The following is a 57,671-nucleotide window of genomic DNA, read 5'->3' on the forward strand; positions in this document are numbered from 1 at the left end:
GTAGCTAAATACAAGACACTCAAGGCAAACATAGCCCAGTTGACGATGCGGAATACCGGTTTTGACCTCGTCACAGAGCGAGCATTTTCCCCCGTATACAAACATTAGACCGTCCCCTCCTCTACCACCCTTGATTTCCAGTTCCGTTTTTATCCTGAGCCCTCCACCTTGGTCGTGTGTCCGGGGATTAAGGCTCCCCGGCGGCCTGTAGTTTTTCACTCAACTTCCACTTTGAACTTGATCTCGCCAGGCGTGACCATGACGCCTTCCACCCGTTCCCCGTCTTCGGTGTAGACCCAGCCATCTTTCACCTGGGCTTTCTTTTTCAGATTCCGTTTGTTCGGCTCTTCCTTCACCCGGACCAGATCCGGCCGATTTTCTTTCATCCAGCGGAGAAGATCGTCTTCACGATAGTCCCATTTGTCCGGAGACTTGCGAGCCATCAGCTTTCCAAAAGGTCGTTTAACCGTCTTCTCTCTCGGGTTCTCTTTTAGTCGGCATTCATGATACTCCCGGAGAAGGCCCTCGAGGCGATCAATTTCCTCACGATCCTCTTTTGTGACCTCAGCCAGCCATAGGTGGATCTCTTCAATCAACCGGTCCCGCTCCTGCTCTTTCGCTTCGATCTGACTTTTCCGGTGCTGAATCTGCTTCAATGCGCAATCAATGTCCATCGAGGTCGTGATCCGTTCCACCGGTTTTTTCAGGAACAAATCCTCCACTTTTGGAGCTTGAGTATTTCCGGTCGGTGCATCCAGAATCCGTTTGTAATCCACGGCCATGTGGCATTCCTCCTTGGAGATTTGATTTACGCGGCGGGTTGGGGCGGAATCGGCGGGAGAGGACGGGGGGTTTCGATTACCGGCTTTCATCCTGACCCGGCTCCTTCCCCTCGCTTGCAGTGCGGACAGGTGGTGCTGAAATCCATCTCAGATCCCCCCGGTGGTTTTGGATAAGTGACGGTCGATCTGGTGCCCGACCTCGTTCCCTTTGATGTTTTTCTCAGGTGTGCTAAACTTGGGTGTAAGGTTTTTCTTCTCTCCCCACCACTCTGAGGGTGGGCTTTTTCTCTACAATCGGACTGTAGTATCCGACTCGAAGCAGTGCCGCCATAGTCGGCATCATGTCACCGACAATCACACTACCGTCGTTGAACACCACCCGGACCATCGGACCATCATCGTCGTAAAACCCCGTGACCCGCTTCACACCGTGGAGCATGGTTTTCACCTCCTTTCGCCTCCAAAGCGGACTTCCAAGATCCAGTGACGAAGTTCTTTTGGGAAAGAGAGCCATTCCCGCGGCTTGATTCGCATGGATTTCACCTCCTTTTCGTGGTATAATGAAGTTGGTTGATTACCTAGCGCCCTGCGGGGCGCTTTTCTTTTTGATATAACCCCGCTCTTCCATCTTCCGCCGGTGCTCCCTCCACATGTCGGTCCAGGATAGACCGTATTCCTGACAGTAGACGGCGACCAAATGGCTAAGACACACGATAACGTCGATCGATTCGATCAGCGTATCCTTGATATCATCGTGCCGGCCACGGTCCGGTCGGTTCACCGAGCTCGTCGCTGAGATTTGTTCCATCGCTTCCTGCAGCTCCTCCAGCGCTTTCTCCCGGACGGCGGACCGGTGGAGATCGACGTTGTCGAGCCATCCCATCCAAGCACCGCCGGTGTACTCGCTGGCTACCTCGAAGGCAAACCGCGGATCATCCTTGATTTGCATCACCCTGGATGCCACATCCCGGGGAATAGAAGCCCTTCCTGTTTCATAGGCACTGATCGCTTCCCGTGAGACATTCATTGCCTGGGAAAACTTCAGCTGTGACTCCCCCTCACGAACATTCCTCAGAACATTACCAACTGCCACTCTTTTTCAGCTCCTTCCTTACCATTCAGAGATTATTTAGTCTGTTACGTTTTTGTTGATCCCAAATTACCCAGTTGATTTTTTGGATCTCATCCAGTCGGCGCTTTTTCTCCTGCTCCGTAATTTGAGGAGCAACCACATGAACCGTGGTGTTACCGATGAAATAGGTAGCGTCATATTTATCTGGCTTGGCTCTGGACATTGGGATCACGCTCCTATTCGCCTGCTCCGGCGAGAATTAGTTCACCGTCTGCGCTATCAAGAAGAATCTTACGGGGGACGATCGACACGAGTTCACGACATTTAGCGATAGCCAAAAACCACTTCTCTCCATCCGTCGCTTTGTCAAATTCCTCAAGCTCATCCAAGGCGTCTCTTGCGGCTTCGTAATCGCGACATTTGGTAATGAGATACAAAGTTGACTCTTCAAGGTGTCGGTAAACGGCTTGGATGATGCGATCTTTGGTCAATGGGTTTTCACCCCTTTCTTGTAGATTCTAATGCCCTTTTTACGTGCAATCTCGTGAAACTGCTTTAAGGCTGATTCGTTATATAGCCAGTTGGGAACCATCTTGGAACTATGGGCGGATTTATCGAGTACCTGTTCTGCGTATTCATCCGATTTCAGACCGAACTCGTTTGCCAACCGTCCAACCATGTTGCCTGTGATCCCGAGGATTTTGCCAATTTCGCCAGCCTTGTACTTGGCTTCGGTCTTTGGTAGTTCGATCAGGCGCTGACCGGTTACAAACTCCGTTGCAACGGAGGCAAGGACTTGCTTAGCGCTTCCGGAGATCTCCGGGAAATGCTTCCCAATCTCAACCAACACTTTGGCCTTATCTACATTCAGACGCTCGTGATCAAGTGTGGGATCAGGTTGCGGATTTTGTTGAACTTGAAAGTAGGATTCGATCAAGATGTCTTGAATGTCCCAAGCCAGGTCATCACCGAAGGTTTTGACCAGGCGGAGGTATCCGGATTGAGTAAGAACAATGGTTCCTCGGTTGTTGATTTCGGATGTCCGTATTCCGGACATCTGAAGATCACCTGGTTTTACAACGAAATAGTGTTTGCCTTCAACAAAGCGGTCCTTGTTATCGTTGAAACGCTTTCGGGCATGTCCTTCGGGGCGATTGTGGACACTATCCACATCCTTGAAGGTGATCACTCGGTGCCTGCGATACTCCTTCACGGTCATCTCGTGCTGTCGATCAGAAACTGTCAGATGAATCACGTTGCTCATGTTTCAAGCTTCCTCCTTTTTCACTTCGATCACTTGATTCACGATCCGGTGGTTGAGGTAATGCCCCGGGAAGTCCGTGGCCCACTCCCAGAACTCACTTTCGATCTCGCCTTTCTTTTGTAACTCGTCGTCGTACAGGAAAGTCATGAGTCGGTCGGTCAACTCTTCGACCAACTCCCAATCGTTGTCCTGAGCGCGATCTGCAATGGTAAGGATTTGGGACCGGATGTAAAATTGCTCGATCTCTTTTGTCAGCTGCCAGTTGCATCTAACCTTAACCAGATGCCCGTTCCACTGCTCGGTTTTGAAGCTCATCTGGATCGCCTCCTTATCCGGTTTGAGTTTGGAAACACCCGTTACGATCGGGATCATATCAGTCGACCCCCACAGACAGACATGTCTGTCTTGTTAGAGGGCGAAAAAATCTCGTTTGGATCAACTTTGAGTATTCTGGCAAGCTCAAGTAAATTATCCGAGGATGGTCTCACTATACCCCTTTCCCACCTTGAAATGATTGTTGGATCTTTAGCTTTTGGGAATTTTTGACCCAATTCGTATTGGGTGAGATCCAATGAAATCCGTAATTCCTTGATGCGGTTGGGATGTCTTTTAAGTTTCATTACTGTCACCTCACAATCAAGACTGTTTTGTCTAACGACAGTTTATTATGCGTTCAATCTCATTGTCAAGACTTTTTTGTCTAAATCGGTGCAGCACGGTCTAAATATTGACTTGTTTGTCTAGACTCGAATAAAATGAAGTGTGATGAAAGGCGGTCTGGATAATGAGTTACGCATATTTGCTAAAGAAATACATTAAAAAGTCCGGTAAGACCCTTGAACAAATTTCAAAAGAGTGCTCAGTAAAAGGTGTTGCCGTGCACCCAACTTACATTAGTAAGCTACGCTTGGGTCAACGTCCTGCACCTTCCGAAGAAATCACAAAAACTTTAGCCGAAGTAACAGGCGGGGATCCACAAAGACTTATTATTGAAGGATATATGGATAAAACCCCGCCGGCAGTCAGGAGTTTAATAAAAGATGTAAACGACATAGATGCCATTTTTAATGAATTTGAAAGTGTTGAGGAAGCTTTAAATCGGTCTATAGAAGCTTATATAGATTTAAGCACTGATATTGGCGATGAGATCAATGTAAATGATCATATCTATAGATTGGTAGCAGATCTAGCTAAAGAAGATAAAATGAAAATCGAAAAAAACAACTATACGCCGCAAGAATTTAAGAAAATCACACTAGAAAATTTGAGCGCAAAAAACAAATTCTTAATTTTTATATACATGGCTCGCCTCGCCGAGATGCAAGGTGAAAATCTTTATGATCTTGTGAAGAGGGTTGAGGATACAAAAAACACTGGATCCCAAGATCTTATACTTCAAAAATACAAGAACGCGCCTCCTGTATTAAATTACTCAAATGACAGAGCAGACAACCCCAAACTGGAAACGAAGCAAAATGTATTTGGAGAAAAAATAAAACGGCTGCGACTTGAGCGCAACCTCACCATAAACGAACTTGCAGACATGACAGACTTAGATCCGCAGCATCTTGCTGATCTTGAAGAAGGTAAACATGAACCCGAATGGAACGCAATTAGTGAACTCGCTGAACCATTAAACATCTCTGAGTTTGAGTTGGCCAAAGGAACACCTTATGAAATCTCTCAAGAAACCTTGGAGAAAATGAGAAAACAAGCGTTAGCAGCATCGGAAATGATTGCTCAGATTTCCAAATCACTTGAACCTACCATGAAGGTGTACCAAACTGTATTTAAGGCCTTCCAAGAAAGCATCGATAATATTTTAGACTCAGCTGAATTTAAACGATTCATGGAAAGTATCCAAGAAATAACTAAAGCAGCTCGTGAAGTTCAGAAAGAAAATGAATCCATCAACGCTATGCTTCCAGAGAAAAACGAAAATGAGGAGAAGAAGGAGGACCCGGAATGAGTGATGAAATCAAGGACATGCTGCAGGCGATTCTAGGACGTTTGGACGAGCAGGGAGCAGAAATGAAGGCTATACGAGAGGATGTCCAATCCATCCGCAAAGAAATGTCCACAAAGGTAGATGTGGAAGAGCTCCGAGAAGATATCCACACCTTAATCGAGCTGTACGGAGAACAACAACATGAAGTCAGGAAATTAAAACGAAAAGTCAAGGAAGATCAATAGTACAGTTCCCTCCAAATGATCCAGATCACCTGCTTTACTTCCTCCAGCCTGGCCTGCCTTTCCTCTTCCGTAATTTTCGGTGCCACGACAAAGATCGTGGTATTTCCAATCTTGAAGGTGGCATCATGTTCTTTCCCATCCCGCATGGTTTCTCACCTCGATAAACTATATGCGGGATTGTTGTATGGACGGACATCCGAATATAATGATCGCAGGAGGTTGATCATGGAAAGGGTTTGTATGTATCTCAGGAAGTCGAGAGCAGATGTGGAAGCGGAAGCCAGAGGTGAAGGAGAAACCTTGGCGAAGCATAAAAAAGCTTTGCTTGCCGTAGCCAAACAACAGGATTTGAACGTTATCCAGATCAGGCAGGAAATTGTATCCGGGGAAAGTCTCATCCACCGCTCTGAGATGATGGAACTACTCAAAGAAGTGGAAGCAGGACGATATGACGCTGTTCTCGTCATGGATATGGATCGTTTGGGACGGGGAAACATGCGAGAACAAGGGATCATCCTGGAGACCTTCCAAAAATCCGGAACGAAGATTATCACCCCCCGAAAAGTATACAATCTTCGGGATGAATGGGATGAGGAGTATTCCGAGTTTGAAGCATTCATGGCCAGAAAGGAACTCAAAGTGATCACGCGCCGGTTGCAGGGTGGGCGGGTTCGATCGGTTGAAGAGGGAAATTATATCGCAACCCGGCCACCCTATGGATACCAAATCATCGAGGACAATAAAGGCCGGTACTTAGTACCCGATCCCGACCAAGGACCCGTTGTGAAAATGATTTTCCAATGGTACACCCATGAGGATCCCGGAGAACGGATGGGGGCCAACAAGATTGCGAACGAGTTAAACCGGCTCGGATACCGAAGTTACACGGGAAAATTGTGGACCGCCCCTTCCGTCTTGACGATCATCAAAAATGCGGTCTATGCCGGCCGCATTCAATGGAAAAAGAAGGAGTACAGCAAATCCTCAACTCCTCTTAAGCGACGGGAGTCAAAAACACGATCCCAAGATGAGTGGATTGATGTAAAAGGAAAACACGAACCTCTTGTCACGATGGACATGTACCTAAAAGCACAAGACATTCTCAAACGCAAATATCATATCCCTTATCAGCTGGAAAACGGAGTAACCAACCCCCTTGCCGGATTGATTCGTTGCAATATGTGTGGATCATCCATGGTATATCGTCCTTATACGAAACAACCCGCTCACTTGAAATGCTATAATCGCCATTGCGAAAATCGGAGTACCCGTTTTTCATATGTTGAGGAGCGATTAATTGACGTCTTGGATCAATGGCTCCGTGAATACCGGTTAGAGTGGGATACCAACCAACGCCCCGATCAGTCCATGGACACGATTGAATTAAAAGAGGCTGCTTTGAGAACCCAAAAACAAGAACTCAAAAATTTGGAGACCCAACGAGGGCGGCTGCACGACCTGCTGGAACGTGGAATTTATGACGAAGAAACCTTCTTGGAACGTTCACAACAAATCGCCAACCGGATCCACGAAGTTCGAGAAGCCCTCAAAACCACAAATCAAGAGTTAGAAAAGGAAAAAGCCCGAGCTAAAGCCCAGGTGGACATCATCCCAAAAGTAGAACATGTCTTAGGGCTTTATCCTCAGCTGCAAGATCCCAAACAAAAAAACACTCTTCTCAAGAGTGTTCTGGACTATGCTGTATATCGGAAAGAGAAGCATCAACGTGGGGATGAGTTTACATTGACAGTTCATCCTAAACTTTAACTTTACACGGATAAACCCTTATGGTAAACTCATTCCCTTCCTTATCTGTCCCGATGGGATCATGCAACGAAACATCCTTACGCGCTTTCTTGAGAGAACGAAGGTGCATTAGAATCTCATTCTCAATACAACGGGCTGCGTACGTCGCCAGCTTCGTGCCCTTGTTGGGCCGGTAAGACTCAATGGCTTTGATCAGGCCGATGGTTCCGATAGAGATCAGATCTTCGGTATCTTCGTTGGTGTTCTCAAACTTCTTGACAATGTGGGCTACCAGGCGCAGGTTGTGTTCGATCAGGGCATTGCGGGCTGTGGCACTTCCCTCCGCCATCTGCTTGAGGTACTTTTCTTCTTCCTTTTCACTCAGGGGTTGGGGAAAAGCATTGTTCTTGATGTAGGCAACAAAAAACATCACTTCTCGGAACATCAAAGCAAGGGTCGTGAACAAACCGGGCACGCCGCCGTCACCTCCGCTCTTGCTCTGCCGAAAAACAGGTGTTATCAACATATGCGTTCGGATAAGGGCGCGTGCCTGTACGGGAAATTTAATCGATTGGTCCGCCCTCTCTTTATAATTGTCTGAAACTTTTATATACTGAAAAGATCAATCTTACATGCCCCGGGGTTGACGAAGGGACGGCCCGGGAGCTGGTGGAGGCGGCCCATCAGGTCTGCCCCTACTCGAAGGCCACTCGTGGTAACATTGACGTGACCCTCAAAGTTTTGGATACGGCTTAAGATCGATCCCGCAGGGCTCGGCTTCGATGGTGGTCCCTGATTTTATAGGATTTAAGTGATTGTTTCCAAGGATATGATGCCGCCTTATCCTTCGTCCGTTTGTATTCTTGCCCCGTCTTAATCATGGAGCTGGAGTATTGCAATCCATCGCTTCACATTCAAACCGTTTTTTATTTAAGAGATACAAACCTGAGAACAGAAGCCTATCGGAAGAATCCGTTGGCTTCTTTTTTCTGTAAACGTTATTTCTAGAAATCACATAAGCCATTTTTGGTTTCCAAAATAAAGTGTATCGACAAACTCCGTACCAAGCCAAGGGTTTTTCTTTAGTTTTTTCTCCCGTCTCCTTATTTTTTAAAGAGGGACAATGCTGTTTTAAACCGTTGAATCCCTTCCTCCATTTGATCGGCTGGAACTCTGGCATACGTAAAACGTACAAATCCTTCTGGTGATCCATAAATGCTACCGGGAATAAACAAAACTCCCTGTTGGATTCCTGCTTCTAGTAACTTTCGATCCTGAATGGGGAATTTTAATTGGCACCAGAGATGGATCTCGCCTTGAGGTAGAATAAACTCCAATTCCTTATCCAGGTATTTGTTTAAAATGGAAACAAAGAATCTCTGCCTTTCCCACAGTTCGTATTTAAGTTTGCTTAAATGTTCCATAAATTCGGGTGAGGAGAGAAATTGATGTGCGATCCACTGGAGAAAAACGGTGAGTCTATCACGATTGGAATTCCCAACTTGGCACAAGCAAAAAGCCGCCTCTTCGCTTGCTTCCGTCATGTATGACGGCCAACACTTGCTGGCTCGGAGCGATGCTCGGACGATCCTTCCATGTTAACTTTCGTTTTTCCTGTTCCTGCAATCATTTCAAATAGACTTTAATATCATCCAGAGATCAAAACAGAGGTTCCATCTCCTTCTTGTTATCAATCAAACCTCGAATCACCAGTTTCAATTCCTCATAGGTAGATCGATAACCCCGGGAAAAGCCCATGATGACGCCATTTCCCTCTATCCATAAGATACACGAAAAAACGGCCTCTTCACAACTCCATTCTCCCACTTCCCTCGCCATAACAAGGATTCCGCAAAGTATAAAAATCGCTAATCCATCAAATGCATACCGCGATATCGTTGCAACAGTCAGTCCCTTCCTTTGATAAACGACAGGACTAAAATCTCCCAATGTGGAATCTAATGGTTTATGAAGTTTTATCCGAAAGGAAGGAATCAAGATGAATCATAAAATGGCTGTTGCTTGCCGAGTACTGTTGGGACTGATTTTCCTGGCAGCGGGTGCCAACGGACTGCTGGTGGTTTTCAAGTTGACCCCCGTCCTCCCTACCAGCCCGAAAGCAATGGAGTTCTTCAAGCTGGAGTATCTGCTAATCCTAGAAAAGGTGAGCGAATTCATATGCGGAATATTGCTCATCACTAACCGCTTCGTGCCCCTCAGTCTGTCGGTACTCGCCCCCATCATCGTAAATATTTTAGGGTTTCATCTGTTCGAAGATCCGAAGATGCTCCCCTTGGCTTTGCTCCTAATAGTACTGGAGGCTTACCTGGTATGGGTGTACCGTCGACATTTTGCAGGGATCCTTACGTCCAAAGCAAAAATGACTGAGGACGCCTGATGGAATCCCTGCAGCTTACTGCTTTAAACCCTTACATGATAAGAGTTTGGAGCAGTTTTTACATGGGCTAATCATGTCAATTTTGGGAGGGATACAACCCCTGGTCCCGTAGAATTTGCAAGGTTATGGCTTTCGCCTTTCCGCCGGTGGCCAAATCTGAAGCTTCAAGATTGGTCGCGAAAAAATAGGTGCGGTCATCCTTTTCCACATAACCGACAAAATACCCGTTGATCGGCATGCTATTGATGACACCGTCCTTCCAACCAGCCCCTGTTTTTCCGGATAACACAGCCCCCTCTTCTTCTTCCAAGGTCATGATTTGTTTCACGATGTCGATGTTCATTGGGTCGACGGGCAGATGGTGGTTATAAAAGCGCTCAAGAAAAACCACCTGTTCGAAGGGAGGAGATTTTGAGAGAAGATTGTAGCCAGAAGCGAGTCAATCCCCCCGATAGATCCCGATTTCCATAGTGCAGTACATGAAGAAACTCCTGTTCTTTCGATTCTCCCACACGTCGAGCAACCTCTTGGAAATACCAAATGGTAGAGTCCACAGGCGGCATCATACCCTTGGAAATAATTACTTAAATCCTCATATTGGATTGTTTTTTTTGTAATAGGCCCCTTTCCCTTCGCGGGCATCGACCACTGAAACACTCCCCCAGACGGTACAAAGCAGACTGATTGCGATGCCAATAAGTAACTAACGCTGTTTATTCATACCGATTCCTTCCTTTACTTTTTTCCTCTCTCATTATTTGGTTTAATATTCTGTTAATAGTCAATCAAAATAGAAAGCATTTTTTATTTATTTTTTTGATAAACAAGTAGCGAACCAGGCGTTTTGCAACGACAGTGATCAATCCAGACTTCGTCATTTCTGACCTGTTGCGCAATTCTATGGTGTTAATAAAAGCTTCCGGTTTCCGAGATAAAATTGCGCCGGATTATTGAAAATTGTCTAACTTTATGTATAATGGACCTTATCAAAAATATTGGAGGTTTTTGAATGGGCCGGTTGAAAAAGACGTTCGTTGGGGTCATAGCGGCTGTGATCTCCGTAGGATTCGGTGCTCCGTCTGCCTTTGCCGAAACCTATTATTGTGACAATGATCGAGCCTACGATCAATATCCCAATTGCTCCAACTCTTATAGCGGAACCTGGACCTATCGAAGCGGCCAATCCGGAGACTGGAACGGCGATGATCGTTTGGGCGCGTACGGAAACGGATACTATGACTGGAAGTTTTATAATATTCCCGGAGACGGAGCCAGGCTTTATGCGTGGCTGAACAACATCGACTTTACAAATCAAAGTGCAGAATATTCGGTAGACACCGATGTAATTGGGTACATCAACCAAAATACGGCGCCCGGCGGTTGGAACTCACCAGGTAGCCATTACATAAGTGGCAATCCTTTCTTCCAAGTGGACAATTATGATTGGTCCGGAAATAGTAACACCCGAACCGGAGCAGACATTATCCGAATCGAGACATATTATTATAATGCCGCCAATTCAACCGAAACCCGTCAACCCGTAAAAGCGAAGGACTCTGATATTGCGGAAATCCAAAATAAAATGCTGAATGCTGTGGATCATTACAAGGATATTCAAGGTTCCTTTGAAATGCAGTTCTCCAACATTAATGATAAGAAAGAAGTGGAATTTACACTTTCCGAGGAGAATCCGGGAAGTTATGTGAAAGTGACCAAAAAGGGCGGCAACGAAGTGGTACGGAAATCCAACGGAAAATCGATCCTCAAACTGAATCCCCAACAAAAGGCCTATAGCAAAACAAGCGTCTCTCCGTCTTCACCCATTGAAAACCCTCGACATTACAAGAACGAAAAGGGACAAAATGTCTTTGTCCACCGGCAGGATCCTGCTTGGGCCCGTACTGCCAATGAAGTGACTTTACCACAAAACTATGCATTTTGGCTGACTGCTAACGAAAGTGAGGTCGTCGGTTACGACACCCTGTTGAATCGTAAGGTGGCAGTGATCAAAGGAAAGCACGACTCCTATTTACAGAAAAAACTCGGGGCGGACACCTTCAAGATGTGGGTCGACCGTCAAACCGGGGTATTGCTGAAACTGGAAGGAACGGATTCGAAGGGGAACGTTGCGTATTCTATCGATGTCCAAGACATCCAGTTTAATCAAGGGGTAAACGAAAGCCAGTTTACCGTTGACACCCCCAAGGGATGGGAAAAAGTCGAAAAACCCAGTAATAGATAGAATCCCCCAACAAAAAAAGACCGCATCATCATGCGAATCTGATCTTGATTTAACGAAAAGCCCCCATATAGGTGGGGGCTTTCATGTTTTTTTCGGTTTCCGCCCAAGCCGTGCAACGGGACAGCAACTCCGCATCCGTTTCTTTTGCCAAATTCCATAAATCAGGGACCACCATCGAAGCCGAGCCCTGCGGGATCGATCTTAAGCTGTATCCAAAACTTTGAGGGTCACGTCAATGTTACCGCGAGTGGCCTTCGAGTAGGGGCAGACCTGATGGGCCGCCTCCACCAGCTCCCGGGCCGTCCCTTCGTCAACCCCGGGGATTTGCACTTCCAGACGCGCGGACAGCGCAAATTCTCCTTCTTCATCTTTGCCGATGGAGACGTGGGCGGTAACCCGGGTTTCTCCGGTCTTCACCCGTTTCTGACGGGCGACCAGGGCGAGGGCACTGTCAAAGCAGGCGGCATACCCCGCGGCGAAGAGCTGTTCCGGATTAGAGGCATCTCCACCGGGCCCTCCCATTTCCTTGGGCATCCGGACATCGAGGTTGATCACCCCGTCTGCGGAGACGACTTTACCGTTGCGGCCACCTTCAGCGGTGACAGAAGCGGTATAGATCGGTTTCATAAAACCATCACTCCTTATCATGGTTCGAATCATTCAAGCGTCGGATCTGTTGCTGTAATCCCTGCAACCGTCCCAGAAGATCGCGCAACTCCTTCTCGGGAAGATCGCTTTTTTGGAGCAAGGTCTCCGGGATGCAACGAGCCTGCTCCTTCAGGGCTTCCCCCTCTTTCGTCAGACTGACATTGACTTTGCGTTCGTCTTTGGGAGACCGTTGACGGCGGATCAGGCCGGCACTTTCCATCCGTTTCAGCATCGGAGTCAACGTGCCGGAATCGAGGAAGAGGAGAGAACCCAGTTCCTTGACAGTAAGTTCTCCTTCCTCCCAGAGAACCAGCAGGGTGAGGTATTGAGGATAGGTGAGACCCAGTTCGTCCAGCAAGGGACGATAAAAGCGAAAGATCTCCCTGGAACAGGCATAGACGGCAAAGCAGAGTTGATTGTCCAAGGCGAGCATCGAGTCTTTATTCATGGTTACACCTTCATTGGGCAAGGGCATTTTCGATATCGTTCCTGACGGCGAAAGGTTTTGTTGTCGGAGCGTAGCGTCCGATCACTTCGCCTTTTCGGCTTATGAGGAACTTGGTGAAGTTCCATTTGACGTCATCGACGAGAATGCCGGGAGCGCTTTTGGTAAGATAACGGAACAAAGGATGGGCGTTTTCACCCTTTACATCAGTTTTGGCAAACAGTGGGAATGTAACCCCGTAATTCCGTTCACAAAACTCCCGAATCTCCTCTTCTTCCCCGGGTTCCTGATTCATGAATTGGTTGCTGGGGAATCCGAGCACTTCAAACCCCTGCTCCCGATATTGTTCGTACAGCTCCTGCAATTCTTGGTACTGCGGAGTAAACCCGCATTTACTGGCGGTGTTGACGATCAAGAGCACCCGTCCTTCATATTCGGACAGGGATCGTTCTTCCCCGTCGATTGTGGTAGCACTGTATTCGTAGACGCTCATCCAACCCTCCCTGGGTTATTGTTTTTACAATTAGATTGTACACAATTAAATCAGGTGAAATCAATAACAAAATAAATGGCGGGAGAAAAGGGAAACCCCTTTCTCCCGTCGTTTGAAGGATCAACTTCCTTTTACCTGTTTTTCTGACAAAGTGAGGGCGGTAGAAACCTCCTCCTGTATCCAAAGTCTCTTCAGACCTTCATTCCGATCAAATATTTATTCTTAAAGCTTTGTCGGTCTGGCTATAAAACGACCGTCGAATATTCGCCTAACGTATTATTCAGCACGAAATCCCCTTTCCAGAACATAGACCTCGGTGTCTTCATCTCGCTTCTTCTCATTCTGGGGGACGGATTCGCTTCCATTTGATTTCTTCCTTTGCAAGTCCGATATAAGCAATGGAACAAGCATATTTGCGGTGATCTCAAGAAAATCCCGATGTACTTCTCGATAGGATTCCTTTTGATCCCCTGTCACTGATAAGACCCCTAATATCTGTTCTTCCACTTCGATCGCTACACAAATCATCGAGTAAAAAGGACGGTTTGCTTTAGGTTTACGCTGACATAAACTGTCCTCTCGTGTGGTATCCGAATCAAAATACGTTTCTCCAGTTAGATACGTATACCCTGCAGCAGTGGATATGGACTTTTCGATTCGGTTGTCCCTCGCCCTGGATCGATGCCCTACGAATGCGCTAAGGTGTGGCTTAAGCAAACCTGTATTATTTTCATCCTCTACAAAAATCTGAACACGGGGATCACCTGATTTTTCGTTGCGTAAGGCCTCCTGAACGATCTCATAAATACAACGATAAGATGTAGAGCGGTCCCTCGGAGAAAGGTTGTTGTAGAATCCGCGGCAGTTCATGGAAAGTTCGCAGGACAGCAAAAAGATTTGTTTCCATAGATGCTCCTGGAGATCCATCTTTTCTCGTGTGCTCTGTGTTGTTTCCTGAACCTTTTTCTGTTCATTCGTCCATTTCCCCAGCAAACGATCGACTTTCTTTTTCACTTTATATCTGGAGAATACAGTCCCGATGAGGAGGAAAGTCATCAATACAACCAGGGGCCAGCCATTTCCCGTTACAACGGATTGAGCAATCCGTTTCCCGAGATCGGGAAAAAAGAAAGTAACCAACGTAATGATGACACTCAAACCGGTAAAAGCCTTTCCGACAGGGGAATCCCAAAGTTTTGCCACCCACTTAATCCTGCCCCTCCTCCTTTAAAAAGTGTGTATTTCAATACGATCTTCAAACACCAAGATTTCACGGACCACATGACGGATGAGCTCTTTTTTATCTTGAAAAGTCAATTCATCCTGACCTTTAGTCAAATAATATGCTGTCGCTTCGCAGATCCATTCTCGGGAATATTCCATTTGATCTTTTTCTTTGATAAATTCCTTTAGTTCCTCCAATTGATGGGTTAACCGCTCCTCCTTTTCCTTCATTTCTTTGATCGATTGCCGAATTTCCTCCTCTGATATGTCAATCCCTTCAGCAAACAGCCTTAACAGTCGTTGGCGGCCTTTTTGAACCTTCTCCTTTTCCTTTTGAAGTCTTCCCATTTCACCTTCTTCGAAAGGGATTGAATAATCTTGATTCTTCCCCATCTCATCAGCAACAGCGGCCAACTGATCCGGTTGGTTCAGCCATTTCAGAATTCTGTCCCATACTTGCTGATCCAGCTTTTCGCATTTGATGACTCGACCGCATCCCCGATGTTTGGCTCCGGCATACTTTTTCATGTCGGTATATTCATAAACATACTTTCCCTAATTTTTTGCTCTGCGCCCGGTCATGGTGTTTTTGCAAACTCCGCATCGAAGAAGTCCGCTTAGTAAATACTCGCGGTGCCCTTTTTTAGCCCAGCGTCTTCTGGATTCCTTTAACAGCTTTTGGGCGTGGTTAAATGTCCCTTCATCAATAATCGCCGGACAAGGGACTTTAATCCAATCCTCCTTCGGGCGTTTTGGCATACTCCCCGTTGACAAAAATCAATTCGACGCCCCTTCGATCGAATTCGTCGGTAATGATCAATTGATTCATCAATTTCCGGGATAGTCGATCGGGATCCAAACAGACGACTTTGGTAAGCAGTCCTTTTTTGACATCTCCCCTTAATGTCGAAAGAGCCGGGCGGTCTAAAAACTCCCCGGAAATCCCCTCATCGATGTATTCCATCACCTCGGTTGTTCTCACTTTTTTTCTGCACGCCGCTATTTGATTCTTTAGGCTGAACCCCTTCTTCGCCTGTTCTTCCGTGCTTACCCGAGCATATATGCCGACCACGTTCCAGCTTCTCCCTCCTGTACTTATTCCCAAGATAAGCGTAACAGGACGAACGTATTTGATTGGCGGAACTTCCCTCGATGATCTGAACACGCATCTGGCAGCACCTCAGTAAAGGCTATGCCAACGATGCTTGTTTGCTTTCTCAATTAAAAACCGTTCGGGTTTATCGAAAAGAATCTTCATATGGATGCAATCGATTTTGAAATCAGTATTGTCAAACAAAAAAAGCAGGCGTAGTGCCTGCTTTTGGGGAGAGATTCTAGTTATTCGCGACTGAAACGACGGTTGAAAACGAATAAGGCGGCACCCGCCAGGAAGAAGATCCCTCCGAGCAGAAAACCATTGAGACTCATAGCGGTTTCCGGCATTTCACCGCCTTCTTCTTTGTTTTCGCCTTCACCCTTTTGGGAATCATCGCCCGATCCGGGGTTATAGTTGGGATCAAAACCTGAAAGGGTTTCACATGCCAAACCGTCTTTATCTCGGTCCAGGTTATATGGATCCTCCCCGGGGCCTCCATTTTCTTCAAAGAAGTCCTGAGCCTCTTTCCATGTAGAGAAATCGGAACAATTTTTGTCTGTAGCGGCCAGCGCAGAACCATTTCCGATCAAGAAGAAAAAGGTTAGAGCCGCTACAAATCCAATGAACTTTTTCACTTGCTTAAGCCTCCTATCCTCTCCCCACTATTGTTATTCGAACCTATTTATGGTTTTTTGTCCATTTTTTAATTCTAAGACAAGCCCCTGCTACACTGGCAAGAGCTTTGTGTCGTTAGGAAGACTTATAGGTTGAAGAAGATTGTCTAGTGTTCGTAGAAAAGTATCAAAGCTAAAAACATGAGGACGATACCCGAGATACGAGACCAATTGATTGGAATGGTTTGTCCACCGAGTCCAAAGTGATCCATAACCATACTAATAATCAATTGTCCTAAAATGGCAGCAATGATCGCAGAAGCTGTTCCGATTTTTGGGACAGATAACACCATGATAAAGATATATAGGGCGCCAAATACACCAATAAACCATTTCCATTTTGAAACAGATAGGACGCCTGATAAACTACCCTTTCCAAAAAAGAATGTGAAGCACAACAAAGTTAAGGTACCGACAGCATAAGCCAAAAACGAGGCTTCCAAAGTTCCAATTTTTCTTCCGAGGGGTCCGTTAATTGCTGCTTGAAAAGCTAATCCTGCACCACCTAAAACGCTTAACAAGAAAAAGAACCAATTCATTGTTTTCTCCTTCCTCCAACCAAGAAAGTATGATCATATAGATCATTACAAGAAATACCTATCTCTCTTTATATAAACTACGAAAGGCTGGAAAAAGCAGCTCAGGAAGAAATCTTCGAACATGTTCGGTATTGGGATAACCTTTACCTTGCAAATAACTGACGGCATAAGAGTGGTTTACGCTGTTAGAGTGTAAACCACTCTTTTTATGCACTCTTTGAGTTGTTTCCGTACATAAAGTAACCAGATACCAAAAATAGAACTCCAGGTAGTGTCCACAAGACCTGAGCATATATAAACCCGATAAGACCCGTTGCAAAAGTAATATCTCGAGCATATTTATCATTTCTTTTCGCAGTGATTAATGCTGTGACAGACATGAACATAAGGATCCATTGCCCTCCCGCTTGTATCATGAGCCAGTCATAAGAATAGGGGTCCATTCCAATAAACCGAACAAGACGACTCCAAAATATTGGGACAACAACTCCGGATACACCAGCCATCGAGTTGAGTGCTACAAACCCATTCATCTTTCCCACCTTATTCTTTACAGTCTGTTTACTAAGATTATATAGTGAAGTAAATATTACTTTAAATGATTAAAAAAGATAACACTTATTATTAAAAGTGATATATTTCCTTGGGAGGGATGGGGCTTTGAATATTAACGATTTGCACGTTTTTCAGGTAACAGCTAAAAAAAGAAGTATTAGTCACGCGGCAGAGGAACTGAATTATGTACAATCCAATGTGACTTCCAGGATTAAATGTTTGGAATCGGAGTTCAATGTCACTCTGTTTTACCGTCATGCCAGGGGAGTGACGTTAACCCCTGCTGGGAAAGAACTCTTAAGCTATACCGATCAAATATTCCAGCTATTGGATCATGCCCAAAAATCCCTCGAGGAATTTTCTAAAACCCCTCGAGGTCAACTCAAAATCGGAGCGATTGACTCCACCAGTCTCGTTCGGTTGCCCAAAACGATTGCTTCTTATTCTCGAAAATATCCCGAAGTCGAAGTCATCTTATCAACAGGAACGACTGAACAACTCATCCATCAGGTGTTGCAATATGAATTAGACGGAGCCTTTGTGGTTGGACCTGTTCACCATCCGGAAATCGTCGAGCATCCCTACGTGACTGAAGAGTTGGTTCTTATCTCCAGTGGACAACATCCACCGGTTTCTTCTCTAAAAACCATCAATCCCCGAACGTTTTTTGCCCTTCCGTCAGGATGCATCTATAGGAGTAAATTAGAGAAATGGGTATCTGAAGAAGATACATCCATCCAAATCAAGACATTTACTTCTCTTGAAGCCATTCTGGCTTATGTAAGGGAGGGGTTAGGACATTGTATGTTGTCTAAATCCTTTCTCAATTATCATCAGTTTATTAATGATTTTCGTGTTCAATCTGTACCTGATCGATACTCCAATGTAACTACCGTTTTTATCAGACGAAAAGATCTTTTCATGTTTCGAGCGTTCCAAGAGTTTCTGAATGAAATTCAGGAATCATCGCAGAAACTCCATTCTGCGATATAATCGAGGGGGATTCCGTCGAACACCCGTTAAGAGGAAAATTATCCCCTTCATCACAGCATAATTTTTAAGGGAGATTGATCTGCGCATTTCACGATCTCCCATTTGATATCGGGACCCACGCCGCGCCGTTGATCAACTTTCCTTTCCTGGGAATAGGGGTGTATCGCAAGACCAGGCAACTCTTAACAGAAGAGCAAAGAAAACAATGGATGTTTATTTCCTCCACGTTGGATGAATGGGAATTGGGCGCTCATTACACCCTGTGGGACTTGGACGCCATGCAATCCCGATCCATCCAGGCTGTAGTGCACAGGTATTGACATTAGAATCTCATTCTCGATACAACGGGCTGCGTACGTCGCCAGCTTCGTGCCCTTGTTGGGCCGGTAAGACTCAATGGCTTTGATCAGGCCGATGGTTCCGATAGAGATCAGATCTTCGGTATCTTCGTTGGTGTTCTCAAACTTCTTGACAATGTGGGCCACCAGGCGCAGGTTGTGTTCGATCAGGGCATTGCGGGCCGTGGAACTTCCCTCCGCCATCTGCTTGAGGTACTTTTCTTCTTCCTTTTCACTCAGGGGTTGGGGAAAAGCATTGTTCTTGATGTAGGCAACAAAAAACATCACTTCTCGGAACATCAAAGCAAGGGTCGTGAACAAACCGGGCACGCCGCCGTCACCTCCGCTCTTGCTCTGCCGAAAAACAGGTGTTATCAACATATGCGTTCGGATAAGGGCGCGTGCCTGTACGGGAAATTTAATCGATTGGTCCGCCCTCCCTTTATAACTGTCTGAAACTTTTATATACTGAAAAGATCAATCTTACTGGTTTAGCTCCATATCGTTTATCCATTGAATAAAGCGAGGGAACACAATGCAAACAACAGGAAATCAATACCTCGTTAAAAAAATCAACAAATCAATCGTTTTTGATACTATCCGACGAAAGAATCCCATCTCCCGCGCCCAGATTTCTGAATCAACCAACCTTAATAAAGGGACTGTCTCCAGTTTGGTCAAGGAGTTGATCGATGACGATCTGGTCTATGAAATCGGTCCCGGCCAATCCAGCGGCGGAAGAAGACCGGTTATGCTTTTGTTCAACCATGTTAGCGGGTACGCTATCGGCATTGACCTGGGTGTCAATTATATTTTAACCGTTTTGACGGACTTGGAAGGAAATTCGGTTGAAGAAGAGAGAACCCCGTTGCAGAACCTTTCTTTCGATTCCGTCATTTCGGCGCTGTTTCAGTCGATCCGGGCCATGATCGACCGGGCTCCCGACAGCCCTCGGGGAATCGTCGGCATCGGGATCGGAGTTCCAGGTATTGTGGATGAAAAGGGAACCGTTCTATTTGCTCCCAACCTAGGCTGGAAAAATGTAAACCTGTCTCGGATGATCACAGATGAATTCCATCTGCCTGTCATCGTTCATAATGAAGCGAATGCCGGAGCAAAGGGAGAACATCTTTTCGGTTCGGGAAAGGGAAGGGAAAATCTCGTTTATGTAAGTGTCGGAATCGGAATCGGAACCAGTATGATCATAAATAATGCTTTATATGGAGGGGCATCCGGTTTTTCCGGCGAGATGGGGCATTTTATCATCGAGAGCCACGGGAAAAAATGCAGGTGTGGAAATCGTGGTTGTTGGGAATTGTATGCTTCCGAACGGGCTTTTTTGGAACAGGCAAAATCCTTGTCCGTCCCCTCAACTGATTCAGCGGATCTTGATTTGGATCGGTTTATTCAAGCAGCAAACGAGGGAAACAGTGAAGTGATTCAATTATTCAATCAAATCGGCGAATACCTGGGGATCGGTTTAACCAACATTGTCAACACCTTGAACCCCGAGCTGATCATTATCGGCAACCGTTTTGCCAAAGCGGAAAAATGGATTCGCAACCCCATCCACCGGGTCGTTGAAAGCCGCTCCTTACCTTATCACCGCCAGCCGCTGAAAATCGCTTTTTCCAGCTTAGGCACCCATTCCTGTGCATTGGGCGCATCCTCTTTTGCGATCAGCAACTTCTTTTCCGACATGAAAGTTCCGGTGGGATGAAAAAAAGGCTGCTGACACGGCATAGCGGGTCAGCAGCCTTTTTCGAAACCAGGCTGGACAGCAAGTAGTGCGGCGGAGTTGCATGCTAGATGGTCTGTGTATAAACGGCGGAGATACCCCGCCTGTACCGATTTTCCGACAAGGGAGAGGCCGGTTTTTCACGAATGCATATTCACGCCCATTTTCTTCGACGCCTGCGATCTTTATTTTCTTGTGCCCACAATTCCTCTAATTCTTCAAGCGATTTACCTTTTGTTTCAGGGACCAGCTTCCACACAAATAATGCGGATAAAACACTGATTCCTCCGTAAAAGGCATAGGTTAACCCCTCGCTTACTTCCATCATCGAAGGATATGTGGAAGAAATAAAGAAATTAGCTCCCCACTGTGCCGCAACCGCAATACCAATGGCTTGTCCACGTATTTTATTCGGGAAGATTTCAGAGAGCAGTACCCAACAAATCGGACCCCATGACATCATAAAGGAAGCGGTATATATGATGATGAAACCTAAGGTTCCAAGTCCAATAATATGAAAGAAGGCCAACCCTGATACACCAAACATTCCGACAGCCATTCCGATGGATCCCGTAATTAATAAGGGTTTTCTTCCCCATTTATCCACCGTTTGAATCGCTAAGACTGTAAATATAACATTTACGGCGCCCATGACAACCGTCTGAACCATCGACGCATTTTGACCCGCTCCCATACTTTCGAAAATACGAGGTGCATAATACAGTGCTACATTGATGCCAACAAATTGTTGAAAGACAGAGAGTAGAATACCGACCACAATCACTAACTTCCCATAGGAAAATAAATGTCCGGAAGTTTTTGTGGCATTTAATGACGCTTTTATCTCGGATAGAATCGATTTGGCTGTCTCTTTTGAACCATTGAGCTTTGTCAAAAGACGAAGTGCCTGATCATTTTTATTTTTCCGAACGAGATAACGTGGCGTTTCTGGTACAAAGAATAACAGAACCAAAAATAATAATGCGGGTATTGCTTCGGAGGCGAACATATATCTCCAACCCACGTCGTTAATCCATTCTGTAGTCTGCCCCATGGCGATAGCCCAATTAACAAAATAAACGACGAGCATCCCAAAAATCACGGCAAACTGATACCATGAAACCAACCTTCCACGAATTTGAGCCGGTGCGATCTCTCCGATATAGGTTGGCGAAATGGCTGACGCTAAACCGACCCCCAGACCGCCAATCATTCTGTAAATATTGAACATGATTAAAAGAGCGATACTGGGTTCACCTTTTTCAAAAAATAGAAATTCAGGATAGGAAGATCCTAAGGCTGAAATGATAAATAAGACGGCGGCCAGTACCAGAGAATTTCTTCTGCCTATATGATTCGAAAAGAAACCTGATATGGCCCCACCAGCAATACAGCCGATCAATGCACTGGAAACAGTTAACCCATGAATCAATGAATTTAATCCTAAACGATCGATTAAATAAACTTCTAATGATTGTTCTGCACCTGAAATAACAGCCGTATCATAGCCAAACAGTAAGCCTCCCAATGTCGCAACAAATGTAATGGACACAACAAACAAGGTATGATTTTGGGTTCTCATGTTCGTGACGAGTGCAAGAATCTTTACTTTACTAAAGACACTTACACTCTACCTCCCTTCCCACCATGGATCCATCTACGGCTTGGCAGGATATGTATTCGGACATTCTACTTCTTTCAATCGTGCATTCAAACTCTTTATCCATTGCACCGGGCCGCAGGGTCTCTCAATAAAAGGGATGTTTTTCATTTTACTTTGTTTATCCCTTGGACAAAGAATATTCCATTTTGTAAGCGTTGTCAATCAAAAGGCGTCGAACGGTGGAACTTACAAATGAAATGGACCGAATTCTTAAACACCTGAAAACTACGAAAACCACGGCAGGCCAAGATAACCTCCCGGGTCGTGAATGTTGAGCTCCGTGAATCACCAAAAGCGATTTCCTGATTCCTTTACATTATTGCTGTCTGAAACCTTTCAATCTTCGACTCAGACCCCGGGTTTGCTTGTAGATATCTTGATAGATTCCAAACAATTCCCGATACACTGAAACCCGTTTCGGATCTGGTTGAAAGGTCTTACCGGTTTTCACAAAGGATTGAGTGCACTCTTCCAGACTGTCGAACCATCCCGTCCCGACAGCCGCCAGCATGGCCGCACCCATTCCCGGTCCCTGCTCGTTGGTCAGAGTCACCATCTCCGTATTGAATACATCCGCCTGTATCTGTAGCCAAGCATGGTTTCTGGCTCCCCCGCCGATGGCGACCATGCGGTCGATGTTCTTTCCCTTCCTCCTAAACAACTCAACAGACTCGTTCAAGGAAAAGGTAATCCCCTCCACGACACTGCGAATCAGGTGTTTCGAAGTGTGGGAGGCATCCAGCCCGATCCATCCCCCTCGGATGTCCGCATCCGCGTGGGGAGTCCGTTCTCCAGACAGATACGGGCTGAACAACACCCCGCCGGAGCCCGGGGAGATCTCTTCCAACGGGGATAAAAAATCCGAATAGTGTTGATTGGGCCCCAGAAATCTCTTGGCCCAAGCTAAGCTGTCACCGGCCGCCAGTGTCACTCCCATGAAATAAAAGACACCCGGCCGCGCATGGTTGAACCCATGGACTTCCCCTTGAGGAGTGGATTCCAGTCGATCCTGCGGGGACAGGATCACCCCGGAAGTACCGATACTGCCCATTGTTTGTCCTTCCCTCAGCACCCCCGCTCCGATCGCTCCGCAGGCATTATCCGCACCGCCTGCAAATACACGGATATCCGGGGATAAGCCGGTTGCTCGAGCCTTTTCCGGCAATAACGTTCCCGTCTGTGCACCGGATTCCGTCAATGGCGGACAAATCTCCGGATTCAGGTCCAGTTCCTCTAAGATCTCCCGGCTCCATTGTTTCCGGGACACATCCAACATCAGGGTACCCGAGGCATCCGAGATTTCCGCCTCTACACGCCCGGTCAGGCGGTACCGGAGATAATCCTTGGGTAATAGAAAGACGGCGGCCCGATCATACACCTCCGGTTGGTGCTTGCGAACCCACAAGATTTTCGGAAGGGTGAATCCTTCCAGTGCAGCATTTTTAGCAATCGCCAGCAACCGCTGTTTCCCGACTGCTTCTTCAATATCCCGGCACTCTTCCGCCGTTCGCGTATCATTCCACAAGATCGCGTTCCGTAAGACACCATGGTCCTCATCCAGCAACACCAACCCGTGCATCTGTCCCGAAAAGCTGATACCTTCGATCTCTTCTGCTTTCACTTCCGCCGAAGCACGGAGTTCGGCCAAACCGGCCAGCGTTTGCCGCACCCATTCTTCCGGATCCTGTTCCGACCAACCGGAATGTTCCCGGATGGTACGCAGGGATTTGGAAACAGTCCGTACGACCTCTCCCCGTTGGTTGACTAACAGGCATTTAACGGCACTAGTTCCCAGATCCACTCCAATCACATATTTCATCTGCTTCATCCTTTTTTATCAAACATTGAGAAGATACTGATTCAAAACGGAATGCAGATATTCCTGGCGCCCGGAACGGCTTTGAATCTCTTTTTTGTCCAAGATATAGGCTTCCAGCTCTTTGAGATCCGTTTGTCCGGAGCGGATGTCACGTCCGATGCCTTGGGTAAAACTGTTGTATTTCTCCTCCATGAAACGGTCCAACACCCGATCCTCAATCAAGCGGTAAGCCACTTTCAACCCTCTGGCGAAGCTGTCCATTCCAGCGATATGAGCATAAAACAAATCTTCCGGTTCAAAGGATCCCCGGCGCACCTTGGCATCAAAGTTAAGGCCCCCGCTTCGAAATCCGCCCATTTTGAGAATTTCATACATCGCCAGGGTGGTGGAATAGAGGTTGGTGGGAAACTCGTCTGTATCCCATCCGACCAGCGTGTCGCCCTGGTTGGCATCTACAGATCCCAACAGATCGTGAATGCGGGCGTACCGCAATTCGTGTTGAAACTCATGCCCTGCCAGTGTTGCATGGTTGGCTTCGATATTTATTTTAAAATGATCCAGCAAATCGTATTTCTGAAGAAAAGCGTGGGTATTGGCCACATCGTAATCATATTGATGTTTGGTCGGTTCCTGAGGTTTCGGCTCAATCAACAATTGACCATCAAACCCGATTTCTTTCGCATAATCCACCGCCATGTGATAAAAGCGGGCCAGATTGTCCAACTCCAGGGCCATGTCCGTGTTTAAAAGCGTGTCATACCCTTCGCGCCCGCCCCAAAATACATAATTTTCCCCACCTAGTTCCTTGGCGGTTTCCAGTCCCTTTTTCACCTGCGCGGCGGCATAGGCAAAAACATCTGCATTCCCGGCTGTAGCGGCGCCGTGCACATACCGGGGATGATGGAACAATTGCGCTGTGTTCCAGAGCAGGCGGACCCCAGTGGTTTTCATGAAGGATTGGATCATATCCACGATTTCATCCAGATTCCGGTTGGTTTCCCGCAGGGTGTCTCCCTCCGGAGCAATATCCCGGTCATGAAAGCAAAAAAACGGAACACCCAGCTTCTCGAAAAATTCAAAGGCCGCTTCCACCCTCTTTTTAGCCAGATCCATCCCGGAATAACGATCCCATGGTCTACGCATGGTCCCTCGTCCGAAGGGATCGGAACCGTCCCCGGTAAACGTGTGCCAATAAGCCACTGCGAACCGCAGGTGATCTTTCATCTTTCGATCTCCGACCGTTTCATCGGGATTATAATGTTTGAAAGCCAACGGGTTATCGGATTGACTTCCCTCATAATGAATGGGACCTACCGTTTTAAAAATACTCATTCTCCTCATCCCCCCATGAGTCTCGCCCATATTTTCTTTGTCCGCTTAACCGCATACTACAGAGTGGGTAACCATCACCAAAAAACAGAAGGATAGAAAGGGAATGCCCCTTCGCAATAGTCTAACTTCATATGTTCGCCTCTGATACTAGCACACTGATCCTAGTTTGTCTATCGAATAAACGAAGATGGAATTTATAACGGCAAAGACTGAAACAAATCCGCTATGGGGAATCTCTCCATCCTTCATGCCGGTTCAAAACGGTTATACTCGTCTTAAATACCTTGCTTTCCCCCGCTGCCAGCTCCTGAAGCCCGGTCAGTTCCGCCGGGAGTCTCAGGTTGGGAGCATTAGTCACCCAAGTGTACGGCTCGGGACAAACAAAACCATGATGACCGTCCAAGTTGTATACAACCCAATGCTTAAAATGGCTGTCAACCCGATACCGGATTTCAATACCTGATGCAGGGATCCACAGCCCGGCCTCATTGGTTCCTCCATCATGTCCGCTTGAAAGGAATACATCGTCCAACGCTATCCCCTCCAGACTCATTCCCTCTTTTAATTTTTCCTGATAAGGAATCTCTTCAAGCTGTCCTGTCGGAAGGAACCGGCCATTTAAGCGCCACCGTTTTTGCGCTGTCAAAGAGAATAACGATGTCTTTTCCGGAAAAACAAAGGCGGTATGGAACCCAAGCCCCAGTGGAAAGGAATCGGTTCCATGGTTCAACACTTCTGCAGTCTTGCTCAAGGAACTTCCTTCAAGTACGTAGGTCATCGTCAGGCTGAAAGGATGCGGAAACTGTCGGGTTACTTCTTCATAATCGGCTGAATCAAACCGAGTCTTGACAACAACACGCTTTTCGTCCGCTTCGGCCTCGATCACCTTCCATTTTCGAGTATGGACAAATCCATGAATGTGATTATGATGCTCTTCCTCATTCACATCCCATTGATAATCCCGGCCGCCATAGGAAAACCTCCCATTTTCGATGCGATTCGGCGGAAACAGGATGGGGATTCCGAACAAAACCGGTTTCTCCCAAAACTCTTCGGCAGAACGCGGCACTCTTAAAAGCTCCGATTCCGTTTCTTGATCGACCAATGAAATGAGATTCGAGCCCCACTCCGGCACAATTACAAATTCAAGACGATCATTTCCAGCTTTAACGGCCTGCTGCTGCAGGAAAGACACTTTTTCAACAAATGCAGCGATCGCTCATCCCCCCTTTGCTAGAATAGTTTCTGCAAACCAAGCTTTCCTACCTTCTTTTAAAAAACGACGTCTTCTCGTTTTCTTCCAGCCACAAAATGCTTGTCACACCGCGAGGATAATATTTACTGCCGGTAATTTCACCCGAAATAATCTGATCGCTCCAACTCCAGACTGATAACGTTGGGTGAGTCAGCCACTCTACATGGGCCCGATCGGCCCGAGCGCCTTTTTCGTCCCATTTCCAGCCGAGGATTTGTCTCGCAATGAACTGGCATAAGTAAATTTTGCTCAACCAGGAATTATTGCTTGTTGAAGAAATTTTCCATCCGCCATCCTCGAACAGGCAGACTCCTTCAGTGAGCACAGTCTCAAGATGAGTCTTTAATGCCCGGATATACGCCCCGAAACGGCCATTTTCCTCAACCGCTTCAACACGATTTGTAAAAAACGGGAATACCAAACCCTCAATGGCGGGGATGATTTTTGCATCGTTGCCTTCACCGATTACCGCCGGAATGGATCCATCGGGAGTGACATGACTGACAATGGTGTCCGCGCATTTCTCAGCCTGGACACCGGCTTCTTTTGCTAAATCCGGCTTTCCGTTTTCCGCAAACAGTTTTTCAAGAGCCACATAGGAAGCCCATATTTTTCCTGTTAGATAAATATTATTCCGGGCTTGTCCAAGCGATACATCAAGGCTGTCATAAGTCGTGATTTCACTGCCCCCCATAACACGTGAGGAATCAAGCCCCATCAATCCATTGCGTTTTTCAGATTGCGGATGATCGCGGTTCAGCATACTTTGAAAACATTGGACAAAGAGATGGAAATGCTCTCTCAACCACTCCTTGTCTCCGGTCTGTTCGACATAGACAGCGGCCGTCAAAATCCAGTTGACCAGCTGTTCATGGGTCATATGAGAAAAGCAGCCATCCAGACCGTACAATTCATAAGACGAATATCCCGGGCGCGATAGGGTGTTGGCCACTCCCATATCATGAGTGAAGCTGATGCCGCCCGGGTATTCGGTGTCATCCCCGGGAAAACGGACCATATCTTCATAGCTGAAACGTTTGCTAAACATATTCAGTTCGTTTTTCACTGTCCATGGATTCATTCTCAGTTCAAAAAACAGCTGATCCACCGTCAAATCGAATGTATTCATCATGCGATATTCGCCTTCATTCACCACCCAGAAGGGTTCCCCGCCTTGATCAAGCAACTGGGTGGAACCATAATAGCTGCGGATGGAATGGATCAGCATCCACTTTTGGTCATCGGATAAGTGGTCAGCTTGTTCGACGAATGGATCGGTTTCTTTGCAGCGTTCGGCGATTGTAGAGAAATGGTCAAGGGTAAAGGCAGCGACCGACTCAATGTTGGAAAAATACCGGGTATAGTAATAGGAAGTGTCCATTCCGGCTGTAACAATCCCGCCCCGGTAAAAACAAACGGCAAACGGGTAGGTGCGGCATTCTCCGGCCGGCACATCGACAACCAGTGTCCCGAGGGATCCGAGGCCAAATTTCCAATTCTCTTCCCGGGGAGTTGTCAGCACGTTCTCGATGCTGAAGTGCATCGCTGACTTCACATCAGGATCTTTTGAAACAATCGCTGTTATCCGCCCCTGGCCAACTCCCACAATCCCATCGCAGGTGTCGTCCAGTCTTCGCATGGAGCTGTATGGATCACTGCCTTGGTAGCCGAAAAACGCGCGGCGCGGCTTCGTTCCTTTTCTGTTGTCAACCGTAAGTTCGGCCAGGACGGCAGGCACGAGAGTCAGTTTCAGTTCCGTTTCCGTTGCTGTTGCCGGATCAGGTACCGGTTGAGTCTGTGAATAAATAGTAAAAGTTAAGTCCCCAGCCGTCCATGTGTCCGTATTCAGCTTGAAATCCCTCTTTACACGATCCTTTGAAAAAGGAATGATCATCCTTGGCTTTTCCGGATCCGGATCCATATTTTCGATATCGTAGCGTCGGCTTTCATCCTCATCAGCTGATGCAAAAAATGGGAAAGCCTCATAAATCCCTTCCCGGTCCATCGATTCAGCTCCAATATAGACATTTTGACGAGGCGGTCGGCCAAGCTCAAGGTCAAGACCGCCACCGTTTCCGGGGAAGCCGAGAGTAAAACTGGAAAATGCACCAATGGGTGAATGGTGAGCATTAAAAAACATGTTCCGGTTCATCCAAATTCCCCACTTTCTTATCATCTGGAAGAGAGTCTCTTTTCAAAGAAGCAACTCCATCGATAAACGGAACTTGCAAACATCACCCCTTGACCGATCCGGCTGCAATTCCTTCCACAATGCGATTGCTGAGGATCAGGAAGGCTGTCAAAATGGGCAGGATACTGATGACGAGAGTGGCACCGATCGCTCCCCAGTCTGTGGTATATTGACCGATGAAGTTTTGGATGCCGACAGTCAGGGTTTTGTAGATATCCGAACTGATAAACGTATTGACAAATACGAACTCATTCCAGTTGTAAATCATGTTGATGATGGCTGCAGTCGCTATCACCGGCGAAGTCATCGGCAGGGTAATCCGGAAGAAAATATGGTGGATCGATGCCCCATCCATGACGGCCGCCTCCTCCATCTCACAGGGTAATGCCTCATAGAAACCGAGTAGAATCATGATCGTAATCGGCAGGTTAAAGGCCGTATACGAAAGGATGATCGACAGCGGACTATCAATCAAATGGATTTTCGTGAATGTATTGAATAATGGGATCAGGGTCGAATGGACGGGTATCATCAGACCAACCATGAACAGTCCCAAAACCAACCGACTGAACTTCCATTTCATCCTTGTAATCGCGAATGTCACCATACTGGCCAACAGGACCGTCAACACAACCGCTGACGCCGTATATACAACACTATTAAAAAAGTATTGGCTGATATTCCCTTCCGTCCACACCTTGATGTAGTTTTCCCATTTTGGATTTGTCGGCAGGGAAAACGGTGAATGAAAGACTTCCTGGTTGTCTTTCAAAGAGAAAAAGAACAACCAGACGATGGGAGCAATCTGAAAGACCGCTACAATGGCAAGGAACAAGTAGAGAATTCCATAGGCAACTCTGTTGATTGTACGAGAGGGTTTTCTTGTTCTTGCGACACTTGAACTCTGAACAGCCGTTTTGACCGGTTCCATTTCATCTTTCCTCTCTTTTAGTTGTTATCATTTGGACGAACGACCGTCAGTTTTCGAATCAGGTAGGTGACAATCAGACAGATGATGAGCAGGAAAAATCCGACCGTACTTCCATAGCCGAAGTCAAACTCATTGAACGCTTTATTGTACATATAGGAGGCCATAACCTCACTGGCTCCATTCGGTCCGCCTCCCGTCATCACGTAAATCAGGTCAAAATATTTTAAGGAACCGACCACCGCAAGCACGATCGTCACCTTGATCACATTCATAATCAATGGAACTTTGATCCTGGTTGCAATCTGGAATGGAGTAGCACCGTCAATTTTCGCCACTTCCTCAAGCTCTTGCGGGATATTCTTGAGTGCCGCATAATAAATCAAGATATAAAACCCCGCATATTGCCATATCACCGGGACGATGATCGCAAACAACACCCATTCGGGGTCAGCCAGCCAGGAAGGAGGGTTCTCAATGCCAAGCTTGATCAGGATATGATTAAGAAGCCCGTTACTTGGATGGTAAATTTTCATCCAGAGCTGTGCGATAATTACCGAGGCCAGCAACATGGGAATCAAATAAATTTTTCTGATAAGATTGGCCCCCTTTATCTTCCCAGCAAGAATCAGGGAAACCAATAAATAGCCAATCAAGCTGAGAACGGAAAAAAGGGCCAGTAAAAAAGAATGATAGGCACTTTGCCAAAACAGGGAATCCTGAATGAGGCGGCTGTAATTCTCCAAACCTACGAATTTCATGCCACCGAACCCCGTCCATTTCATGAGTCCATAATATCCGGTAAGTACAATCGGTACATAGACCAAGGCAAGGATCAGGAAGAGGGCAGGTGCGATATACAAGAGAATCACTTTTTTGTTGGACAGGATATGGTTCAAAACACTGCAACTCCTTCCCTCGCTGAGAAATAAGAAAGGACATACCGTTTTTGTTGATATGTCCTTTGTTTACTGCGTCAATTACTCTTTTTGCAATGCCTCTTCATGTCGCTTGGCAAAATCCTTTGGCTGAACTTCGTTGCCAAACAGAGATTGGATCAGATTCAAGTGTGTTTCGGCAACGGAAGAGCTCATTTGGACATCGGCAAACAGGGTAAGGTTGCTCGATTGGTTCAAATCATCCAGGATATCGATATACAGTTGCGGTAATTCAACTTCACCCGTATCCACTTTGGTTGCGGGAATCACACCGGCTTTTGTGACCGCTTGATCCCCCCATTTTTCAACGAAAAATTCGGCGAATTCTTTCGACTCATCCTTGACTTTTGAATTTTGAGCAACAAACAATCCGACACCGGGTCCCCCAACCCAGCTGTTGATGTCGCTTTTACCGCCTTCCACAGTCGGGAACTTAAAGTATCCAACATTGTCACGGAATTCCTGCGGAATTTCCTCATTGGTTGTGAAGTTTGGAAGTTCCCACGTTCCCATAAGGTACATAGCGGCTTTTTCGTTTAGGAATTGGGATTTTGCTTCATCATTGGAAAGACCGTTGAATCCTTTATTGAAAGCATTTGCTTTTACCAGTTTTTGAATTTCATCTGCGGCTGAGACAAAAGCGGAATCTTCGAATGAACCGGAACGGTCAATGGCTTTGTTCAACATTTTCGGGCCGCCCAGGCGGTCAGCCAGGTACATATACCAGAGGGAACCGGTCCAGCGGTCTTTATTACCCAGAGCGATGGGAGTGACCCCCTCACTTTCAAGGGTTTTCACCACGTTTTTGAATTCTTTATACGTTTCCGGTACTTCCAGATTATTCTCCTTGAAGATTTTCTTATTGTAATAGATCGGTGCGATATTCAGTTCCAGAGGCAGTCCGTAAGTCTGGCCATCAACCTCATAAGCCTCGGTTGTACCGCTTACAAACTCATCCTTTAAACCGTCATCCAAGACATCATCAAGTGGGGCGAAAAGCTTTCCCTCGACAAAAGGATTCAAGTAACCCGCCGCCCAAGTAAACCCGACATCAGGCAGTTGGTTTGAGGAAGAAAGAATTTTCATTTTGTTTTTGTACTGCTCATTTTCAAGTACTTCAACCTCAACATGGACACCCGGGTGTTTGGATTCAAATTGTTCGATAATATCCTTGACAATCATGTTGTGATGTTTAGAACTGCCGGCAGGCCAGAGATGCATGAACTGGATCATCTTTTCGGAACCGCTTTCATTTCCGGCCTCTGAACCCCCGGAACAACCGGATAGGACAACTGTCCAAACCAGAACAGCGGCAAACAGTAATGAATACCCTTTCCGTTTCATGGATTACCCCCTGGATTGAATGATGGTTTCTAAAAGTGTATCACCCAAAAAAAGAAGCGGTAAGGTCACCGCAATTGGGGGAAGTACCACAATTTTTAGGATAGGGGATTATTCGAGTTCGGACCATTTGCGATATTTACCGGGAGTCACTCCTTCGTTGTTTTTGAATATTTTGATAAAATACTTAGCCGTTTGGTACCCCGTCTTCTTCGCGATTTCATCAATCGACAAAGAAGAAGACAGCAAGAGGCTTTTAGCCAACTGCAGTCTTTTCCGTGTAAGATATTCACTAAAGGTCAGCCTGGTTTGTTCCTTAAATAGGGCGCTGAAATAGCTCGCATTCAAATGGACTCGATCGGCGACATTCTTCAGGGTGATCGGACGGTCGACATGATCATTCAAATATTGGATCGCTTCTTTAATCGGCGGCGTTAAGCCATCGTGTCTTTCCACCTGCCATAATTTCTTGTCGGCCACTTTCTCCATGTAACCTGCTCTCTCATTCTTCATTTCGATCTCCATCGCTTGCTCCACTGCTTCAATCAATTTTTGTTTATTGATCGGCTTTAATAGGTAATCCACGACTCCCAGGCGAATGGCTTCCTGAGCGTACTCAAAATCAGGGTACCCCGAAAGGATAAGGACAACCGGCTTTTTTCCATTTTCCCTCACGGTTTTTAACAATTGGAGGCCGTTCATCGCCGGCATGCGAATATCCGTGATCAAGAGATGAACCTTTCGGGTGTTAAAGATCTCCAAGGACTGGTTACCATCTTCAGCCGCGAGGATTTCATATTGCCCTTTCGACCAAGAATCAAGTGTTTTTTTCAGACCCTGTCTTGTCCTTTGCTCATCATCCGCGATCAAAATTGTCTTGGACATCATCTTTATAACCTCCTTCTGCCGGAATTTCAATGGTCACACTTGTCCCCGCCCCCGGCGTACTTTCCACCTGTAGATCGGGCAGATCCATTTTCTCATAATATAGATGGAGCCGCTTGTTGACATTGGAAAGCGCCCTCCCTTGACCTTTAAACGATGATATCCCTTTGTTTTTTACTGTTCGGTTAATAATTTCCGCTTTTTTCGGGTCGATCCCCTTCCCATTATCCTGAACCATAATCTTGATATGTCCGGGTGTCTCAGCATTCATGGTTTTCACCACGACCCTGCCCTGCTCTGTTTTATTTTCGATTCCATGCACAATGGCATTTTCTACGAGAGGCTGAATGGTCAGCCGGGGTATGCGACAGTCCAGATGTTGCGGCTCCACGGAAATATCGCCAATCATCCGATCTCCAAGCCTCATTTGAATCAGCTGCAAATACCGTTCGATTTGTTCCATCTCGTCACGAATCCTCACCCATTCATCTTCCTCTGAGTTCCTGATGGTATAGCGAAACAGATTGGACATCGACACGACGAGTTCAGCAAGATCCTCCTCTTCTCTTTCTACTAAAGACCAATATAAAGCATTCAATGTGTTATAAAGGAAATGAGGGTCCATCTGAGCCTGTAGGGCTTTTAGTTCGGTCCTGCTTCGCAACAATTCCTTCTCGTACACTTCCTGGATAAGATGATTGATATCTTCAGCCATTCGGTTATAGGTATGGTTCAGTTCAATAATCTCGATGGAAGAAAACATTTCCGGACTCCGCTTCAATTGATCCAGCTCGGCACTTTTCATTGTGGTGGTCAGTTTATGAATCGGTTTCGTAATGAAGTCGGACAGAAAAAACGATGAAATCAGAAAGATGACCAATCCAATTCCACCGGACAAGAGAATGGACGCTCTAACAACCGAGACTCCCTCTACAAGGAGGGTCATTGGCATGAGGATGACAAGTGTCCAGCCTGTCAGCTTTGAACGTTCCTTCACGACTAGATAATCGGTTCCATCGATCGTGACACTCTGCTTTTTTCCCTCCAAAACACCTTCAATGTTGCCTTTATAGTTGGAAGTAATCGGTGTAGAGCTTTGGTCAAGAAGCATCATAAATTCCCGGTGTCCCTCACGGTGATCAATGTTGTTCACCTGAAAATAACTGTTATAAATGCGAGTGACTAAATAACCTCCTTTTGCAAAGGAACGATCCAACAAACTCACTCTTCGAATCGAAAGTGAAAAATCCCCGTTATAGGGATCCTTGCCTGCCCATACAGCCTTTCCTTTGTATGCATCTGCTTTCTCGATCCACTTGCGATCAATCCTGTCCGAAAGGTGCTTATCATCAAACGGGTAGATCCGGTTCCCGTCCGCCGAGTACAGTTCGAATGACTGGATACCGTCCGAATAAACCTGATAGTTACCGATAATCCGTGCAATCGTTTGCTTTTCCGAAAAGTTGAGATGGTTGCCTTTCGCCGTTGACAGTAACTGTTGTTGAATGGTTTCGTTTGTTACCAGCTGGCTGGACAAGGTGTCCACTTGCTTATATAGCGTTTCCATTCTTCCGTTGGCTTCAATGGCAGTCTGTTTGATTTGTTTTTCGGCATGGCTCTTCACTAGGGTGGACACCTGGTTATATACGAAGAAAGATACAATGGCTAAAACGAACAACATAACCACCAGGTAAACGGATAAGATCTGATTGCGCAATGTATTGAGTTTTTTAAGCCGATCTTTAATAATCACCATCACCTAATTTGAAAATCATCTGATCATTTTCTTCGATTTTATCAAATTAGAGGGTCAATAAAAAATATTCCATCATTTCACTGGCTGTCCATCCATCTTAACAAGCAATCAATAAACCGTGATGGTTTCGTATAAAAAAAGAGAAACCCCTGATATAATAAAGATAGAATCCCAAAACATGGGGGGCTTGATGTGAAGGGAGAAGCGAAACCGAGGGATCCTTTCGTTTTTTGGATATCCGCAGCCGTCATCAGTCTGCTTGTCGTATGGGGCGCTTTGTCTCCGCAATCTCTGGCTAGTAAAGCGACAGCGATTTATGATTTCACCGCATCGGCATTCGGCTGGTTTTATCTGATCTCTGTCGTTTTTTTTGTCCTTTTTTGTTTTTTCCTAGCGATCAGCCGCAGTGGCAAAGTCCGTTTGGGAAAAGACGATGACCGGCCGGAGTATTCTTTTTTCACCTGGATCGGCATGCTGTTCAGTGCCGGATTTGGAGTGGGTCTGGTATTCTGGGGTGTAGCAGAGCCGATGACCCATTTCTTCGACCCGCCGATGGATTTGGAATCGCAAACCCCGGAGGCCGCTCAGATGGCCTTGCGATATTCGTTTTTTCACTGGGGAGTTCACCAGTGGTCCGTGTTTACGGTTGTTGGATTAGCCATCGCGTATTTTCAATTTCGAAAAAGAAAACCGAGTTTAATCAGTAACACCTTTACACCTCTGATCGGTGAGCGCAACCATGTACCCTTACGAAAAACCATCGATATTCTGGCGGTCATCGCCACAGTCATGGGAGTGGCCACTTCCCTGGGGATGGGAATCCTTCAGATCAATGGAGGGCTGAATCACGTCTTTACCGTCCCGAACAATACAACGGCCCAGTTAACCATCACCGGAATCCTGTTGATTCTCTATCTTGGCTCCTCTACAAGCGGTCTAAACCGCGGGATTAAATGGCTGAGTAATATCAACTTAACCCTGGCCTTGGGATTGATGCTTTTCGTCCTGTTTACAGGACCCACCATTTTCATTTTAAACACATTCACCCAGGGAGTCGGGGGATATATCCAACATTTCATCGAAATGAGTTTCCGGCTCTCTCCTTTTAAAGGCGGCAGTGACTGGGTTCGGGAATGGACCATTTTTTATTGGGCCTGGGTGATCGCCTGGTCTCCTTTTGTGGGTTCCTTTGTCGCCCGGGTCTCGAAAGGAAGAACCATCCGTGAATTTGTTCTGGGCGTACTCATCGTACCCCCACTGATCGCAGTGATCTGGCTGGCCATATTCGGAGGCTCCGCTCTCCACCTGGACCTCTTCCAGCACACAACCATTGGAGAAATCGTTCAGCAGGACGTCACCCGCGCTCTGTTCAGCTTGTATGAATACTTTCCATTCAGCTATCTCCTGTCCTTACTGTCAATCCTGTTAATCTTTACGTTCCTGATCACTTCCGCCGACTCCGCCACCTTCGTATTGGGAATGATGACGGAAAACGGCGATTTAAATCCGCCCATGATCAGTAAAGTGATCTGGGGGGTGCTGATTGCGGCCATTTCTGCAGTATTGATCGTAAGCAGTGGGCTACAGGGATTGCAAACCGCCTCTCTGGTTGCGGCACTACCGTTTACTGTGATACTCCTGTTTATATGCTTATCGTTACTCCGATCCTTGAGACAGGATCGAAGAAATCTCAAACAACAGCGAGGATAAAAAGGGTTAGCCACCAAAACCGCCGGGTCTCCGGCGGTTTTTCTTTGGGCGGCTGTGCCGGGCCAACGCCAGTTTCGGAAATTACCTCCCAAATTAGCAAAACCTCTTTTGTCAGCAGTGGAAACGCCATAACACAAGCCTCCGGGTGAAAACCCGCAGGCTTGTGTTTTCGAAATTCACCTGTCAAAGTTCCTTCACTACATCCATCACTAGAGAGATCACTTGCCCGATGGCCGAGGTAGCATCAAAGAGAGACTGCCACTTCTTCAAACGTTCCAACACAGGTCCAACCAGCGGCTTTTGTTCATCTCCTCCCTCTTGGATCAGATCTAACCACTGAAATGTAGCGTTTTTCTCCGTTTCAGAAACCTTGTCGGTATCCGCCATGGCTTCACGGAGTTGTTGGATCAGTCGACCCAGTTCGTCGAACGGACCATTGGATATATGAATGGTGGAACCATTATTCGCATAGTTCCCATAGTTGATCGTCCCGCTGTTGTTATAGATGTTAGCCATGCTTTCTCCTCCGTTTCCCTTCGATGACCTGGATATTCGACTGATTATCCGCATAATTCACTGTACCGCCGGCTTCCGCGTAGTTGATGATCCCACCGTTATTAAAGAAATTGTTTTTTGTCATTTTTCGATCCGTCCCCATCCTCTTTTTCATTTTGGCAACCATGGACTCAATGTTGTTCTCCGGGATGTTCGCCCGGCTTTCGGGCATTGGGTTCAAACGTGATTTCAGTCTTCCGGAAGGTTTCCAGACGGATTGCCCGAAAGAATCCATATCGCCGAAGACCAAAAAGGATTCCTTTGCCCGGGAGACCGCCACGTTGAGTAAGAAACGGGTGGTATCATAAAACGGAGTTTGGTCGGTTTGGCCTCCCAATGCGGCGGAGAAAAGAACGATGTCTTTTTCGGCTCCTTGCAGGGAATGGACAGTGTTTACGGTCAAGCCCTCGATTTGATATTCGTCCTTCAGATAACGCCGAATAAGAAAAGCTTGTTGGCGATAGGGGCTGACCACGGCAATGATGTCTTTTAGTTGACGTCGGCCCTGTTGCGTCCATTCATCCTTCATTTGATGGATCCACCAGGCGATCGTGGCCGCCTCCCGGTGGTTTTCCCAACTGCCCGATACATTTTCGGCGATGCCCTCGATATGGAGAAAACCCAACCGGGGCAAATCACCATAAGGTTCTTCTCCGGGAGCGGGATTTTCTTTGCAGGGAACCAATTGCTTATCGTAACAAAGGGTGTTGCAGTATTGGATGATATCCTCCGCACAACGGAAATGCTCTGTCAGCAACATGCCACCCAAGTAATCCGGTTTACCGAATTGGCTGATTTGTTGAGCCACTTTCATCACGCTTCCATTGGAAGCCGCGATACCGCTGTCGCAGAAGCGGTCAAACGCTTCGTCGCTGGTTAATAAACCGCACGTTTTCAGATTGGCCCTGTCTACAGGGGCATTGACGCGGGAAATAGGCTGCAATTGCTCGGTATCTCCCACCACCAATGCCCGATCCGCCAAGGCAAACACCGGTCCCGCTTGTTCCGGAGTGACTTGTCCCGCCTCATCGACGATCAGAAGATCGATAAAGTCATACAAATATTCCTTGGAATGACGCAAACGGCGGAAAAAGTTCGGAGCACTCGCCATGGTGGCCACAAAGCATGGGGTCAGTTTAGCGTAACGCTTCCATATGGTTTCGTCCTTCTCCACGGAAGGCCTGTCCCCTGATTGAATCTCCTCCATCCAACGAGCTTCCCAATAGTGAGTGGCCAACAGAAACGCCCGATAGCGCCAGTACGTGTCCAACTCATGAAAGAATTCTTTTTCCGGCGATTGATAGTGCCCCGTCCACGCTTCCCACTCTTGTTCAAGTTCTTCCAAATACTCCCGGAAGGCCTTCAGCTCGTCAAGTCGCTGTTGATGTTGATCGTATTCTTGCTTGGCTTCAAAGTCCTTGCGGGACAAGACGCTCTTCACATCCGCGTCTTTGTAGGTGGGGAAAGACTCATCCACTTGTTTTTTCCGCAGAAACGACTCATTGGCCGACACCTGCAAAAATTTGAACAGTCGTCGCCATAATGAGCGCCGATTCACCTCATCCAGCCAATCGGAGTAGATTTCACTCCATCGTTCATGGGTCTTACAAGCGTTTTCTTTTTTCGCCGAGAGCTCGGCAAGTGCTTGTTCCAACCCTTCCTTGGACTGAAATTCGTCCGCTAATCGCTGCTGGAGGCGCTGATGTTCATGAAAATGAGTCACTCGCTCCTCTATGGCTGAGCAGGTGCGGGCTAGCTCTTGATGCAAACGGGATCTTGCCTGGCTCAGCTCGCCGATGGGCTCTTCAAAAAATTGAGCACATCGGTTGAGGAAACCGTCCGTTTCCCCCTGTCGGTTCCCTTTTTCCAGCTCCGGATGAAAGCCGACCCACTCATTTCTGTGACGGCTTTGATTGAAATGACGTTTGATGCAGGGGTACCGGTCTTGATTTTCATCAAATTTGCCTTTCGAGGCACAAAACAATCCATAACTGTCGACTCCGGGAAGCCAACGGGAAGCCAATGGTCGCAAGCTCTCGGCTTGCGGTTTGACAGCTCCCGCTTTTTTAAAGCTGTCCAGGATGTTCAACACAGCTAAATTGTTACTAGATGCGGCCAAGATAACCGGAGGTTCGTCCTCATCCAATGCCCGCCGGATCCACAAGGAAGAGACCACGCTTTGCAGCAGGCTGGTTTTCCCCGTCCCCGGCGGTCCGTTCACTCCGAGAGTATGTCCTCTGTCTAAAGCGAAGAAGTGATGGAGCGCTTCCCGCTGGGATGCAGTGAGAGGATATTGATCCGTCATCTGCCCGTAATGGCGGATTCCGTACTCATGGTGATCAGATAGAAAGGTTTGCTTTTGCTCTTGTTTGGCACCGGTATATGTCTCAAACAACCGTGGCAGTTGTTTCTGCCGGGAAAGGTTTTGGTAACCGTAAGCGATATGCCAATGGGAGGCACTAGCCGTCTTTCCAAACCATACGAAAGGGTTTGAACCCGGGTAAAAGCCTCGCACTCCAAATCGATCCGGCTTTTTGCCGGTCACTGTTTGAAACAATTGCTCGGCATCCCGCCAAACCATCTCCCATGTTCCCCCTTTCGGATGGGGGTGCTTTTCCCGATATTTCTCCGATGCCGCCAATGGCCCCACGACTTCGAAGGAAGGCTCGTTAGGTTCCAAATACTTGCGCGGGATAAAAGGAGGATGCTCCTTATGCGGATGCAGGGAACCGTCTTCTTCCAAGGAAGCGGGGATGACCAAGGGAAACAGACGAACCGTTTTCCCGTCTTTTTTCTTTTGGAACAAAGGAAAAGGACAAATCGACAGATCGAGGGCGCCCTTCTTGCTCCAATCCGCTTTCTTCTCCACGTTCTCAAAGGAAGAAGGAGACAACTCCCCGGCTTTTATCTCCTCGAATGGAAGTTCAGCATATTTCTCTTTGATCTCTTCTTCCTTAAAATCCAATCGGTCACCGTCTTCCACGCTTTGCTTCCAGTAGTTCATCACTTTTTTCGCGTAATCCAAGAGCCATCCCCTTCGCAAATGTTATATGTGTTATATAAATAATTATAATTGTCCGTCGTTAAAACTTCCATATATATATATAAATCTTGATGATGAAACTCGCCAAAATTTGTGCGGGAAACAAAAAAGGAGCTCTGTGGGCCCCTTCCGATTGTGGACCATGTCTAAAGCAAGGGAGGTGGGTCGGTGTCCGGTGAAGCGACTTTTGGTCTCAAGTACCTATAGCCAAAATCATGGATGACCTGGAGATTGAGCCATATCAGCGAGCTCATTGAGTATGTGGCAGGGGATAATAATTAATCCAAACAAAACTACGAGGGCCCTTGGCCCTCGTAGTTTTGTTTATTTATTGCTTATAAAAAAGGATTATTCCATGTTTGGTATTTTCACTCCCTCACTAAAAAACATCACTGTCTTGACATACAGGAGAATCCTCCGCAGGATCGGTCAAGGATTGTGCGTTGATGACCTTTCTATTTTTGCGTAAACGAACGACAAAGAAGACCCCTTGATCATCCATCTCTTCGAACCGTTCTCTGTTCATGTATCCCCGATCTTGAACCATCACATGACGGGGCTGTTGTAACAGGGTGGGGGCCACGGGAGGAATCATGGGCTCGGACTGGGGAGGTTTCTACTTGTAACAGGGATTGATCCGCTGTATTTACCCGCACGTGCAACTTGACCCCTGCTTGATTTCCGCGAAAATGGGCCCAAAGCAAGCGCCCCTTTCCAACCGTGATGGTCGTGGAATCAAGAGCTTCAATAGGAAACGGGAGAGAAAAGGTTCTCCGAACGTTTCGACTCGTTCGTTGAATCACTGTATGAAGAATCTCCTGCATCATCTCAAAAGGAACTTCTCTGGCTTTCTTCGCCAAGGTGGAATGATCCACCGAAGGAAGTCCGGTGCAGGTCGGAAGTTGTTTTTCACTGTGTCGAAATCCCTTCCAACGCCCAATGGCAGCGGCGATCCAATATTTCAACAAGTCATAGGAGGAGAATTTTCGGGCGGCATCATGGTATTCATAAGCCGAGGCCAGTTGGGCATGTTCTTGTAAACCGTACAGAGATTGCAGAAGAGCGAAAAGTAAGGTATCTTGTTTCATAGAATGCTCCTTTGGTGTGATGTGTTTTGAAGTTGGGCCTTCAAACCATTGTACACAAAGGAGCTTCTTTTTTCCTAAACTTTGGCTAATCGACAGGCCTGATTGCAGACAATTGATTTTCAACTGGATCAAACCGTGGGTTTTCATTGTTTATAAGAAGGTTGAACAAATTGATGTTCCCTTGGTAATAAGTATCCAATTACAGTCCTCCTTGGAAAATACCAAATATAATTGCTCTTCAAATAATTATTCGTAGATCAGGGTTATTTTCAGGTCACTTTTTAAGCTAATTCACCTTGAGTTAGAAAATCCTACTTCACCGTTGCATCCATCACTGTAGATATCACTTGATCCACAGCGGATGTGGCTCCACAAAGACCCTGCCACTTCTCCAAACGCTTCAAGACAAGATTGACAAAAGATTTTTTCTCCCCTCGCCTCACGTCCTCCAGCATTTTATCAGATCGTGAAGTCATTGTTGATGTTGATCGTATTTTCGCTTGGCTTCGAAGTCCTTCCGGAACAAGACGGCCTTCACATTCTTTTATAATTATAATTGTTTGTCGAACTTGTTGTATCAAACTCAACTTTCGCAGAACGAAAATAGGTAAAATCCCTTGATACAGATGGAATGAAGGCACCTTGAATTCATCCTTTGATAATAGAAAAACACCACTCTGTTTGGTAAAGTGAATGTGCCAAGTAAACACTACCATACAGAAGAGGTTCCTTTTACAAACGCCGCCAAGAAGCGTTACTGCCAGCCCCACAAGTATCCCGATGATGGTGGATCGTGCGTTGACAGCAGGGGTGTCCGCTTCCTATGCGCTGATGGACAGTTGGTTCACTCACGCGCCGCTGATTCAGGAAATCGTCCACCGGGGACTGGACGACATCGGGATGGTCAAAAAAGATAACAAACGCTACCTCATCAACGCACGTTGATTGTCCTTGAAGGAGTTATATCGGGTTTCACCACGGGTGGAGGGAAAAGCCGTCACATCCTGCGTGCGATCCACAACCCAGCTCGCTCCCGGTATCCCGGTCTAGATGGTCTTTGCCCGGCATCGCACGAGTAAAAACGAGTGGCTCGCGACCCTCTCGACCGATCTTACATTATCTGTAGATGATGTAATTCGTATTTGGGATATCGAGGTCTTCTTCAAGTGCGCCAAATCGTTTTTTCGATTGCAAAAAGAATTCCAGGGTCGCTCCTATGTGCTCGTCAGTCATACAACAATTGTGTCCCGTTACATCCTGCAGGCATGGCAACACCGTCAAAGCACGGATGACCGAACGTTTGGCGGTTTATTTCATCTGCTTTGTGATGAGGTGGGCGTCTTGAATTGGGCGGTTGCTTTGCAACAACTCCTCGAGCTGATCCAAGAAGTAGCTACAAAGGCCGGTAAGAAGACTTCGTCACTAATTCAACGTCAACTCCACCAGTGGATGGAGTCTTTACCCCGATACATCAAGGTTTATCTCCCAATTCTCAGCTGCGAAAGTTGAGTATGAAACACTTGTACTGACGATCCCCCCTCCTTATAGGAAAGGAGGATCATTTTAATTATTTTCCTCTAATCTTTTGAATACAATCTAACCAATCATTCCAAATAGCTGGGTCGGCAGTATTACCATCTTTTAAAAATTGCATACTACCTAGCAAAAGTGCTATATCATCTGAATCGGTTCTTTTATAGTGTTCTTCTAAAAATAAAGCCATAGCTTCAAATGCCTCTTTTGATGACAAGTTCATTCAGTTTCACTCCATTATTTTTATTTAATGTTTCGAATTCTTTTCAAGGACTTCACGGATCGTCCTTTGCGGCTGTAACCAAATTTCCCGCCATGGGTGGTATGGCAAAAAGGAATCCTCCTTCCCGGATTTTCCTTAAGAAAATTCTTCTAAATTGTATCAGAGGGGAAATTCTCGTTCAACAGTCCTTTTGGACTATATCAAGTATCATTCACCTCGCCTCTAGCGAAGTGTCCGGAGGTCCCAACCGCTTAGCGGCTACACATGCTTTTCCTTTGGCGGCTGGTTGGGATCGATCTTCCCTACAATAAACCAAGGCATTAAACTGCCATCAGGCTGTTTTTTTCATTCACAAACAACCGGCCCCCAGTCAGGAAGCCGGTTGTTAGGTAAGATTTTTCATCCAGCGATTTTCCTACTTTCCGGCCTTTCCTTCTTTGCGTGATCGGTCGCGGAAAACATCGCGGCCGCGCACGTACTGGACGTCCTCCCGGTTTTCCCGGGCGTTGGCGGCCCGCGCCAGGGCGAAGAAGAGGTCGGAAAGGCGGTTGAGGTAGCGGCGGGCGGCATCATTGATTTCCCCGTGATCCGTCAAAGTGACCGCCCGCCGCTCAGCCCGGCGGACCACCGTCCGGCACAGATGCAGAGCGGAGGAGATGGTCGTACCCCCGGGCAGGATAAATTTTTTCACGGCCATCGCCTGGGACAAATACTGATCGATCAGCGGCTCCAGACGGTCTACCTGCTCCATCGTGATTTTGTAAGGCCTTTTCCCTTTGACCACTGCAAAGTCGCTGCCCACATCGAAGATCTCCTGCTGAACCTCTGTCAGAACTTCGATCATATCGGCATAGCGTTCCTGATCCCGTTCCGCCATCCGGGCGATCGCGTCACCTACAAAACAATTAGCCTCATCCACCGTTCCGCAGGCTTCCACCCGGGGATCGTCCTTGGGCACTCGGGCCCCGAATACCGCCGTTTCTCCGGCATCCCCTCTCCGGGTATAGATTTGCATTCTGACCGCTCCCTTCTGTGTATGAAAAATCCTGAGATTCAGGTGTGTTGATGAACCCTATTTAGGCGAGGAGGTCGTGTTCTACCAAGCTCCGGTTGCCATCCAGCAAGGCAGTGAAGACTGTCCGCTCCAAAGTTTCCGGTCGGGCAGGGGCAAAGCCGTTTGGAGTGTCACAAAGGAGAATCTTGCCCCTAAAGCGCCCTCCCTCCAGCTTCTCCGCTGCGTAGGATGACAAAAGTCGCTTAGCCAGAACACGACACCTCCCTTATCAGACCGAGTTATTGGATCATCAATAGGCCCGCTTCATCATCGACTTGTATTTGGCTCTTCCAGAACACGGTATAGCCGCTCCCAATCGGTATATTTTCGGACATGGGCGGCGAGCCGGTCGAAAGCCGCCTCTCTTCGCCGCGAGTGGGAAAACCGACTGCTTATCACCGGCCAGCCTTTTTCCCGGCGAATCTCATTGAGCCAAAACCGCCGAAAAGAATCGTTGTCAAAGATCCCGTGCAGATAGGTTCCCCAGACCCGGCTGTCGGCGGCGGTCCAGCCGTCCGGGTGAACCGTTTCGCCCTTTGAAGCCACTTGAAACAGAGGCCCTCCGCGGGAAGGTTCTGAAGATCCCTTCGTCGCCGTCTCTTCCCCGGACACGGATTTCATCCAACCCATGTGGATTTCATACCCTTCAACCGGTAAACCACGGCATTCGGACCAAGTCGACAAGTAGGAATCGACGTACCCCTCCACCCGCACCGTCCGCTTCTCCTTCGCATAGACCGTTTCAAAGGGAAAAAAACACAATCCCTCTGTTTCGGAGATGTCGGACTCCACCCGGTCCGGGTCCAACAATCGATGACCGAGCATCTGGTAGCCGGCGCAGATTCCCACCAAACGGGTTCCTCTCTGTACCCGGTCAACTACCGCGTTCGCCAACCCCGATTTCCGATGGGCGAGTAGATCCTCTGAGGTATTTTTACTGCCGGGCAGAATGATGGCATCCGGCCATCCGAGATCCTGCGGCTGACGGACGTAATAGAGATGGACATCCTCTTCCGCTTCCAAAGGGTCGAAATCCGTAAAGTTAGAAAGATGCGGGTGGCGGATGACAGCAATCCGGATCCGCCGTTTTTCGCCGGCCGCTCTATCCTCTCCTTCCGGCTTCGCATCGAGTGCCACGGAGTCCTCCGCTTCGATATCCAGATGCGGTAAATAAGGAATCAGTCCCAATACCGGTTTTCCTGTCCGTTCCTCCAGCCACCGAATCCCGGATTCCAACAGGGATGGATCTCCGCGGAATTTGTTGATTAGAAAACCGACCACCCGCTCTCGCTCTTCGGGTTCCAATAATTCCATCGTACCTATGATTTGAGCGAAGACACCTCCCCGGTCGATATCCGCGATCAGAATCACCGGGGCGTTAAACCACCGAGCCACCCGCATATTCACGATTTCCCGATCCTTCAGATTGATTTCCGCCGGGCTGCCCGCTCCTTCGATCACGATCCAATCGGCTCGCTTCTCCAGCCGTCTGTAGGAATCACTTAATACGGCCCACGCCTTTTCAAAAAAATCATCCCGATAGGACTGGGCCGTCATATCCGCATAGGGTTTTCCATGGACGACGATTTGGGAGCGCATTTCTCCGGCGGGCTTGATCAGGATCGGATTCATATCCGTCGTTGCCTCTACCCCGCAAGCATCCGCCTGGACTCCTTGCGCCCGTCCGATTTCCCCCCCGTCCCGGGTCACATAGGAGTTGAGAGCCATATTTTGCGATTTAAAAGGTGCCACCCGGTAGCCATCCTGAGTCAAGATCCGGCATAAGGCTGTGGCGAGAATGCTTTTTCCTACGTCGGATCCGGTTCCCTGAAACATGAGGTTCTTGGTCATTCGCATTGCCCCTATCCGAGTTGTGAAAAGCGATGGCCGAGCTTTCGACTTGGGAAAAGAGTCCCTCCCATCCGAAAATCACACCTCTTCTATTGCCTTTTTTCGTTTTATCCAACCGATCCATCGACCCGGCGCAACTGGTCCATCGGAACCACCGGCGCTTCCAATGCCCGGGCGATGGCACGAGCCCAGCCCAACCGGATTGGACCCGTCTCCGTATCCACCACTTCGGCACGTATGTTTCCCTCCGCCAGACGGCGAGCCGCCTGAAGGACCTCTTCCGTCGAAGAGGATTCCTTTCCCATCGATCCGCTCCGGCGGAGATTCACCCTGCCGTCGGTGAACAGAACAAAGCGCAAACGCCAATCCGGCTGTCGGGCCTGCCACCGGGCCAACCATTCCCGGCTCCGATCCAAGGCGAGGGCCAAGGGGGTGTTCCCTCCGCTGGGAAGGCGTTTTAGTGCCTGTGTCGCCGCCTGGACACTCCGCGACGGCGGCAGCACCGTCTCCGTCCGACCGTTCCGGAAGCTGAGCAAGGCAAACCGCTCCCGGCGCCGGTAACATCCTTCCACCATCGATTGGACCGCCCCTTTCACCTGTTCCATTCTTCGAAAACCGGCCATCGATCCGCTGGTATCGATCAGGAAAAGGACCCCCTCCCGGGGTGGACGGACCATCACCTTTCGCCGCAGATCCTCCGGTTGTAAAAGGGAGCCCCCCGCTGATGAGACTCCGGCCCGAACCGCGGCCGCCCAGAGACTCCCGTTCCAATCGATGCGAAAGGAACGAACCTCGGCAGGATCCGTCAGGGTACGAGACCGGACCCACCGCCCTTGACGAGGATCCTCATCAAGGGCAGCCCTGCCTTTGCCGGGGGAAACCGATCCTTTAGACACCTTCCCCGGTTTCTCCCGCCGGTCCGTTCCCTTTTTCAACCGTGAATCGGCATCCACCCGAAACCAACTATCGACGGGAAAGAGTTCTTCCCTGAGGGGGGATTCAAAGGGGGAGGAGAGAGCGTCTGGGGTCTGGGCTTTCCCCTGTTCCCTCGCTTCTTGATTCTCCGGGCCTGCCGCTGTGACAGGCTCCCTCTCCTTTCCGCTATCATCCGAAAAAGAACGGGGTGAAAGGTCTTTGGAACCTTCTGTCTCCTGTTGATCCATGCTTTCATCGGATTTCTTTTCTTCCCCGGAATGGGAGAAGGACGGGGAGGAAGAAGCGGTAGACTCTTCCTCCTCCGTCGGACCGTCCGCATTCTCCCCGCTGTCGGGGGAAGATTCTTCCCCCCCGCTTCCCCCTCCGGAGGGATCCGGGTCGGGTTGCCACGGCTGCCGGGCTCGATGCATCAGGGCCAAGTGCGCCGCCCGGCGAACATCCTCCGCCGTGGCCTCCTCCCGCCCTTCATAGGCGGCCAAAGCCTTCGCCGCTTCACAAATGACCAAATCCGCCCGTACACCTTCCGCATCCGCCTCCAAAGTGATCCGCGCCACCTGTTTCAGCTGTTCTTTGGATAACACCACCCGGGGCAAGCGGTCTCTCGCCTCGATCAACCGTTGGGCCACCCGGGTCTGCTCTCCTTCCCAACGTCGGCGAAATCCTTCCGGATCTCCGTCAAATGCCATCCGCCGTTCCATGACAGCCAACCGCTCTTCCGGGGTATCCGGAGTCTTCACTTCCACAGCCAGCCCGAATCGGTCCAGCAGTTGGGGGCGAAGCTCCCCTTCCTCGGGATTCATCGTCCCCACCAACAGGAACCGGGAAGGATGGGAAACGGAAAATCCTTCCCGTTCCACGCGGTTCCATCCGGATGCCGCCGCATCCAGCAGATTATCCACCAGATGATCTTCCAACAGATTCACTTCGTCCACATAGAGTACTCCCCGGTGTGCCCGAGCCAGCAAACCCGGCTCAAACCGGCGTTCACCCCGGGTCATGGCCGCCTCCAGATCCGGATGGCCCAACAGGCGATCCTCCATCGCACCCAGCGGCAATTCCACCACCCGCGGCGGCACCCTTTCCGCCTTCCCTCCCTGGGGCGTTCCTTGGCAATGAGGGCAGAAGGAAAAGGGTTGCTCCGGATCGCATCGGTGGGGACAATCCGGGACGGCGGAAACCGGCGGAAGCAATTCCGACAAGGCGCGGACAGCGGTTGATTTTCCATTTCCCTTGTCCCCCTGGATCAGGACGCCTCCCACCCGGGGAGAGACCGCGTTTAACAGAAGGGCTGTCTTCAGATCCTCCTGACCGACGATGGCGGAAAAGGGAAAAAGATGTTGCTGTTCACTCATGGTTCTCACTCCCTTTGGTGGCACCTTCCATCCAACCCTCTGCTTCGAGGAGCGCTTCGGCAAGAGATTGAACCGTCTCCGGGCGGGGCTCTTTCCACATGCCGCGCTGAGCCGCCTCCAAGAGACGCTCCGCGATATCTTTCATCGCCCAGGGATTGGACTCCTTCAGAAAGCGCCGAACACTCTCATCCAGCACATAGCGCTGGCTCAGCCGCTCGTACATCCAATCGTCGACCACCCGGGCCGTAGCGTCATAACCGAATAAAAAATCCACTGTGTTGGCCATTTCCAACGCTCCCTTGTATCCGTGGCGACGGACAGAGTCCAACCATTTCGGGTTGACGACCCGGGTCCGGAACACCCGGAGCGCTTCCTCCGACAGATGGCGCACGCGCACGAACCGGGGATTGGAGGAATCGCCGAAGTACATGGAGGGGTCTTTCCCCGTCAAGGAGCGAACGGTAGCCACCATGCCCCCGTGCTCTTGAAAATAATCGTCACTGTCAAAGATATCGTGTTCCCGGTTATCCTGGTTTTTGGTCGCAATCTGAACCCGGCTCAGCCGGTTTCGGAACTCCGCCGCCGCCGGTTTGCCGTACCGTTCCCGGGTGTAGGCATAACCGGACCAGGTGGTATACACCCGGGCCAAATCCTGATCATCCTGCCATTCGCGGCTCTCAATCAACGGAAGCATCCCGGAACCGTAAGTACCGGGCTTACTTCCAAACACCCGGTACAAAGATGTCTCCAGCGCCTCTTTTCGGGGTAGACCGGAGGCTTCCTTTTCCTCGGCCTCTTCCCGGACATTCCGGGCGAGTGGATTTTGTTCCGGCGGTTCATTCAGGTGACTCACCATCTCCACTGCCTGGTTCAACAGATGGACCAGATGGGGGAAAGCATCCCGGAAAAATCCGCTGATCCGGACGGTGACGTCCACCCGGGGGCGGTTCAACTCTCCCAAGGGGATCACTTCCAGATCAACGACGCGGCGGCTCTCCTGGCGCCAGACGGGGCGAACCCCGAGCAGGGCGAAAATCTCGGCGATATCATCCCCCCGGGTGCGCATCGCCGAAGTTCCCCAAACCACAATCCCCACTGATTCGGGATACGTCCCTGTCTCTTCCAAATACCGATCGATCAGTTGATCGGCCAATTGTTGTCCCACGTGCCAGGCTCCGGGAGAAGGCAGGGATCGGGGATCGACGGAGTAGAAATTGCGTCCTGTCGGCAAGATGTCCGGCATCCCCCGGGTGGGGGAACCGCTGGGACCGGAAGGGATCCACCCGCCCCGAAGACCGTGGAGGAGATTTCCGATCTCTGCGGGAGTTTGCAGCAGACGGGGCCACAACCCTTCCCTCGCGTAGCGGATGACATGGTCGGAGGCGGTGTCCGGAGCAAGAAGAGCGGAAGGGAGTGACACCGGAGCGGCGGTCTCTGCCTGGTCCCCCGTCCAACCCAGTTCCGGCTGGATCACCCGGGTCCGGAGCAACTCCCTGGACAAACGCACCACTTCTTCCCGGACATCCCCGACCGTATACCGGTTTTTCCGTTCTCCGCCCATCTCCGGAAGCGGATCTTCCCAAGCTTTCCCCAGCCCGTCCTGCAATGCGTCCCAGTCCAGCCCCAGATCGGCGGCAACGGCTTCGGGCAGCGCCTGGACGGAACCGGTGGGCAATTGCAGCATTCCGTACAATAAATCCGTCCAAGATTCCTCCTCCCGAGGGAGTTGTCCCATGATATGAAGTCCGTCCCGGATCTGGGCCGATTTCAGCTCGCAGATATACCCGTCGATCTCTTCCATGAACCCTTCAAAATCCTCGGGATAGCTTTCCTGCTGCAAATCCCGGTCCAGACGGGCCTCTACCACCGTCTCCCAGATCTCCTGTTCGATCAGGGGCAGTTTTTTCGGATCAAGAGCCTGCAACTGACTGTGTTCATCCATCAATTGCTCCAGACGGGCCAGTTCGTCGTAGGTATCGGCGGAGGTGAGAACCGGGACCAGATGATCGACGATCACGGCGTGACTGCGCCGTTTCGCCTGGGTCCCTTCCCCCGGGTTATTGATGATATAGGGATAAAAATGAGGCAAATCATCCAGAACCACTTCCGGGAAACAGGCGCTGGACAGGCCCGTTCCCTTCCCCGGAAGCCATTCCATCGTTCCATGTTTCCCCACATGGACCACAGCGTCCGCCCCGAAGCCTTCCTTCAGCCAGTAATAATAACCGATGTAATGATGGGTGGGAACCAAGTCGGGACTGTGGTAAATGGCGATCGGGTTATCGCCGAATCCCCGGGGCGGCTGTAAACCGACAAAAACATGACCGAAGCGAATCCCGGGAATCACCAAGTCGTCCCCGTACCGGAAAACCTCTCCCGGGGGGGTTCCCCACACCTCTTCGATCCGCTCCCGGGATTCAGGAGGGATTCGTTTCCAGCGCCGCCGGTACGCTTCCTTTCCTAACTTTCCTTCCGCACGGGCCAACTGCTCTTCCGTCAGAAAATCCCGGTCATTGCTGCACCGTTCAATCAGCCGGGCCACCAACTCGTCGCCGTCCTCGGGAAGGGGTTCCGAGCCGAGGTCATATCCCTCCTCCGCCAGCGCATGCAGGATCCGGACCATGGAATCGGGAGTGTCCAGACCGACGGCATTCCCGATCCGGGAATTTTTAGTCGGATAATTGGTCAACAAAAAGGCGATTTTTTTCTCATAAACCGGCTTCCGCCTCAGCTGGACCCAACGGGCCGCCAGCCGGGCCAAAAAATCGGTGCGGTCCGTCAGCGTTTCGTAGCGGCGAAGGGCGGGTTCCTCCCGGACCGTCTCTTTAAAAGAGAAAGGAACCGTGATGACGCGACCGTCCAACTCCGGCATGGCCACATTCATCGCCGTATCCAGAGGAGCGATCCCGGCGTCACTCTCCTCCCACCGCTTCCGTTCATGAAGGGATACAATCCCCTGAAAAACCGGCACATCCAGCCGGTCAATCCAGGTATCCCCTCTTCTTTCCTGCCCCTCCGAATCCCGATGGGCGGAAAAACTCATGGTGATAATCAAAGCATCCACCACCGTCTCGCCCTTTTCATCCGTCAACAGTGGAAGAGCTGAGTTCTGCTGCTCCTCGTCCCGCCCCTCCTTCAGGCTCTGTGTAAATACCGGAAGCGGGATGCATCCCCGGGTACGCAGAGCTTCCATCAGATCATCCACAAATCGCAGGTTGCGACTCATCCAGTGAGCCCGGTAAAACAGAATCCCGATCACCGGCGGTTTTTCCCCGCTTGTATCCTTCTCCGACTGAATCCTCCGAAGCTCATCGGGTTCCCCCGTTTGCCGCCACCCGTTGAGGTCCAGGGCATCCAGCCCGCCCGGACGATAGATACCGGACCAGGGCAGTTTCTCCGGTTCCCTGAACCCGTAATCCGTCCCCAACCAGGTATCGCTGATCATCCGGAGCATCTGAACAAAATTGCGGACACCTCCGTACACAGCATAGATCATGGCCCGATTGGATTCGGCGGCGGAAACATTGGTCGCTTCCTGCAGTTCCGGATACGGCTCCTGATCCCCGGGCCAGGCGAGGAGAGGCACCCTTCGCCGGTGGCAATGTTTCACGATCCGGTCAAAGGAAGCGGCGTGGGCTTTTCGACCGCCTAACAAGCGCAAAATCACTACCTTTGCCGCCTTCAGGTGTTGATCCAGAAACGCCTCCGCCCGCTCATCCTCCTCCGCCCAGTCCGTCACATTGGCGGTACGGACCGGTGAAAAATCGGCAGGCAGATGCTCCACCGCCGCTCCCAGGGTTAATAGATCCGTATCCGCTGTCGTCAAATAGAGAAGCACCCTTTTTCCCTCCTTTGATCCTCCGAATTCGTTTATTTCCCCGCCGTCTGCCGCCCCAGCACCTCTCCCTGCAAACTGATCAGAATCACTTCTCCTTCCGGTTTCCCCGCTGTTGCTCGGATCCGGTCCACAAGGGTGCGGCACAAGGCGTCAAAAAAAAGACGATTTCCCCGTTGCCGCATCAATTGCCCCACCCGGTTGGCGGTCGCGGCGGAGAGGATCTGCCTCACATCCGCTTCGGAAGCCCCTGTCTCCCGGGCCACCCGGGCCAAAAACGGCAAATCCACCGAAGCACTTCCGGAGTGTAACTCCAAATGGCCCGCCGCCGCTTTGGAAAGCTTCCCCATCATCCCTACCAGGTGAATCCGCCGGATGGACGAGTGCCGGGAACAGGTTTTTAATGCATCCCCCAGGAAATCAGCCATCTCGATAAACGCCTCTTGCGGCAAATGCGGGTATAACCGCATCGCCGCTTTCTCGCTCCTACCTCCGGTGGTGAGAACCAACTCGCCGCATCCATTGGCGGCGGCCACACGGACCGCCTGTATCACACTGGCCCGGTAGGCTGCTGTCGAGTAAGGACGAACCACCCCGGTTGTCCCCAGGATGGAGATCCCTCCGATGATTCCCAGGCGCCCATTCAGGGTCTTCCGGGCGATCTCCTCTCCTCCCGGCACGGACAGGATCGCCTTGACTCCCTGCTCCTTCAGGGAAGAACCGGCCACCTCCTCCACCGACTGCCGGATCATCCGGCGGGGAACCGGATTGATCGCCGCTTCTCCCACCGGAACACTTAATCCCGGTTTCGTCACCCGTCCGACGCCTTCACCGCCATCCAGGAGAAAACCCGGCTCTTTCCGCCAGGAAACGGTGGCCTTGATCACTGCCCCATGGGTGGCATCGGGATCATCCCCGCCGTCCTTAACCACTCCGCAGCGGGCACCGTTCGGATCAAAGGCGAGATCGACCAGATCGAAGGAAACCCGATCGCCGATGGGAAGCTGAATGTCGACGCAGGAGAGGGACCGCTGGCTCTGGAGCGCGAGCAGGGCTCCCTTGACGGCGGCGGCGGCACAGGCCCCGGTGGTAAAACCGGTTCGCAACCGCCGCTTTTTCCCGTTCACCGTCACCTCTTCCCATTGGGTCACCCGTTTTGGACTATCCGGGTTCTTTTTCGATTCCCGTTTCATCGCGAACCCCCCGATGCTTCCCAAGCCAGCCGGACAACCTCCTCAGGGTCAAACGAACAAGGAACTCCCTTCACCGGGGCAGGACGGCGGATGATCACGACCCGGATCCCCCGGTTCAGGGCACTATTCACCTTTTCTTCCACCCAGGGGAGTCCTCCGCTTTCCTTGGTGATCAACACATCGACAGCGAAATGATCATAGAAAGCCCGGTTCAACGAAGCCCCGAAGGGTCCCTGAAGGGCGATCACGTCAGAGGGATCGATCCCCAGGGAACGGCAACGGCGGAGATTATCCACCGTGGGCAGAAGGCGGACCACCAGGCGCACCCCTTTTTCCGGCAACAATCGCTTCGCGAAGATGTCCAACTGCTTGCTCCCGGTCGTCAATAAAACGGTTCCTTTCAAGGCGGCGGCTTTTTCCGCCGCTTCCCGGGCATGGTTGACCCAGTACAAACGGGGAGAGGAATCGGGAATCAGGGGAGGCCGTTCGAACCGGACACAGGGGATCCCTGCTTTTTCAGCAGCATCAGCCGCTTCCCGGTGGGCTTCGGCGGCGTGGGGATGGGTGGCGTCCACCAACAACCGGGCTTCACGCCTCCAGAGCAATTCCGCCAACCCGTCCCGGTCCAGCCGACCGGAACGCACCGGAATTCCCTGTTCCCGGTAGGGAGCGGCCCCATGTCCGGTAGCGGTGGAAACCAGCACCGGCAGGGATTGAGCTGTGATTCGGTGCACCAAATCCGCCGCATCCCGGGTCCCCGCCAAAACGATGATCATTCCGGGACTGAACCTCCCGGCCCCGTCCGTTTCATCTCCGGGTTTGCAACCTCTTCTGCACCCAGGTCGTACCGATCCCGATACCCCCTCGGTGTTACCATCCATCCCTGAAAGAATTCCGTACGGGAGTTGCCGATCAAAACCGTGGTCAGCATGTCGATCTCTCGGTCCGGCATCTCTTCCAGCGTCGTCCGAAGGATGGTTTGGCCGGGACGATAGGCGTTTTTGACCAGAACGACGGGGGTTTGGGGGGATCGGTATCGGAGGAACATGCGGCGAACTTCTTCGATCTGCCACTTCCGCCGCTGGCTGCGGGGATTGTAGAGAGCCGTGACAAAGTCGCCGCCGGCGGCGGCCTCCACCCGTTTTCGAATCACATCCCAGGGGGTGAGTAAATCGCTCAGGCTGATGGAACAACTGTCGTGCATCAACGGCGCACCGACCAGAGAAGCACAGGCATGCGCCGCCGCTATTCCCGGAACAACCGTCACTTCCGGCCCGTCCTCCTCTCTCCATCCCTGTTCCGACATCACCTCGAACACCAACCCCGCCATTCCATAAACGCCGGCGTCGCCGCTGGAAACTACCGCTACGCGTTTTCCTTCCCGAGCCATCCGAAATGCCGTTTGCGCCCGGTCCACTTCTTCCGTCAGGGATTTGGCAATCACCTGTTGATCGGACAACAGATGTCTCACCTGTTCCACATATCCGCGATAACCGATAACCACCTGAGACTGTCGGATCGCCTCGATCCCCCGGAAGGTCATGAAATCTGGGTCCCCGGGCCCGAGCCCGACGATCCGGATCTCTCCTTCCGTCTGTTGATGCTGTTTCATCCTTTCACCCTTCATTCTCCGGGATCTTATCCCGTTTGTAACCAGCCTCTTCTCCATAAATCGGAGATTTTTTCCCCTTCTATGGTTTATGCACTTCCAAATGATCGCCGGTATGGGAATGACCATGGTGATGGTGACTATGACCGTGATGGTGGTGATGAGCCCCTCGCTTCCCGTACCGGCCTTCGGCCAATTCCCGCATCCAGTCATGGTCATACGCAGTAAATTCTTCGGCGATCGCTTCCCGCACCCGTTGCTCCAGTACATCCATGACCAGGGATTCCAGTCCGAAATAGCGGGTAAGGAGAAATTCGGTCTCCGGGTGTTTTTCTTTCCGGTTCAAGGTGATCCGAGCGATTTTTTTATACAGCTTTCCGGTAAACAGGAAATAAGGGAGAACGACCACTTTTTTCATTCCCAGGCGGAGACAACGGTCGATCCCGCCTTCCAGATCGGGTTGTGTTAAGCCGATAAACGCATTTTCCACGGTATCGTAGGAGGTACGCTCCCAAAGCATGCGGGACAGCTTATAGAAATTACTGTTGGCCACTGGGTCACTGCTGCCCCGTCCAACCATCAACACCGACTTCCCTTCGTTGTTCCCGTGGGGATCTTCCCCGACTTTCTCCAGACAGGAAAGCAGCACCTCCATCATCTTCTCATGGAAACCGAGGTGCGCCCCATAACGGATCGTAAGCTGAGGATGCCGCTGGCGGGCATATTCCAATTCTCGCGGAATGTCTTCGGTAAAGTGAAGCGCATCCAGCAGCATGATCGGAATGGCGGTAATCTCGGTCGCTCCCTTGGCGACACAATGATCCACCCCTGTCTGGACATCGGGGGCTTCAAACTCCAAAAAACAAAATTCCACCTGGTGTTCCGGCAAGCGGATTTTCATTTTCTCAACCATCTGCCGAAACTCGTCACACCCCTCCGAATCCCGGCTTCCGTGTCCGATCAACAAAATGGTATGCATCGAATATTCCTCCTTCACGGTTTGCCTTTTCGGTGCAAAAGTCGTCTGTCTCGGGAAAGCAACCCTCTCATTCAAAAACCATCGGGCAACCCGGCGCGGAGTCGGAAATCGGCCCCTGCACCCCGTTGTCGTTCATGCTCAGACATGCCCTGGCAATCGCCCCAAGTCCGCCAAGGCCACCGACAGCGTCGCATTCCGGCTTTTCTCCTTTTCCACCAGCAGCCGGTCCGCACCGGCATTCAGCAGAGCGGCGGGTTGACTGACGGCGTAGGCTCCCGTCACCGCCCAAACATAATCAGAGGGCCGGGGAATGGGAATTCGGTTCAATTCCTCCGGAGCGTAAAAGCATAGCGGCCACTGATAGCGTTGAGCCAACTCCCGCAATCCGTCCTCATCTCTTTTCAGCGTGATACTGGCCAAACAGCGAATACTGGCGAGGGAAAGGCGGTTCTCTTGCAAGGTCTGCCGGATCAACGCTTCCATTTCCTCCGCCGGTGCTCCCCGGCTGCAACCCACTCCGAGAACGAGAGAGCGCGGGCGAAAAAGCACTCCTTTTTCCCGAAGGGACTCCTCCCGTGATCCCAACAGCCGGTGGGTGATGAGAATCCACCCCGACCCTTTCCACCCGGACTGCAGTGCTTGCTCGCAGGAAGAAAAACAGGTCCAGTTTTCCGGCAGTGCATCCGGATCCAACTTTTCTCCGCTCTCCTGGATCAATCCCACCGGTTCCCCGTTGACGGATGCGGCACTAACCTGAGTCAGATTCTCCTCTCCTTCCAGTGTCCAGCCCCATTCGCGTCCCAACTGATCCACCGCCAACGTTCCTTGCACTTCGGAAGCGGTGGTAATGACGGGAATCCCTCTGATCGCCGAACCCACCTTCCGGGCCAAATCGTTGGCCCCACCCCGGTGGGCGGATACCAGACTGATCGCGTACCGACCGGCTTCATCCGCTACCACGACCGCCGGATCCCGGGTTTTACTTTGGAGCAACGGGGCGATCAAGCGTACCGCCGCTCCCAGGGCGATCAACAAAACCAAGTAGTCATAGCGGTGAAAAAGATCCGCGATCACGGGTCGGACGGGAGGGGAAAAATGGTACACCCGGTGGTCATCTCCATCGGCAGCCCCTGTCGGCACGGTCCCGCGGAATTTTTCCGGGAGATAGGCATCGGCTTTCGGAAAAGCGGACCGAAGTCGAGCCAGGGTGCGGCACCCGTTGCCAGTAACAGCCAAAAGGGCGGTCTTTCCCCGATCGGAAGCCGGCTGGCCCCACCCCGGTTTCCCGCCGCTCACGGGGACTTCACTCTTTTGCGGAAAAGGTGGGTGTGCCCGGGATCATACAACCGGGAGCGGTGCTCTCCGCTTTCCAAGAGCGACGGGTCCAGGGCCCGGCCCACCAGGATCATCGCCTGCCGGGTGATCTTTGCGGCGCGCATCTCCCGGCTCAGCTCGGCCAAGGTGGTGTGAATCACCTGTTCTTCCGGCCAGGTTACCTTCTCTGCGATCACCACCGGAGTATCCTCGGCCATCCCTGCCTCCCGGAGCTCTGCCACCACCCGATCGACTAAAGCGGCACTCAAAAAGAGGGCCAGAGTAGCGGAATCGCGCGCCCATTTCCGAAGCTCCCCTCCCGGAGGCAACGGAGAGGCCCTTCCGCCGGTCCGGGTAAACACCACGGTCTGGCTGATCTCCGGCACCGTCAGCTCCGATCCGATCCGGGCAGCGGCGGCAAAAGCGGCGCTCACTCCCGGAATGATTTCAAAGGGGATCCCCTCCCGGCGCAACCGGACCACTTGTTCCAGGATCGCCCCGTAAATCGACGGATCGCCGGAATGGACCCGTGCCACCACTCGGCCTTTCCGGGCCTGTTCCACCATTGCGGTCACGATTTCATCCAGATGCATCTCTGCACTGGATAACAGACGGGCCTCCGGCTTCACCTCCTCGAACAGCTCCTCGCTGACCAAGGAAGAAGCATACAAAATCCAGTCGGCTTGCCTCAGAATGCGGGACCCTCGCAGTGTGATCAGCTCGGCGTCCCCCGGGCCGGCCCCGATCAGATAGACCGTTCCTCTCTCCACCGGCTTGCCCACGGATTCTCCCTCCCTTGTCCGTCTTTCTTAAGGATCATCAATGTGAAATAAGGAAGGGTCCGGCCT

At 49.7% G+C, this 57,671-nt stretch carries 57 protein-coding genes and 4 pseudogenes (1 of these 61 running past the window's edge); 10 read left to right on the top strand and 51 right to left on the bottom strand.

Features of this window, described 5'->3' with window-relative positions; all coding sequences use genetic code 11:
* Positions 1-215: 215 nt before the first annotated feature.
* The 8 genes from CHM34_RS02890 to CHM34_RS20100 form a co-directional block, all read right to left on the bottom strand.
* On the bottom strand, positions 216-782 hold the full coding sequence (locus CHM34_RS02890) for a host-nuclease inhibitor Gam family protein (protein WP_169713553.1): 567 nt from the start codon (positions 780-782) through the stop codon (positions 216-218).
* Between the two features lie 229 nt (positions 783-1,011).
* Positions 1,012-1,221 (bottom strand): hypothetical protein, encoded by a 210-nt coding sequence (locus CHM34_RS02895; protein WP_094263108.1) that lies wholly within the window; start codon positions 1,219-1,221, stop codon positions 1,012-1,014.
* A gap of 135 nt (positions 1,222-1,356) precedes the next feature.
* On the bottom strand, positions 1,357-1,875 hold the full coding sequence (locus CHM34_RS02900; protein ID WP_094263109.1) for a helix-turn-helix domain-containing protein: 519 nt from the start codon (positions 1,873-1,875) through the stop codon (positions 1,357-1,359).
* A 25-nt stretch (positions 1,876-1,900) separates the two neighbouring features.
* The gene (locus CHM34_RS19180) at positions 1,901-2,077 is read right to left on the bottom strand and encodes a hypothetical protein (RefSeq protein ID WP_169713554.1); all 177 of its coding nucleotides are present in this window, start codon (positions 2,075-2,077) and stop codon (positions 1,901-1,903) included.
* Between the two features lie 13 nt (positions 2,078-2,090).
* A complete protein-coding gene (locus tag CHM34_RS02905; RefSeq protein WP_094263110.1) occupies positions 2,091-2,345 on the bottom strand; it encodes a hypothetical protein in 255 nt (84 codons plus the stop codon).
* Entirely contained in the window at positions 2,342-3,118 is a 777-nt protein-coding gene (locus tag CHM34_RS02910; protein ID WP_094263111.1) for an ORF6N domain-containing protein, read from the bottom strand. Before CHM34_RS02910 ends, CHM34_RS02905 begins: the two co-directional genes overlap by 4 nt.
* Before the next feature lie 3 nt (positions 3,119-3,121).
* Positions 3,122-3,433, bottom strand: a complete 312-nt coding sequence (locus CHM34_RS02915; RefSeq protein ID WP_141201618.1) for a hypothetical protein — start codon at positions 3,431-3,433, stop codon at positions 3,122-3,124.
* A gap of 53 nt (positions 3,434-3,486) precedes the next feature.
* Entirely contained in the window at positions 3,487-3,738 is a 252-nt protein-coding gene (locus CHM34_RS20100; protein ID WP_094263113.1) for a helix-turn-helix domain-containing protein, read from the bottom strand.
* A 164-nt stretch (positions 3,739-3,902) separates the two neighbouring features.
* Between CHM34_RS20100 and CHM34_RS02925 the strand changes: the two genes are divergently transcribed.
* A complete protein-coding gene (locus tag CHM34_RS02925; protein WP_094263114.1) occupies positions 3,903-5,087 on the top strand; it encodes a helix-turn-helix domain-containing protein in 1,185 nt (394 codons plus the stop codon).
* Positions 5,084-5,311, top strand: coding sequence for a hypothetical protein (locus CHM34_RS02930; RefSeq protein ID WP_094263115.1), 228 nt, complete (start codon positions 5,084-5,086; stop codon positions 5,309-5,311). Before CHM34_RS02925 ends, CHM34_RS02930 begins: the two co-directional genes overlap by 4 nt.
* On the opposite strand, the gene CHM34_RS19185 is transcribed toward CHM34_RS02930, so the two are convergent.
* Positions 5,305-5,457 (bottom strand): hypothetical protein, encoded by a 153-nt coding sequence (locus CHM34_RS19185; protein WP_169713555.1) that lies wholly within the window; start codon positions 5,455-5,457, stop codon positions 5,305-5,307. The two genes, CHM34_RS02930 and CHM34_RS19185, sit on opposite strands and share 7 nt — an antisense overlap.
* A gap of 79 nt (positions 5,458-5,536) precedes the next feature.
* Between CHM34_RS19185 and CHM34_RS02935 the strand changes: the two genes are divergently transcribed.
* Positions 5,537-7,078 carry a recombinase family protein gene (locus CHM34_RS02935; protein ID WP_094263116.1) on the top strand — a complete coding sequence of 514 codons (1,542 nt, stop codon included), beginning with the start codon at positions 5,537-5,539 and terminating at the stop codon, positions 7,076-7,078.
* 19 nt (positions 7,079-7,097) lie between these two features.
* Here the strand turns inward: CHM34_RS02935 and sigK are convergent.
* Positions 7,098-7,532 (bottom strand): annotated as a pseudogene (gene sigK / locus CHM34_RS02940) (RNA polymerase sporulation sigma factor SigK); the annotation flags it as partial.
* A gap of 164 nt (positions 7,533-7,696) precedes the next feature.
* Between sigK and CHM34_RS19735 the strand changes: the two are divergent.
* A pseudogene (locus tag CHM34_RS19735) lies at positions 7,697-7,813 on the top strand (osmotically inducible protein C); the annotation flags it as partial.
* A 347-nt stretch (positions 7,814-8,160) separates the two neighbouring features.
* Here the strand turns inward: CHM34_RS19735 and CHM34_RS02950 are convergent.
* A complete protein-coding gene (locus CHM34_RS02950; RefSeq protein ID WP_141201619.1) occupies positions 8,161-8,601 on the bottom strand; it encodes an aminotransferase class I/II-fold pyridoxal phosphate-dependent enzyme in 441 nt (146 codons plus the stop codon).
* 115 nt (positions 8,602-8,716) lie between these two features.
* Positions 8,717-8,896, bottom strand: a complete 180-nt coding sequence (locus CHM34_RS18915) for a hypothetical protein (protein WP_141201620.1) — start codon at positions 8,894-8,896, stop codon at positions 8,717-8,719.
* Between the two features lie 160 nt (positions 8,897-9,056).
* On the opposite strand from CHM34_RS18915, the gene CHM34_RS02955 reads away from it, so the two are divergent.
* On the top strand, positions 9,057-9,455 hold the full coding sequence (locus CHM34_RS02955) for a hypothetical protein (RefSeq protein WP_240511843.1): 399 nt from the start codon (positions 9,057-9,059) through the stop codon (positions 9,453-9,455).
* Between the two features lie 76 nt (positions 9,456-9,531).
* On the opposite strand, the gene CHM34_RS02960 is transcribed toward CHM34_RS02955, so the two are convergent.
* Positions 9,532-9,846: a penicillin-binding transpeptidase domain-containing protein gene (locus CHM34_RS02960; protein WP_276207673.1), complete on the bottom strand. Its 315-nt coding sequence runs from the start codon at positions 9,844-9,846 to the stop codon at positions 9,532-9,534.
* Positions 9,833-10,021, bottom strand: coding sequence for a penicillin-binding transpeptidase domain-containing protein (locus CHM34_RS20105; protein ID WP_369126360.1), 189 nt, complete (start codon positions 10,019-10,021; stop codon positions 9,833-9,835). The genes CHM34_RS02960 and CHM34_RS20105 overlap by 14 nt, the downstream gene beginning before the upstream one ends.
* Before the next feature lie 443 nt (positions 10,022-10,464).
* Between CHM34_RS20105 and CHM34_RS02965 the strand changes: the two genes are divergently transcribed.
* Positions 10,465-11,697, top strand: coding sequence for a LolA family protein (locus CHM34_RS02965; RefSeq protein ID WP_094263120.1), 1,233 nt, complete (start codon positions 10,465-10,467; stop codon positions 11,695-11,697).
* A 201-nt stretch (positions 11,698-11,898) separates the two neighbouring features.
* Here CHM34_RS02965 and CHM34_RS02970 read toward each other — a convergent pair whose 3' ends face one another.
* From CHM34_RS02970 to CHM34_RS03005, 10 genes are all read right to left on the bottom strand, one after another.
* A complete protein-coding gene (locus tag CHM34_RS02970) occupies positions 11,899-12,324 on the bottom strand; it encodes an organic hydroperoxide resistance protein (RefSeq protein ID WP_094263121.1) in 426 nt (141 codons plus the stop codon).
* A 7-nt stretch (positions 12,325-12,331) separates the two neighbouring features.
* Positions 12,332-12,793: a MarR family winged helix-turn-helix transcriptional regulator gene (locus CHM34_RS02975; protein ID WP_094263122.1), complete on the bottom strand. Its 462-nt coding sequence runs from the start codon at positions 12,791-12,793 to the stop codon at positions 12,332-12,334.
* 10 nt (positions 12,794-12,803) lie between these two features.
* Positions 12,804-13,283 carry a glutathione peroxidase gene (locus tag CHM34_RS02980; RefSeq protein ID WP_094263123.1) on the bottom strand — a complete coding sequence of 160 codons (480 nt, stop codon included), beginning with the start codon at positions 13,281-13,283 and terminating at the stop codon, positions 12,804-12,806.
* 276 nt (positions 13,284-13,559) lie between these two features.
* The gene (locus tag CHM34_RS02985) at positions 13,560-14,441 is read right to left on the bottom strand and encodes a GAF domain-containing protein (protein WP_141201621.1); all 882 of its coding nucleotides are present in this window, start codon (positions 14,439-14,441) and stop codon (positions 13,560-13,562) included.
* A gap of 69 nt (positions 14,442-14,510) precedes the next feature.
* Positions 14,511-15,035 (bottom strand): hypothetical protein, encoded by a 525-nt coding sequence (locus CHM34_RS19740; RefSeq protein ID WP_240511844.1) that lies wholly within the window; start codon positions 15,033-15,035, stop codon positions 14,511-14,513.
* Positions 15,036-15,062: 27 nt separating this feature from the next.
* A complete protein-coding gene (locus tag CHM34_RS20420) occupies positions 15,063-15,266 on the bottom strand; it encodes a recombinase zinc ribbon domain-containing protein (protein ID WP_500690231.1) in 204 nt (67 codons plus the stop codon).
* Positions 15,235-15,579, bottom strand: coding sequence for a recombinase family protein (locus CHM34_RS19745; RefSeq protein ID WP_240511845.1), 345 nt, complete (start codon positions 15,577-15,579; stop codon positions 15,235-15,237). Before CHM34_RS19745 ends, CHM34_RS20420 begins: the two co-directional genes overlap by 32 nt.
* Positions 15,580-15,845: 266 nt before the next feature.
* The gene (locus CHM34_RS02995; protein ID WP_094263125.1) at positions 15,846-16,238 is read right to left on the bottom strand and encodes an excalibur calcium-binding domain-containing protein; all 393 of its coding nucleotides are present in this window, start codon (positions 16,236-16,238) and stop codon (positions 15,846-15,848) included.
* A gap of 146 nt (positions 16,239-16,384) precedes the next feature.
* The gene (locus CHM34_RS03000; protein ID WP_094263126.1) at positions 16,385-16,816 is read right to left on the bottom strand and encodes a DMT family transporter; all 432 of its coding nucleotides are present in this window, start codon (positions 16,814-16,816) and stop codon (positions 16,385-16,387) included.
* Positions 16,817-17,022: 206 nt separating this feature from the next.
* Complete coding sequence (locus tag CHM34_RS03005) at positions 17,023-17,349, bottom strand: hypothetical protein (protein ID WP_094263127.1); 327 nt, start codon at positions 17,347-17,349, stop codon at positions 17,023-17,025.
* A 127-nt stretch (positions 17,350-17,476) separates the two neighbouring features.
* Between CHM34_RS03005 and CHM34_RS03010 the strand changes: the two genes are divergently transcribed.
* Entirely contained in the window at positions 17,477-18,364 is an 888-nt protein-coding gene (locus CHM34_RS03010; RefSeq protein WP_169713557.1) for a LysR substrate-binding domain-containing protein, read from the top strand.
* Between the two features lie 314 nt (positions 18,365-18,678).
* Here the strand turns inward: CHM34_RS03010 and CHM34_RS03015 are convergent.
* Positions 18,679-19,002: pseudogene (locus tag CHM34_RS03015) on the bottom strand (sigma-70 family RNA polymerase sigma factor); the annotation flags it as partial.
* A 235-nt stretch (positions 19,003-19,237) separates the two neighbouring features.
* Between CHM34_RS03015 and CHM34_RS03020 the strand changes: the two are divergent.
* On the top strand, positions 19,238-20,422 hold the full coding sequence (locus CHM34_RS03020) for an ROK family transcriptional regulator (protein WP_094263130.1): 1,185 nt from the start codon (positions 19,238-19,240) through the stop codon (positions 20,420-20,422).
* A 172-nt stretch (positions 20,423-20,594) separates the two neighbouring features.
* Here the strand turns inward: CHM34_RS03020 and xylE are convergent, their stop codons facing one another.
* From xylE to CHM34_RS03070, 10 genes are all read right to left on the bottom strand, one after another.
* A complete protein-coding gene (xylE, locus tag CHM34_RS03025; protein ID WP_276207678.1) occupies positions 20,595-22,043 on the bottom strand; it encodes a D-xylose transporter XylE in 1,449 nt (482 codons plus the stop codon).
* A 376-nt stretch (positions 22,044-22,419) separates the two neighbouring features.
* Positions 22,420-23,922: a xylulokinase gene (xylB, locus tag CHM34_RS03030; RefSeq protein WP_094263132.1), complete on the bottom strand. Its 1,503-nt coding sequence runs from the start codon at positions 23,920-23,922 to the stop codon at positions 22,420-22,422.
* An 18-nt stretch (positions 23,923-23,940) separates the two neighbouring features.
* Positions 23,941-25,254, bottom strand: a complete 1,314-nt coding sequence (xylA, locus tag CHM34_RS03035; RefSeq protein ID WP_094263133.1) for a xylose isomerase — start codon at positions 25,252-25,254, stop codon at positions 23,941-23,943.
* A gap of 223 nt (positions 25,255-25,477) precedes the next feature.
* Complete coding sequence (locus tag CHM34_RS03040) at positions 25,478-26,470, bottom strand: aldose 1-epimerase (RefSeq protein ID WP_094263134.1); 993 nt, start codon at positions 26,468-26,470, stop codon at positions 25,478-25,480.
* Between the two features lie 46 nt (positions 26,471-26,516).
* Entirely contained in the window at positions 26,517-28,661 is a 2,145-nt protein-coding gene (locus CHM34_RS03045) for a glycoside hydrolase family 52 protein (protein WP_094263135.1), read from the bottom strand.
* A gap of 82 nt (positions 28,662-28,743) precedes the next feature.
* Positions 28,744-29,631: a carbohydrate ABC transporter permease gene (locus tag CHM34_RS03050; protein ID WP_094263136.1), complete on the bottom strand. Its 888-nt coding sequence runs from the start codon at positions 29,629-29,631 to the stop codon at positions 28,744-28,746.
* Between the two features lie 17 nt (positions 29,632-29,648).
* Entirely contained in the window at positions 29,649-30,527 is an 879-nt protein-coding gene (locus CHM34_RS03055) for a carbohydrate ABC transporter permease (protein WP_094263137.1), read from the bottom strand.
* An 81-nt stretch (positions 30,528-30,608) separates the two neighbouring features.
* Positions 30,609-31,910, bottom strand: a complete 1,302-nt coding sequence (locus tag CHM34_RS03060) for an ABC transporter substrate-binding protein (RefSeq protein WP_094263138.1) — start codon at positions 31,908-31,910, stop codon at positions 30,609-30,611.
* Positions 31,911-32,018: 108 nt separating this feature from the next.
* On the bottom strand, positions 32,019-32,795 hold the full coding sequence (locus CHM34_RS03065; RefSeq protein WP_094263139.1) for a response regulator transcription factor: 777 nt from the start codon (positions 32,793-32,795) through the stop codon (positions 32,019-32,021).
* Positions 32,764-34,548, bottom strand: a complete 1,785-nt coding sequence (locus CHM34_RS03070) for a sensor histidine kinase (RefSeq protein ID WP_094263140.1) — start codon at positions 34,546-34,548, stop codon at positions 32,764-32,766. The genes CHM34_RS03065 and CHM34_RS03070 overlap by 32 nt, the downstream gene beginning before the upstream one ends.
* A 192-nt stretch (positions 34,549-34,740) precedes the next feature.
* Between CHM34_RS03070 and CHM34_RS03075 the strand changes: the two genes are divergently transcribed.
* Positions 34,741-36,258, top strand: coding sequence for a glycine betaine uptake BCCT transporter (locus CHM34_RS03075; RefSeq protein WP_094263141.1), 1,518 nt, complete (start codon positions 34,741-34,743; stop codon positions 36,256-36,258).
* A 183-nt stretch (positions 36,259-36,441) separates the two neighbouring features.
* Here the strand turns inward: CHM34_RS03075 and CHM34_RS03080 are convergent, their stop codons facing one another.
* From CHM34_RS03080 to CHM34_RS19190, 4 genes are all read right to left on the bottom strand, one after another.
* A complete protein-coding gene (locus CHM34_RS03080; protein WP_094263142.1) occupies positions 36,442-36,774 on the bottom strand; it encodes a hypothetical protein in 333 nt (110 codons plus the stop codon).
* Positions 36,767-39,838 carry a DEAD/DEAH box helicase gene (locus CHM34_RS03085; RefSeq protein WP_094263143.1) on the bottom strand — a complete coding sequence of 1,024 codons (3,072 nt, stop codon included), beginning with the start codon at positions 39,836-39,838 and terminating at the stop codon, positions 36,767-36,769. The genes CHM34_RS03080 and CHM34_RS03085 overlap by 8 nt, the downstream gene beginning before the upstream one ends.
* Positions 39,839-40,235: 397 nt before the next feature.
* Positions 40,236-40,451, bottom strand: coding sequence for a transposase (locus CHM34_RS20110; RefSeq protein ID WP_141201622.1), 216 nt, complete (start codon positions 40,449-40,451; stop codon positions 40,236-40,238).
* Positions 40,351-40,944 carry a hypothetical protein gene (locus tag CHM34_RS19190; protein ID WP_094263144.1) on the bottom strand — a complete coding sequence of 198 codons (594 nt, stop codon included), beginning with the start codon at positions 40,942-40,944 and terminating at the stop codon, positions 40,351-40,353. Before CHM34_RS19190 ends, CHM34_RS20110 begins: the two co-directional genes overlap by 101 nt.
* A 718-nt stretch (positions 40,945-41,662) precedes the next feature.
* On the opposite strand from CHM34_RS19190, the pseudogene CHM34_RS20320 reads away from it, so the two are divergent.
* Positions 41,663-42,453, top strand: a pseudogene (locus CHM34_RS20320) (IS4 family transposase); the annotation flags it as partial.
* 58 nt (positions 42,454-42,511) lie between these two features.
* On the opposite strand, the gene CHM34_RS03105 reads toward CHM34_RS20320, so the two are convergent.
* The 12 genes from CHM34_RS03105 to cobI form a co-directional block, all read right to left on the bottom strand.
* On the bottom strand, positions 42,512-42,700 hold the full coding sequence (locus tag CHM34_RS03105) for a hypothetical protein (protein WP_094263146.1): 189 nt from the start codon (positions 42,698-42,700) through the stop codon (positions 42,512-42,514).
* A gap of 415 nt (positions 42,701-43,115) precedes the next feature.
* Entirely contained in the window at positions 43,116-43,715 is a 600-nt protein-coding gene (locus CHM34_RS03110; protein WP_094263147.1) for a cob(I)yrinic acid a,c-diamide adenosyltransferase, read from the bottom strand.
* A 306-nt stretch (positions 43,716-44,021) separates the two neighbouring features.
* The gene (locus CHM34_RS03115; protein ID WP_094263148.1) at positions 44,022-45,605 is read right to left on the bottom strand and encodes a cobyric acid synthase; all 1,584 of its coding nucleotides are present in this window, start codon (positions 45,603-45,605) and stop codon (positions 44,022-44,024) included.
* A gap of 107 nt (positions 45,606-45,712) precedes the next feature.
* The gene (locus CHM34_RS03120) at positions 45,713-47,893 is read right to left on the bottom strand and encodes a VWA domain-containing protein (RefSeq protein ID WP_094263149.1); all 2,181 of its coding nucleotides are present in this window, start codon (positions 47,891-47,893) and stop codon (positions 45,713-45,715) included.
* Complete coding sequence (cobN, locus tag CHM34_RS03125; protein ID WP_094263150.1) at positions 47,886-51,731, bottom strand: cobaltochelatase subunit CobN; 3,846 nt, start codon at positions 51,729-51,731, stop codon at positions 47,886-47,888. Before cobN ends, CHM34_RS03120 begins: the two co-directional genes overlap by 8 nt.
* Positions 51,732-51,763: 32 nt before the next feature.
* Positions 51,764-52,921 carry a cobalt-precorrin-5B (C(1))-methyltransferase gene (locus CHM34_RS03130; protein ID WP_094263500.1) on the bottom strand — a complete coding sequence of 386 codons (1,158 nt, stop codon included), beginning with the start codon at positions 52,919-52,921 and terminating at the stop codon, positions 51,764-51,766.
* A complete protein-coding gene (gene cobK, locus CHM34_RS03135; protein WP_169713559.1) occupies positions 52,918-53,697 on the bottom strand; it encodes a precorrin-6A reductase in 780 nt (259 codons plus the stop codon). Before cobK ends, CHM34_RS03130 begins: the two co-directional genes overlap by 4 nt.
* The gene (gene cobJ / locus CHM34_RS03140) at positions 53,694-54,533 is read right to left on the bottom strand and encodes a precorrin-3B C(17)-methyltransferase (RefSeq protein WP_094263152.1); all 840 of its coding nucleotides are present in this window, start codon (positions 54,531-54,533) and stop codon (positions 53,694-53,696) included. The genes cobK and cobJ overlap by 4 nt, the downstream gene beginning before the upstream one ends.
* 79 nt (positions 54,534-54,612) lie before the next feature.
* Positions 54,613-55,509 (bottom strand): sirohydrochlorin chelatase, encoded by an 897-nt coding sequence (locus CHM34_RS03145; RefSeq protein ID WP_094263153.1) that lies wholly within the window; start codon positions 55,507-55,509, stop codon positions 54,613-54,615.
* Between the two features lie 138 nt (positions 55,510-55,647).
* Complete coding sequence (locus CHM34_RS03150; protein ID WP_094263154.1) at positions 55,648-56,805, bottom strand: cobalt-precorrin 5A hydrolase; 1,158 nt, start codon at positions 56,803-56,805, stop codon at positions 55,648-55,650.
* Complete coding sequence (cobM, locus tag CHM34_RS03155) at positions 56,802-57,605, bottom strand: precorrin-4 C(11)-methyltransferase (protein WP_240511847.1); 804 nt, start codon at positions 57,603-57,605, stop codon at positions 56,802-56,804. Before cobM ends, CHM34_RS03150 begins: the two co-directional genes overlap by 4 nt.
* Positions 57,569-57,671, bottom strand: partial view of a precorrin-2 C(20)-methyltransferase gene (cobI, locus tag CHM34_RS03160; RefSeq protein ID WP_094263155.1) — the end only. It continues 668 nt past the right edge of the window; only the last 103 of its 771 coding nucleotides appear in the window; the start codon falls outside the window, past its right edge; the stop codon is at positions 57,569-57,571. The genes cobM and cobI overlap by 37 nt, the downstream gene beginning before the upstream one ends.

This window comes from Paludifilum halophilum (assembly GCF_002245355.1).
In the GTDB taxonomy this organism is placed as follows: Bacteria; Bacillota; Bacilli; order Thermoactinomycetales; family DSM-45169; genus Paludifilum; species Paludifilum halophilum.

Coding starts and splice junctions, on each gene's coding strand:
- CHM34_RS02890 (WP_169713553.1), bottom strand. CDS start 782: ATGGCCGTGGATTACAAACGGATTCTGGATGCACCGACCGGAAATACT.
- CHM34_RS02895 (WP_094263108.1), bottom strand. CDS start 1,221: ATGCTCCACGGTGTGAAGCGGGTCACGGGGTTTTACGACGATGATGGT.
- CHM34_RS19180 (WP_169713554.1), bottom strand. CDS start 2,077: ATGTCCAGAGCCAAGCCAGATAAATATGACGCTACCTATTTCATCGGT.
- CHM34_RS02910 (WP_094263111.1), bottom strand. CDS start 3,118: ATGAGCAACGTGATTCATCTGACAGTTTCTGATCGACAGCACGAGATG.
- CHM34_RS02915 (WP_141201618.1), bottom strand. CDS start 3,433: ATGAGCTTCAAAACCGAGCAGTGGAACGGGCATCTGGTTAAGGTTAGA.
- CHM34_RS20100 (WP_094263113.1), bottom strand. CDS start 3,738: ATGAAACTTAAAAGACATCCCAACCGCATCAAGGAATTACGGATTTCA.
- CHM34_RS02925 (WP_094263114.1), top strand. CDS start 3,903: ATGAGTTACGCATATTTGCTAAAGAAATACATTAAAAAGTCCGGTAAG.
- CHM34_RS02930 (WP_094263115.1), top strand. CDS start 5,084: ATGAGTGATGAAATCAAGGACATGCTGCAGGCGATTCTAGGACGTTTG.
- CHM34_RS19185 (WP_169713555.1), bottom strand. CDS start 5,457: ATGCGGGATGGGAAAGAACATGATGCCACCTTCAAGATTGGAAATACC.
- CHM34_RS02935 (WP_094263116.1), top strand. CDS start 5,537: ATGGAAAGGGTTTGTATGTATCTCAGGAAGTCGAGAGCAGATGTGGAA.
- CHM34_RS02950 (WP_141201619.1), bottom strand. CDS start 8,601: ATGACGGAAGCAAGCGAAGAGGCGGCTTTTTGCTTGTGCCAAGTTGGG.
- CHM34_RS18915 (WP_141201620.1), bottom strand. CDS start 8,896: ATGGCGAGGGAAGTGGGAGAATGGAGTTGTGAAGAGGCCGTTTTTTCG.
- CHM34_RS02955 (WP_240511843.1), top strand. CDS start 9,057: ATGAATCATAAAATGGCTGTTGCTTGCCGAGTACTGTTGGGACTGATT.
- CHM34_RS20105 (WP_369126360.1), bottom strand. CDS start 10,021: ATGATGCCGCCTGTGGACTCTACCATTTGGTATTTCCAAGAGGTTGCT.
- CHM34_RS02965 (WP_094263120.1), top strand. CDS start 10,465: ATGGGCCGGTTGAAAAAGACGTTCGTTGGGGTCATAGCGGCTGTGATC.
- CHM34_RS02970 (WP_094263121.1), bottom strand. CDS start 12,324: ATGAAACCGATCTATACCGCTTCTGTCACCGCTGAAGGTGGCCGCAAC.
- CHM34_RS02975 (WP_094263122.1), bottom strand. CDS start 12,793: ATGAATAAAGACTCGATGCTCGCCTTGGACAATCAACTCTGCTTTGCC.
- CHM34_RS02980 (WP_094263123.1), bottom strand. CDS start 13,283: ATGAGCGTCTACGAATACAGTGCTACCACAATCGACGGGGAAGAACGA.
- CHM34_RS19740 (WP_240511844.1), bottom strand. CDS start 15,035: ATGAAAAAGTATGCCGGAGCCAAACATCGGGGATGCGGTCGAGTCATC.
- CHM34_RS20420 (WP_500690231.1), bottom strand. CDS start 15,266: ATGCCAAAACGCCCGAAGGAGGATTGGATTAAAGTCCCTTGTCCGGCG.
- CHM34_RS03000 (WP_094263126.1), bottom strand. CDS start 16,816: ATGAATTGGTTCTTTTTCTTGTTAAGCGTTTTAGGTGGTGCAGGATTA.
- CHM34_RS03005 (WP_094263127.1), bottom strand. CDS start 17,349: ATGAATGGGTTTGTAGCACTCAACTCGATGGCTGGTGTATCCGGAGTT.
- CHM34_RS03020 (WP_094263130.1), top strand. CDS start 19,238: ATGCAAACAACAGGAAATCAATACCTCGTTAAAAAAATCAACAAATCA.
- xylB (WP_094263132.1), bottom strand. CDS start 23,922: ATGAAATATGTGATTGGAGTGGATCTGGGAACTAGTGCCGTTAAATGC.
- xylA (WP_094263133.1), bottom strand. CDS start 25,254: ATGAGTATTTTTAAAACGGTAGGTCCCATTCATTATGAGGGAAGTCAA.
- CHM34_RS03045 (WP_094263135.1), bottom strand. CDS start 28,661: ATGAACCGGAACATGTTTTTTAATGCTCACCATTCACCCATTGGTGCA.
- CHM34_RS03050 (WP_094263136.1), bottom strand. CDS start 29,631: ATGGAACCGGTCAAAACGGCTGTTCAGAGTTCAAGTGTCGCAAGAACA.
- CHM34_RS03060 (WP_094263138.1), bottom strand. CDS start 31,910: ATGAAACGGAAAGGGTATTCATTACTGTTTGCCGCTGTTCTGGTTTGG.
- CHM34_RS03065 (WP_094263139.1), bottom strand. CDS start 32,795: ATGATGTCCAAGACAATTTTGATCGCGGATGATGAGCAAAGGACAAGA.
- CHM34_RS03070 (WP_094263140.1), bottom strand. CDS start 34,548: ATGGTGATTATTAAAGATCGGCTTAAAAAACTCAATACATTGCGCAAT.
- CHM34_RS03080 (WP_094263142.1), bottom strand. CDS start 36,774: ATGGCTAACATCTATAACAACAGCGGGACGATCAACTATGGGAACTAT.
- CHM34_RS20110 (WP_141201622.1), bottom strand. CDS start 40,451: ATGATTCCTCCCGTGGCCCCCACCCTGTTACAACAGCCCCGTCATGTG.
- CHM34_RS19190 (WP_094263144.1), bottom strand. CDS start 40,944: ATGAAACAAGATACCTTACTTTTCGCTCTTCTGCAATCTCTGTACGGT.
- CHM34_RS03105 (WP_094263146.1), bottom strand. CDS start 42,700: ATGAACTTGTCATCAAAAGAGGCATTTGAAGCTATGGCTTTATTTTTA.
- CHM34_RS03110 (WP_094263147.1), bottom strand. CDS start 43,715: ATGCAAATCTATACCCGGAGAGGGGATGCCGGAGAAACGGCGGTATTC.
- CHM34_RS03115 (WP_094263148.1), bottom strand. CDS start 45,605: ATGACCAAGAACCTCATGTTTCAGGGAACCGGATCCGACGTAGGAAAA.
- CHM34_RS03120 (WP_094263149.1), bottom strand. CDS start 47,893: ATGAGTGAACAGCAACATCTTTTTCCCTTTTCCGCCATCGTCGGTCAG.
- CHM34_RS03130 (WP_094263500.1), bottom strand. CDS start 52,921: ATGAAACGGGAATCGAAAAAGAACCCGGATAGTCCAAAACGGGTGACC.
- cobK (WP_169713559.1), bottom strand. CDS start 53,697: ATGATCATCGTTTTGGCGGGGACCCGGGATGCGGCGGATTTGGTGCAC.
- cobJ (WP_094263152.1), bottom strand. CDS start 54,533: ATGAAACAGCATCAACAGACGGAAGGAGAGATCCGGATCGTCGGGCTC.
- CHM34_RS03145 (WP_094263153.1), bottom strand. CDS start 55,509: ATGCATACCATTTTGTTGATCGGACACGGAAGCCGGGATTCGGAGGGG.